General features: G+C 68.0%; 57 protein-coding genes and 3 pseudogenes (1 of these 60 running past the window's edge). 28 read left to right on the forward strand and 32 right to left on the reverse strand.

Annotation, left to right across the window (positions count from 1 at the left end; translation table 11 throughout):
- Positions 1-141 precede the first annotated feature (141 nt).
- Positions 142-234 (reverse strand): annotated as a pseudogene (locus ACYVDK_RS11950) (tyrosine-type recombinase/integrase); the annotation flags it as partial.
- Positions 235-302: 68 nt separating this feature from the next.
- On the opposite strand from ACYVDK_RS11950, the gene ACYVDK_RS11955 reads away from it, so the two are divergent.
- Genes ACYVDK_RS11955 through ACYVDK_RS11965 form a run of 3 tightly spaced genes read left to right on the forward strand, consistent with a single transcriptional unit; the run spans position 303 to position 1,140 of the window.
- Complete coding sequence (locus ACYVDK_RS11955; RefSeq protein WP_460521978.1) at positions 303-539, forward strand: ribbon-helix-helix protein; 237 nt, start codon at positions 303-305, stop codon at positions 537-539.
- Positions 536-880, forward strand: coding sequence for a type II toxin-antitoxin system PemK/MazF family toxin (locus ACYVDK_RS11960; RefSeq protein ID WP_460521980.1), 345 nt, complete (start codon positions 536-538; stop codon positions 878-880). Before ACYVDK_RS11955 ends, ACYVDK_RS11960 begins: the two co-directional genes overlap by 4 nt.
- Positions 881-894: 14 nt before the next feature.
- Complete coding sequence (locus ACYVDK_RS11965; protein WP_460522115.1) at positions 895-1,140, forward strand: Txe/YoeB family addiction module toxin; 246 nt, start codon at positions 895-897, stop codon at positions 1,138-1,140.
- 58 nt (positions 1,141-1,198) lie between these two features.
- Here ACYVDK_RS11965 and ACYVDK_RS11970 read toward each other — a convergent pair whose 3' ends face one another.
- From ACYVDK_RS11970 to ACYVDK_RS11985, 4 genes are all read right to left on the reverse strand, one after another.
- The gene (locus ACYVDK_RS11970) at positions 1,199-1,747 is read right to left on the reverse strand and encodes a P-loop nucleotide/nucleoside kinase family protein (protein WP_460521982.1); all 549 of its coding nucleotides are present in this window, start codon (positions 1,745-1,747) and stop codon (positions 1,199-1,201) included.
- Positions 1,748-1,778: 31 nt separating this feature from the next.
- Positions 1,779-2,003, reverse strand: a complete 225-nt coding sequence (locus tag ACYVDK_RS11975; RefSeq protein ID WP_460521984.1) for a hypothetical protein — start codon at positions 2,001-2,003, stop codon at positions 1,779-1,781.
- 191 nt (positions 2,004-2,194) lie between these two features.
- The gene (locus ACYVDK_RS11980) at positions 2,195-2,389 is read right to left on the reverse strand and encodes a helix-turn-helix transcriptional regulator (protein WP_460521986.1); all 195 of its coding nucleotides are present in this window, start codon (positions 2,387-2,389) and stop codon (positions 2,195-2,197) included.
- A complete protein-coding gene (locus tag ACYVDK_RS11985; protein ID WP_460521988.1) occupies positions 2,389-2,805 on the reverse strand; it encodes a hypothetical protein in 417 nt (138 codons plus the stop codon). Before ACYVDK_RS11985 ends, ACYVDK_RS11980 begins: the two co-directional genes overlap by 1 nt.
- 220 nt (positions 2,806-3,025) lie before the next feature.
- On the opposite strand from ACYVDK_RS11985, the gene ACYVDK_RS11990 reads away from it, so the two are divergent.
- The 3 genes from ACYVDK_RS11990 to ACYVDK_RS12000 all read left to right on the forward strand — a co-directional run bounded on the left by ACYVDK_RS11990 (position 3,026) and on the right by ACYVDK_RS12000 (position 5,463).
- Complete coding sequence (locus ACYVDK_RS11990) at positions 3,026-4,207, forward strand: NAD(P)/FAD-dependent oxidoreductase (protein ID WP_460521990.1); 1,182 nt, start codon at positions 3,026-3,028, stop codon at positions 4,205-4,207.
- Positions 4,204-5,166, forward strand: a complete 963-nt coding sequence (gene sigJ, locus ACYVDK_RS11995; RefSeq protein WP_460521992.1) for a sigma-70 family RNA polymerase sigma factor family protein — start codon at positions 4,204-4,206, stop codon at positions 5,164-5,166. The genes ACYVDK_RS11990 and sigJ overlap by 4 nt, the downstream gene beginning before the upstream one ends.
- 105 nt (positions 5,167-5,271) lie before the next feature.
- Entirely contained in the window at positions 5,272-5,463 is a 192-nt protein-coding gene (locus ACYVDK_RS12000; RefSeq protein ID WP_460521994.1) for a Rieske (2Fe-2S) protein, read from the forward strand.
- 203 nt (positions 5,464-5,666) lie between these two features.
- On the opposite strand, the gene ACYVDK_RS12005 is transcribed toward ACYVDK_RS12000, so the two are convergent.
- Positions 5,667-6,062 carry a DUF488 domain-containing protein gene (locus ACYVDK_RS12005; protein ID WP_460521996.1) on the reverse strand — a complete coding sequence of 132 codons (396 nt, stop codon included), beginning with the start codon at positions 6,060-6,062 and terminating at the stop codon, positions 5,667-5,669.
- Positions 6,063-6,179: 117 nt separating this feature from the next.
- On the opposite strand from ACYVDK_RS12005, the gene ACYVDK_RS12010 reads away from it, so the two are divergent.
- The 3 genes from ACYVDK_RS12010 to ACYVDK_RS12020 are packed head-to-tail and all read left to right on the forward strand — an operon-like array spanning position 6,180 to position 7,403.
- Positions 6,180-6,731, forward strand: coding sequence for a hypothetical protein (locus tag ACYVDK_RS12010; protein ID WP_460521997.1), 552 nt, complete (start codon positions 6,180-6,182; stop codon positions 6,729-6,731).
- A gap of 37 nt (positions 6,732-6,768) precedes the next feature.
- Positions 6,769-7,020: a type II toxin-antitoxin system Phd/YefM family antitoxin gene (locus ACYVDK_RS12015; RefSeq protein WP_460521999.1), complete on the forward strand. Its 252-nt coding sequence runs from the start codon at positions 6,769-6,771 to the stop codon at positions 7,018-7,020.
- The gene (locus ACYVDK_RS12020) at positions 7,017-7,403 is read left to right on the forward strand and encodes a type II toxin-antitoxin system VapC family toxin (RefSeq protein ID WP_460522001.1); all 387 of its coding nucleotides are present in this window, start codon (positions 7,017-7,019) and stop codon (positions 7,401-7,403) included. Before ACYVDK_RS12015 ends, ACYVDK_RS12020 begins: the two co-directional genes overlap by 4 nt.
- 95 nt (positions 7,404-7,498) lie before the next feature.
- Here ACYVDK_RS12020 and ACYVDK_RS12025 read toward each other — a convergent pair whose 3' ends face one another.
- The 5 genes and pseudogenes from ACYVDK_RS12025 to ACYVDK_RS12045 all read right to left on the reverse strand — a co-directional run bounded on the left by ACYVDK_RS12025 (position 7,499) and on the right by ACYVDK_RS12045 (position 12,231).
- Complete coding sequence (locus ACYVDK_RS12025) at positions 7,499-8,608, reverse strand: sulfate/molybdate ABC transporter ATP-binding protein (protein WP_460522003.1); 1,110 nt, start codon at positions 8,606-8,608, stop codon at positions 7,499-7,501.
- Complete coding sequence (locus tag ACYVDK_RS12030; protein WP_460522005.1) at positions 8,605-9,393, reverse strand: molybdate ABC transporter permease subunit; 789 nt, start codon at positions 9,391-9,393, stop codon at positions 8,605-8,607. Before ACYVDK_RS12030 ends, ACYVDK_RS12025 begins: the two co-directional genes overlap by 4 nt.
- Complete coding sequence (modA, locus tag ACYVDK_RS12035; RefSeq protein WP_460522007.1) at positions 9,390-10,199, reverse strand: type 2 periplasmic-binding domain-containing protein; 810 nt, start codon at positions 10,197-10,199, stop codon at positions 9,390-9,392. Before modA ends, ACYVDK_RS12030 begins: the two co-directional genes overlap by 4 nt.
- A gap of 116 nt (positions 10,200-10,315) precedes the next feature.
- Positions 10,316-10,705, reverse strand: a pseudogene (locus ACYVDK_RS12040) (TOBE domain-containing protein); the annotation flags it as partial.
- A 146-nt stretch (positions 10,706-10,851) separates the two neighbouring features.
- Positions 10,852-12,231, reverse strand: a complete 1,380-nt coding sequence (locus ACYVDK_RS12045; protein WP_460522009.1) for an HNH endonuclease signature motif containing protein — start codon at positions 12,229-12,231, stop codon at positions 10,852-10,854.
- A gap of 379 nt (positions 12,232-12,610) precedes the next feature.
- Here ACYVDK_RS12045 and ACYVDK_RS12050 point away from each other — a divergent pair, with 379 nt between their 5' ends.
- The 5 genes and pseudogenes from ACYVDK_RS12050 (at position 12,611) to ACYVDK_RS12070 (ending at position 16,778) form a co-directional block, all read left to right on the forward strand.
- The gene (locus tag ACYVDK_RS12050) at positions 12,611-13,858 is read left to right on the forward strand and encodes a ThiF family adenylyltransferase (protein WP_460522011.1); all 1,248 of its coding nucleotides are present in this window, start codon (positions 12,611-12,613) and stop codon (positions 13,856-13,858) included.
- Positions 13,825-15,069, forward strand: a complete 1,245-nt coding sequence (locus ACYVDK_RS12055) for a molybdopterin molybdotransferase MoeA (protein ID WP_460522013.1) — start codon at positions 13,825-13,827, stop codon at positions 15,067-15,069. The genes ACYVDK_RS12050 and ACYVDK_RS12055 overlap by 34 nt, the downstream gene beginning before the upstream one ends.
- A pseudogene (moaC, locus tag ACYVDK_RS12060) lies at positions 15,066-15,584 on the forward strand (cyclic pyranopterin monophosphate synthase MoaC); the annotation flags it as partial. The gene ACYVDK_RS12055 and the pseudogene moaC, both read left to right, overlap by 4 nt.
- A gap of 104 nt (positions 15,585-15,688) precedes the next feature.
- Positions 15,689-16,504: an NTP transferase domain-containing protein gene (locus tag ACYVDK_RS12065; protein ID WP_460522015.1), complete on the forward strand. Its 816-nt coding sequence runs from the start codon at positions 15,689-15,691 to the stop codon at positions 16,502-16,504.
- A 37-nt stretch (positions 16,505-16,541) separates the two neighbouring features.
- Positions 16,542-16,778, forward strand: coding sequence for a MoaD/ThiS family protein (locus tag ACYVDK_RS12070; protein WP_460522017.1), 237 nt, complete (start codon positions 16,542-16,544; stop codon positions 16,776-16,778).
- 39 nt (positions 16,779-16,817) lie between these two features.
- Here the strand turns inward: ACYVDK_RS12070 and ACYVDK_RS12075 are convergent, their stop codons facing one another.
- Both ACYVDK_RS12075 and ACYVDK_RS12080 read right to left on the reverse strand, forming a co-directional pair.
- Complete coding sequence (locus ACYVDK_RS12075; protein WP_460522019.1) at positions 16,818-17,243, reverse strand: molybdenum cofactor biosynthesis protein MoaE; 426 nt, start codon at positions 17,241-17,243, stop codon at positions 16,818-16,820.
- On the reverse strand, positions 17,240-17,830 hold the full coding sequence (locus ACYVDK_RS12080) for a MogA/MoaB family molybdenum cofactor biosynthesis protein (protein WP_460522021.1): 591 nt from the start codon (positions 17,828-17,830) through the stop codon (positions 17,240-17,242). The genes ACYVDK_RS12075 and ACYVDK_RS12080 overlap by 4 nt, the downstream gene beginning before the upstream one ends.
- A gap of 276 nt (positions 17,831-18,106) precedes the next feature.
- Here ACYVDK_RS12080 and ACYVDK_RS12085 point away from each other — a divergent pair, with 276 nt between their 5' ends.
- Entirely contained in the window at positions 18,107-19,144 is a 1,038-nt protein-coding gene (locus ACYVDK_RS12085; protein WP_460522023.1) for a LacI family DNA-binding transcriptional regulator, read from the forward strand.
- A gap of 51 nt (positions 19,145-19,195) precedes the next feature.
- Here ACYVDK_RS12085 and ACYVDK_RS12090 read toward each other — a convergent pair whose 3' ends face one another.
- Genes ACYVDK_RS12090 through ACYVDK_RS12120 form a run of 7 tightly spaced genes read right to left on the reverse strand, consistent with a single transcriptional unit; the run spans position 19,196 to position 28,256 of the window.
- On the reverse strand, positions 19,196-19,822 hold the full coding sequence (locus ACYVDK_RS12090; protein ID WP_460522025.1) for an SGNH/GDSL hydrolase family protein: 627 nt from the start codon (positions 19,820-19,822) through the stop codon (positions 19,196-19,198).
- The gene (locus ACYVDK_RS12095; RefSeq protein WP_460522027.1) at positions 19,819-20,799 is read right to left on the reverse strand and encodes a glycoside hydrolase family 130 protein; all 981 of its coding nucleotides are present in this window, start codon (positions 20,797-20,799) and stop codon (positions 19,819-19,821) included. The genes ACYVDK_RS12090 and ACYVDK_RS12095 overlap by 4 nt, the downstream gene beginning before the upstream one ends.
- Positions 20,796-22,103, reverse strand: coding sequence for an ABC transporter substrate-binding protein (locus tag ACYVDK_RS12100; RefSeq protein ID WP_460522029.1), 1,308 nt, complete (start codon positions 22,101-22,103; stop codon positions 20,796-20,798). Before ACYVDK_RS12100 ends, ACYVDK_RS12095 begins: the two co-directional genes overlap by 4 nt.
- A 34-nt stretch (positions 22,104-22,137) precedes the next feature.
- Positions 22,138-23,025 carry a carbohydrate ABC transporter permease gene (locus ACYVDK_RS12105; RefSeq protein WP_460522031.1) on the reverse strand — a complete coding sequence of 296 codons (888 nt, stop codon included), beginning with the start codon at positions 23,023-23,025 and terminating at the stop codon, positions 22,138-22,140.
- On the reverse strand, positions 23,022-23,987 hold the full coding sequence (locus ACYVDK_RS12110) for a carbohydrate ABC transporter permease (RefSeq protein ID WP_460522033.1): 966 nt from the start codon (positions 23,985-23,987) through the stop codon (positions 23,022-23,024). The genes ACYVDK_RS12105 and ACYVDK_RS12110 overlap by 4 nt, the downstream gene beginning before the upstream one ends.
- Complete coding sequence (locus ACYVDK_RS12115; protein WP_460522035.1) at positions 23,977-27,033, reverse strand: alpha-mannosidase; 3,057 nt, start codon at positions 27,031-27,033, stop codon at positions 23,977-23,979. Before ACYVDK_RS12115 ends, ACYVDK_RS12110 begins: the two co-directional genes overlap by 11 nt.
- Positions 27,034-27,038: 5 nt before the next feature.
- Positions 27,039-28,256: a DUF4185 domain-containing protein gene (locus tag ACYVDK_RS12120; protein ID WP_460522037.1), complete on the reverse strand. Its 1,218-nt coding sequence runs from the start codon at positions 28,254-28,256 to the stop codon at positions 27,039-27,041.
- A 144-nt stretch (positions 28,257-28,400) separates the two neighbouring features.
- On the opposite strand from ACYVDK_RS12120, the gene ACYVDK_RS12125 reads away from it, so the two are divergent.
- Positions 28,401-28,637 (forward strand): hypothetical protein, encoded by a 237-nt coding sequence (locus tag ACYVDK_RS12125; protein ID WP_460522039.1) that lies wholly within the window; start codon positions 28,401-28,403, stop codon positions 28,635-28,637.
- Here ACYVDK_RS12125 and ACYVDK_RS12130 read toward each other — a convergent pair whose 3' ends face one another.
- A complete protein-coding gene (locus ACYVDK_RS12130; RefSeq protein ID WP_460522041.1) occupies positions 28,638-29,222 on the reverse strand; it encodes a TetR/AcrR family transcriptional regulator in 585 nt (194 codons plus the stop codon).
- Between the two features lie 174 nt (positions 29,223-29,396).
- Here ACYVDK_RS12130 and ACYVDK_RS12135 point away from each other — a divergent pair, with 174 nt between their 5' ends.
- From ACYVDK_RS12135 to ACYVDK_RS12145, 3 genes are all read left to right on the forward strand, one after another.
- Complete coding sequence (locus ACYVDK_RS12135) at positions 29,397-31,865, forward strand: MMPL family transporter (RefSeq protein WP_460522043.1); 2,469 nt, start codon at positions 29,397-29,399, stop codon at positions 31,863-31,865.
- An 82-nt stretch (positions 31,866-31,947) separates the two neighbouring features.
- Positions 31,948-32,964, forward strand: coding sequence for an SDR family NAD(P)-dependent oxidoreductase (locus ACYVDK_RS12140; protein ID WP_460522045.1), 1,017 nt, complete (start codon positions 31,948-31,950; stop codon positions 32,962-32,964).
- Positions 32,965-33,004: 40 nt separating this feature from the next.
- Positions 33,005-33,775: a metallophosphoesterase family protein gene (locus ACYVDK_RS12145; RefSeq protein ID WP_460522047.1), complete on the forward strand. Its 771-nt coding sequence runs from the start codon at positions 33,005-33,007 to the stop codon at positions 33,773-33,775.
- A gap of 40 nt (positions 33,776-33,815) precedes the next feature.
- Here ACYVDK_RS12145 and ACYVDK_RS12150 read toward each other — a convergent pair whose 3' ends face one another.
- Positions 33,816-34,796 (reverse strand): LacI family DNA-binding transcriptional regulator, encoded by a 981-nt coding sequence (locus ACYVDK_RS12150; protein ID WP_460522049.1) that lies wholly within the window; start codon positions 34,794-34,796, stop codon positions 33,816-33,818.
- 134 nt (positions 34,797-34,930) lie between these two features.
- On the opposite strand from ACYVDK_RS12150, the gene ACYVDK_RS12155 reads away from it, so the two are divergent.
- Positions 34,931-36,928 (forward strand): aldo/keto reductase, encoded by a 1,998-nt coding sequence (locus ACYVDK_RS12155; RefSeq protein WP_460522051.1) that lies wholly within the window; start codon positions 34,931-34,933, stop codon positions 36,926-36,928.
- A gap of 51 nt (positions 36,929-36,979) precedes the next feature.
- On the opposite strand, the gene ACYVDK_RS12160 is transcribed toward ACYVDK_RS12155, so the two are convergent.
- A complete protein-coding gene (locus ACYVDK_RS12160) occupies positions 36,980-37,174 on the reverse strand; it encodes a DUF1918 domain-containing protein (protein WP_460522053.1) in 195 nt (64 codons plus the stop codon).
- A 414-nt stretch (positions 37,175-37,588) separates the two neighbouring features.
- Between ACYVDK_RS12160 and ACYVDK_RS12165 the strand changes: the two genes are divergently transcribed.
- The gene (locus ACYVDK_RS12165) at positions 37,589-37,978 is read left to right on the forward strand and encodes a VOC family protein (RefSeq protein WP_460522055.1); all 390 of its coding nucleotides are present in this window, start codon (positions 37,589-37,591) and stop codon (positions 37,976-37,978) included.
- 222 nt (positions 37,979-38,200) lie between these two features.
- Here ACYVDK_RS12165 and ACYVDK_RS12170 read toward each other — a convergent pair whose 3' ends face one another.
- Both ACYVDK_RS12170 and ACYVDK_RS12175 read right to left on the reverse strand, forming a co-directional pair.
- Complete coding sequence (locus ACYVDK_RS12170) at positions 38,201-39,850, reverse strand: chaplin family protein (RefSeq protein WP_460522057.1); 1,650 nt, start codon at positions 39,848-39,850, stop codon at positions 38,201-38,203.
- A 148-nt stretch (positions 39,851-39,998) separates the two neighbouring features.
- Positions 39,999-40,982 (reverse strand): hypothetical protein, encoded by a 984-nt coding sequence (locus ACYVDK_RS12175; RefSeq protein WP_460522059.1) that lies wholly within the window; start codon positions 40,980-40,982, stop codon positions 39,999-40,001.
- A gap of 593 nt (positions 40,983-41,575) precedes the next feature.
- On the opposite strand from ACYVDK_RS12175, the gene ACYVDK_RS12180 reads away from it, so the two are divergent.
- From ACYVDK_RS12180 to ACYVDK_RS12190, 3 genes are read left to right on the forward strand one after another with little or no spacing between them, the layout of a single operon-like run.
- Entirely contained in the window at positions 41,576-42,022 is a 447-nt protein-coding gene (locus ACYVDK_RS12180; protein WP_460522061.1) for an FAS1-like dehydratase domain-containing protein, read from the forward strand.
- Entirely contained in the window at positions 42,022-42,453 is a 432-nt protein-coding gene (locus ACYVDK_RS12185) for a MaoC family dehydratase (RefSeq protein WP_460522063.1), read from the forward strand. Before ACYVDK_RS12180 ends, ACYVDK_RS12185 begins: the two co-directional genes overlap by 1 nt.
- Positions 42,450-43,646: a UDP-N-acetylmuramate dehydrogenase gene (locus ACYVDK_RS12190; RefSeq protein ID WP_460522065.1), complete on the forward strand. Its 1,197-nt coding sequence runs from the start codon at positions 42,450-42,452 to the stop codon at positions 43,644-43,646. Before ACYVDK_RS12185 ends, ACYVDK_RS12190 begins: the two co-directional genes overlap by 4 nt.
- A 90-nt stretch (positions 43,647-43,736) precedes the next feature.
- Here the strand turns inward: ACYVDK_RS12190 and ACYVDK_RS12195 are convergent, their stop codons facing one another.
- From ACYVDK_RS12195 to ACYVDK_RS12205, 3 genes are all read right to left on the reverse strand, one after another.
- Positions 43,737-44,834: a methyltransferase domain-containing protein gene (locus ACYVDK_RS12195; RefSeq protein WP_460522067.1), complete on the reverse strand. Its 1,098-nt coding sequence runs from the start codon at positions 44,832-44,834 to the stop codon at positions 43,737-43,739.
- A gap of 220 nt (positions 44,835-45,054) precedes the next feature.
- A complete protein-coding gene (locus ACYVDK_RS12200) occupies positions 45,055-46,056 on the reverse strand; it encodes an FAD-dependent monooxygenase (protein ID WP_460522069.1) in 1,002 nt (333 codons plus the stop codon).
- 2 nt (positions 46,057-46,058) lie between these two features.
- The gene (locus ACYVDK_RS12205; RefSeq protein WP_460522071.1) at positions 46,059-46,259 is read right to left on the reverse strand and encodes an FAD-dependent monooxygenase; all 201 of its coding nucleotides are present in this window, start codon (positions 46,257-46,259) and stop codon (positions 46,059-46,061) included.
- 261 nt (positions 46,260-46,520) lie between these two features.
- On the opposite strand from ACYVDK_RS12205, the gene ACYVDK_RS12210 reads away from it, so the two are divergent.
- Positions 46,521-46,979: a Clp protease N-terminal domain-containing protein gene (locus ACYVDK_RS12210; protein ID WP_460522073.1), complete on the forward strand. Its 459-nt coding sequence runs from the start codon at positions 46,521-46,523 to the stop codon at positions 46,977-46,979.
- A gap of 129 nt (positions 46,980-47,108) precedes the next feature.
- On the opposite strand, the gene ACYVDK_RS12215 is transcribed toward ACYVDK_RS12210, so the two are convergent.
- Positions 47,109-47,705 (reverse strand): TetR/AcrR family transcriptional regulator, encoded by a 597-nt coding sequence (locus tag ACYVDK_RS12215; protein WP_460522076.1) that lies wholly within the window; start codon positions 47,703-47,705, stop codon positions 47,109-47,111.
- Positions 47,706-47,819: 114 nt separating this feature from the next.
- Here ACYVDK_RS12215 and ACYVDK_RS12220 point away from each other — a divergent pair, with 114 nt between their 5' ends.
- Positions 47,820-48,839 (forward strand): aldo-keto reductase family protein, encoded by a 1,020-nt coding sequence (locus ACYVDK_RS12220; protein WP_460522078.1) that lies wholly within the window; start codon positions 47,820-47,822, stop codon positions 48,837-48,839.
- Between the two features lie 16 nt (positions 48,840-48,855).
- Here ACYVDK_RS12220 and ACYVDK_RS12225 read toward each other — a convergent pair whose 3' ends face one another.
- On the reverse strand, positions 48,856-49,599 hold the full coding sequence (locus tag ACYVDK_RS12225; RefSeq protein ID WP_460522079.1) for a hypothetical protein: 744 nt from the start codon (positions 49,597-49,599) through the stop codon (positions 48,856-48,858).
- Positions 49,600-49,616: 17 nt separating this feature from the next.
- Entirely contained in the window at positions 49,617-51,182 is a 1,566-nt protein-coding gene (locus tag ACYVDK_RS12230; protein WP_460522081.1) for a PspC domain-containing protein, read from the reverse strand.
- 114 nt (positions 51,183-51,296) lie between these two features.
- Between ACYVDK_RS12230 and ACYVDK_RS12235 the strand changes: the two genes are divergently transcribed.
- On the forward strand, positions 51,297-52,547 hold the full coding sequence (locus ACYVDK_RS12235; RefSeq protein WP_460522083.1) for a PspC domain-containing protein: 1,251 nt from the start codon (positions 51,297-51,299) through the stop codon (positions 52,545-52,547).
- Positions 52,544-53,224, forward strand: a complete 681-nt coding sequence (locus ACYVDK_RS12240) for a transcriptional regulator (protein ID WP_460522085.1) — start codon at positions 52,544-52,546, stop codon at positions 53,222-53,224. The genes ACYVDK_RS12235 and ACYVDK_RS12240 overlap by 4 nt, the downstream gene beginning before the upstream one ends.
- Before the next feature lie 66 nt (positions 53,225-53,290).
- On the opposite strand, the gene ACYVDK_RS12245 is transcribed toward ACYVDK_RS12240, so the two are convergent.
- A protein-coding gene (locus tag ACYVDK_RS12245) for an exo-alpha-sialidase (protein WP_460522087.1) crosses the window boundary here: on the reverse strand, positions 53,291-54,206 show its 3' end. Its footprint extends 1,388 nt past the window's final position; 916 of the gene's 2,304 nt are visible here — the last part of the coding sequence; the start codon falls outside the window, past its right edge; it ends in the stop codon at positions 53,291-53,293.

Below are 54,206 nucleotides of genomic sequence, written 5' to 3' on the forward strand. Positions count from 1 at the left end.
TGCTCCGCGACGGCACCCTCTATGACCCTGGCCACGCCCTCGCCGCTTGACAACGACATAAGGACACACATCCGTGTGGGCAGCGTGCTCATTGAGCCCGGACGCAACGGAGTCGAGGTCATCGTCGAAGAGTTCACTCTAGGTGTCGAGGGTCATGGCAGCCGACGCGTGAGCGAGCACCCGCTGTATGGCCTTCACGTTCGCGCCGGCACTGATCGCGAGTGACGCAGCGGTGTCGGACGAGGCGGGATGGTTCGGACCGCTGTCCACCAGCACTCAAGAGGTGGCGGTATACTCAGAGTATGACCACCACGATCAAGGTGAGCGATGAGCTCCGCGACCGGCTGAAGGCACAGGCCGCGCACGACGGTCTCACGCTGGGCGCGCATCTGGCACGGCTCGCGGATGCGGAAGATCGTCGTAACCGACTGCAGTCGTTGAAGATGGCGATCGGTGACACCGGGACCGCGAACGCCGCGTCGCATGCGGCAGAGTCCGCCGAATGGGAACGCGCTGAACTGACCGACGCAACACGGTGACGGACCTCGAGCTCGCGCCGGGGGCCGTCGCGTGGGCATCCCTTGAGCCTGTTCGCGGCCGTGAACAGGGTGGCCACCGACCGGTGCTCGTGGTCGCCTCTTCTGGGTATCTTGAAGCGGTCACGACGCTTGTCATCATCCTGCCGATCACGACGGTCGATCGCGGCTGGCCGAACCACATTCGGGTTGAAGGGCCGAGCGGTCTCGATCGGCCGTCCTGGATCATGTCTGAGCAGCCCCGCACGCTCTCCCGTGACCGGATCACCGGGATCGCAGGCCAGGTCTCCGACGCCTGCCTTGTTGAGATCCGTACCTGGCTTGGAGACTTCCTCGACCTCTGAGACCAGGCTCTGCCATTCCGACGGCCTCGGTCAGCGCCCGTTCGGTCCGTTGGCAGACGGAGGATCGCAAGACGCTGAAGCGGATCAATCAACTCATCGCTGGCGTGCTGCGCGATCCGTTCGCCGGCATCGGCAAGCCCGAACCCCTCAAGCACATCCTGGCTGGCGCGTGGTCACGTCGCGTCGACGACGCTCATCGTCTCGTGTATTACGTCACCGACGAACGCATCGTCATCCTGCAAGCACGCGACCACTACTGACGTCGTCACCCACGGCCAGACGACCAGGCCGCAGAACCCGCAAGGGGTCGTCGACTCGTCATCGGCCGATCGAGTCGGCTTCCCGTTGGTGGATTGCGGCTTCAAGAGACAGAAGCGCGTCGTCGCCGCTGACGAACCGGATCGCTCGTGGACGAGACGCCAGAAATCCCTCGAAGTCGCGGACGACAGTTGCCATGTCGGCCGAAAGGCTCCCGTGCGTATCATCCTCCGCAAGCCGCTCCGAGCGCTCGAGGAAGCGGGCCTCCGCGGTGGGAGCATCGATGAACAGTGCCGTCTCGACGAAGATCGCGCCGTGGCCCGTGGCCGTGATCTCCAACCGGTCGATGAACTCGCGCCGGTGCAGATACTGCGGGACCACCGCATCCCGACCGCTCCGCAGCTGAGCTTCGATGCCCGCGACGGCGATGTCTCGGGCGGCGATCCCGGCTTGCGGCATGGCGTCCCGCCAGCCCCCGATCATGGAGCGAATCGCATCGATGTCGATGCACAGCGGCAGCTGCATCGCGTGCGATTCGGCCCAGCGCTGCGCCAGGGTCGTCTTGCCGCTCGCCGGCACACCGTTGATCAGAATCAGTCGCGATCTCACCCTGGCATGATCTCGCGACCTGCGTACGACGTCACTTCACGGACTTGATGAACCGGTTCACGATCGCTCCGATGATCGAGATGATCGCACCGCCGAAGAAGAGCGCAGGGCAGTTGTTCATTCCGCCTCGGGCTCGACCATCCGCCGCTGGGCGGCGATCGGCATTCCTGGGCTTGTCGCCCGACCTCCCGGACGACGCCGTCGCGGAGATGGCACGCGACTCGGATGCCCCGTGGTCGCGTCTCGAGGCGCTCAAGCGCTCACCTACCTCGACCGCGTGCGCCCTGCCGCGCCTTGGTTGTTGAGGACGCACTGTCGGGGAGGAGTACCTCGGGAACGCGGGGGCGCTGTCTGCGGCTCGTACTGGACGGTGAGTACAAGCCGGAGGCCGAGGTCTTCCAGCCTCCATCGCTCGGGGCGGCACTCGTGCGCTGAACTCGCCCGACGTCAGCCACCAGGCGTGAAGAGCTCCTCGATCCGCTTCCCGAAGAGCCGCGAGATGCGGAACGCCAGGGGGAGTGACGGATCGTACCTGCCTGTCTCGAGCGCGACGACGGTCTGGCGCGAGACATCCAGTCGCTCGGCCAGCGCCGCCTGCGTCCAGCCGCGGCTCTCACGCTCGGCACGGATGAGGTTCTCCATCAGGCTTTGGGTGCGCCGACCAGCAGGTTCGTGAACTCCCAGGAGATGAGTCCGACGATGGCGACGAACCATCCGCTGGTGGGAACGGCGATACCGGCCGAGCCGAGCGTGCCGAGGGTGACGGCGGTCACCATCGACAGCGTGAATCCGACCGCGAGTCCGGGGAAGAACAGCTTCACCTGGTACTCGTCCATCTGCCGGGCGCGGAGCACCATGACGATCACGATCCACACGATCGGCAGCAGCGGCAACAGGGCAAGGACCCACTGCATTGTGCCGCTTTCGCGACCCCACAGGGCGAGCGCGAGGTTCGCGAGCACGAGGCATCCGACCCCGATCCAGATGCGGATCCGGAAGGTGCGCCGGCGTCGCAGCTCGATCGAGGATTCTCCACCCGTGTCAAGGTCGCTTGTCATGCTCCGACAATACGGGGCCGCGCACACCGCGTGTCAAGCACGCTTTACATGCGGTCATCATCGCGACTCCCGGCGACGCGCTTCGGCGGCTCGTAAGCGAAGGCGTGGCCGCGAAGCGGCAAGGCTGAGCGGGTACGCCGAGATCGAAGGGATCGCGCCGACATTGCCTGCTGAGACGGGATTCTTGTCACACCGGGGCGCCCTGTCTCGTCGTATTGGCATGGACAAGCATCGAATCATCGTTCTGGGCGGCGGATACAGCGGGATCGTGGTCGCGGGTCAGCTCGCGCGGCGCATACGGCGTGGCGAGGCATCCGTCACCCTCGTCACGGGCAATGCCACGCGAGATGAACGGATGCGCTGGCACCAGCTGGCCTCGGGTCAGAAGTATCCGCTGCTGTCGATCGCCGGGGCGCTGAAGGGTTCGGGGGCGCAGCTCGAGGTCGCTCGCATCGAACGGCTCGACCTCGACGGGCGCAGTGTCGCCCTCGCAGGCGGCGGGAGGCTGCATTACGACTCCCTCGTGATCGCTCTCGGCAGTGTCATCGACTTCGGCGCAGTGCCCGGCGCACGTGAGAATGCGCACGGGCTGACGGATGTCGCCTCCATCGAGGCGGCGGCGCGCACGCTCGAGAAGCTTCCGGACGGCGCTCCCGTCGTCGTGGTCGGCGGCGGGCTGACGGGCATCGAGCTTTCGACGGAGATCGCGGAGTCGCATCCGCGGATCAAGGTCACGATCGCGGGCGCGCACGCTCCCGGCGATTGGCTGAGCCGCCCGGCACAGCGTCACCTCGAGGGCGTCTTCGACCGGCTGGGCATCGAACGGGTCGCCGGACGAGTGGCGAGCATCGGCACGGATGCCGTGAAACTGACCGACGGACGGGAACTGCCGTCTGCGCTCACGTTCTGGGCGGGCGGGTTCCGCGCGAACCCGCTGGTGGAGGCATCCGGGCTCGACGTCGACGAACGCGGGCGCGCGTACGTCGACGAGACGTTCAACTCGGTGTCACACCCCGATGTGTGGGTGGTCGGCGATGCCGCGCGCGTGCCTGGTCGCGACGGCCTGCCGCTGAAGATGGGCTGCCGAACCGGTGCGTTCATGGCGCTCACCGCCCCGCGCAAAGTCGTCGACGAACTCGCGGGCGGCACGGCGAAGCCGTTCGCCGGACGGTACTTCGCCGAGTGCATCAGTCTCGGCCGGCACGAGGCGCTGCTGCAGTGGCTCACACCGGAAGGGGTGGCGACCGACCGGATCGTCACAGGCCTCCCGGCGAGGTTCATCAAGGAGTACGTGCATCGCGGCAACCTCTTCGCGGCCCGCCATCCCGGACCGTACGTTCCGGGCCGACGCACGCATATCAGGGTTGCGGAAGGCGGTCGCCGGGAGAGGATCGAGGCATGACCGATGCCTCGGAGTCGCTCCGCCGCGTCGCCTTCGTGGCGGCGTACCGCATGCTCGGATCGGTGGTCGACGCCGAAGACATCGCGCAGTCGGCGATCGAGCGGATGCTTCGACTCGCCCCCGCTGAGCGGCCGGCGAACGCGGAGGCCTGGCTCACGACCGTCGCAACGCGTCTCGCCGTGGACCAGCTGCGTTCAGCGCGGGCCAGACGCGAGCACTACGTCGGCGACTGGCTGCCTGAGCCGATCGTCGGCGGGGTCCTCGACGAGCCGTCCGACACGTCGCAGCATGCCGAGCTTGCCGAGGAGCTGTCGTTCGCGTTCCTCGTGCTGCTCGAGACCTTGACGCCGAGCGAACGGGCCGCGTTCCTGCTGCACGACGTGCTCGACTACTCGTACGACGAGATCGCCACCGTGCTGGACCGGCCGTCCCAGGCGGCGGCACGCCAGCTCGTGTCGCGGGCACGCGCTCGGGTGTCCGGGCGCGTTCCCCGGTATCAGCCCTCAGCCGTGGAGCAGCACGAGCTCGTGTCGCGCTTCATCCGGGCTGTCGAGTCGGGCGCGGTCGACGAGTTCGTGGCGTTGCTCGCATCGGATGTCGTTGCGACCACGGACAGCGGCGGACGGGTTCCGCCTGGATTCGCCCTCTCCCGCCCCGTGCACGGTTTCGACGCGGTGGCGAAGGTGCTGGGATCTTTCGCACGGCGTGCGGTCTTCCCGGTGCACATGGAATCCTGCGCCATCAACGGAGGTCCCGGCGTCGTGATCATCGTGGACATCCCGATCGGCGGCGGAGTGCTGGGCGTCATGTCGCTCGACGTGCGGGAGGGGCGGATCGTCGCGATCAACGGCGTGGTCAACCCCGAGAAGCTGCGTCATCTCGTGCCGGTGATGGGTCCGCTGGCGGACTTCGACGCGGTGCGCGAAGCAGAGCGGGCCGGCCGCGCGACGAGGCGATAGTCGCGGGCCGCGGGCTGGGGTGCGCCATCCGCCCACGTGTCGTTCTGCGCCAGAACGGAAGGTTGGGCCGTGCGCCCGATCCGCCGTGCCGGTCGACGCTGACCGATGCTGACCGACCCACCCCTCGACCAGGGATCGCTCGTCGGCGGATGCGTGCAGTGCCCGTCGCACGGCAGCGAGTTCCGGCTCGACGACGGCGCGGTCGAGGGCGGGCCGGAATCCGTGCCCGAGCCGGTGTGGGACGTGCGCGTCGCCGACGGACGCGTTTCGGTGCGGTCTACCGTCATCGCCGGTTGAGCGACCACCGCGGGTTGAGCGACGACCGCCGGTTGAGCGACCACCGCGGGTTGCGCGACCACCGCCGGTTGAGCGACCACCGCGGGTTGCGCGACCACCGCCGGTTGAGCGACCACCGCGGGTCGCGCGACTACCGCCGGTTGAGCGACCACCGCGGGTTGAGCTTCTCGAAACCAGCCCCGGTACATCGGGTTTCGACAGGCTCAAGCCGCGGAAGTCAGCACCCGCTGCAGCACCGTCGCTTCGCTGATGTCGTCGCGCTTGGATGCCGTGAGCAGCGTCACCGCACCTTCTCCTGCGAACTTGCGGAGCGATTCGAGCGCCTCGGCATGCTCCAGGTCGTCGAGTTCGGCGCGGTACCGTTTCGCGAACTCGTCGAACTTTGCAGGATCATGCCCGTACCACTCGCGCAGCTGCGGCGACGGCGCGACGTCTTTGCACCACGCGAAGAGCTCCGCGCGCACCTTGCTCATACCGCGCGGCCACAGCCGGTCGACGAGTATCCGCTTGCCGTCGTCTGCCTCCGGCGGATCGTAGATGCGGCGGACGCGAACGGTCGAACCGGCATCCGGCGAAGGTTTCTGGTCTGCACTGGCCACATCGCCACGATACGTCGCGATCTGTTCTTCCCCTCCACAAGCGTCACGGACGGCCTCATTCGCACAGCCGGGTGGCCCACGCCGGTGCGTGTCGTAGAGGCGCCCTACCGTCGATGCATGATCATCGACAGCGGTTGGGACTTGCTTTTCCTGACGAAGCGCCGGCTCTGGAAGCGTACCGAGCAATCGCCTCTCGTCGTCGTCGCGATGACGGGTGATCTCGAGCTCTACTTGGTAAAAACCGTCGCGAAGAACTACTCCGGCCGCCTCGACGACCATCATGACTCGATCTTCCGGGCGATCGACAAAGACTTCGTGCGGTACTTCGCCGTGGCGCATCGGTCGGCGGAAGCTCGGCACGATCTGATCGACTTCAACCAGGCGAAACGGCTAGAACAAGCAGCGAAAAAGGTCGGCCTTCATCTGATCGGCGAGTTGCACGTCGATCACGAGTACTGGTGCTCGACAGGGCCGATATCCACCTTCAAGACGTACTTCGAGGATGATCTTCCCAAGATCATTTCTCGGAGGCCGCGCCGGTTCGCGAAGACCAGATTGGCCGGTGGCTCCGAGAGAGACGCTCCCGACGATTCCGTCTACCAGCGCTTCACTTATGAACTCGACGGATGTCACGCCGCTTCGCTGTCCGATGGTGCATTGCATGTCTAGACTTAGTCCACTTGACCTAGTCCAGTGGGAGCCGCGCATGCGCACAATGAACATCCATGACGCGAAGACACACTTCTCGCGCCTGGTGGACGCGGCGATCCAAGGCGAGACCATCGTGATAGCGAAGGCTGGTCGACCCGTTGCGAAGCTCACGCGACTTGAGACATCGGCCGCACAGCCCCCACGGCTGGGTTGGTACAAGAACATGCCTGACGTGCCGGACGACTTCGATGAATGGATGTCCGATGAAATTGCGGCGCTGTTCCTCGGCACGGAAACGCGTGAATGAAGTACTTGCTCGACACTCATCTGCTGATCTGGGCATCAGGCGATGAATCGCGACTCGGCCGGAAAGCGCGGGAACTGCTCGAGGACCCGGACAACACCCTGATCTTCAGCGCAGCATCCATCTGGGAGATATCCATCAAGACCGGCCTCGGTCGCCCATCGTTTCGGCTTCCGTCAGCCGTCTTCCGCAGGGGCCTGATCGAGGCAGGCTATGTCGAGCTCGACATCACCAGTGCACACGCGGTGGCGGTGGGTGAGTTGCCCGCGATCCACAGCGATCCGTTCGATCGGATGCTGGTGGCGCAAGCGCGGTCCGAGGGTTACACACTCCTCACATCTGACAAGAGGGTCGCCGAGTACGGCTCGCCTGCTGTGCTGGTCTGAGTTCACGCGAGGGTGGCGACGGAGACCGACCACTCCGCCGTCGACACGGACGAGATTCTCGAGGCCGAGGAAGAACCGGAGAGCTGAGCCCTCCGTCAGTGCGCTTCTCCCGCGGGAGTGCGAGCCGGAGCGGGAGCGGGCACCACGCGGAGCGCCGTCGGGGTGACCTGCACGGGGTCGCCGGGCTCGGGCATCTTTCCGTCCGACGACGCCAGAGCCTCCGCGAGAGAGAGCTCCGCGACGAGCCCCACCGTGGTCTCGAGGCGAAGCGTGCCGGCATGGGCGGACACCAGGCGGATGCTGGTGTGTACGGCGCGGGCAGCCCCGGGTTGGAGTGGCGTCGTGACGACGACGTCGCGGGGTGCGACGATGCCGAAGGCCGCCGCGCCATCGAGGAGCGGTGCGTCGGGGGAGCCGCCCAGCGCGGTGCCGGCCACGTGAAGCGAACCGTCTCGCCAGGTTCCGGGTACGACGCAGAAGCCGGCGAGCCGGGCGGCGAACGGATGTCGCGGCGCGGTCGCGAGGTCGTGCGGGGATCCGCTGTCGACGATGCGCCCGTGATCGAGCACCAGGCAGGACTCCGCCCACGGCCAGGCGTCCGAGAGCTCGTGTGTCACCAGAACGCTCGTGGTACCGGTGCGCTCAAGCTCCTCGGAGAGCAGCCGGCGCACCGCGGGTGCGCTTTCGGCGTCGAGCGCGGAGAACGGCTCGTCGAGCAGGATGACCCGCGGATCGGCGGAGAACGCGCGCGCCACCGCCACGCGTTGCTGCTGACCACCGGAGAGCTCGTGGGGGCGGGCGTCCGCTCGATGCGCGAGACCGATGCGCTCCAGCCAGCGCTGGGCAGTGCGTCGCGCGTCTGATCGTGTCGCGCCCTGAGCGCGAGGCCCGAAGGCGATGTTCTGGGCGAGGGTCAGGTGCGGAAACAACCGCGGCTTCTGCTCCAGAAGCGTGATGCGTCGGTGCTCAGGGCGCTCACGAAGTCGTCCGGCCTGCTCGAGCAGACGATCATCCAACCGCACCTCGCCACGGCGCAGCGGAAGGAGGCCCGCGAGCGCACCGAGCAGGGTCGACTTTCCGGCGCCGTTCGGACCGAAGATGGCCAGGCACCCGCCCGCAGGAATCTCGAACCGCACGTCGACGTCGAAGCCGCCGCGCGAAGCGCCCACGTCGGCGAACAAGGATGCGCCGTGCAGCTCGGTCATCGCACGGCGTCCTCACGCCACGCGCGCAGCCCGCCCACGATCACTGCGGCGCTCACGAGCAGCAGCAGCGAGAGCGCCACGGCGGAGTCTTGCGTGATGCCCACGCCGTTGAACGCGGTGTAGATCGCGAGCGGCATGGTCTGTGTCACACCCGGCGCGTTGCCGGCGAAGAGGGCAGTCGCCCCGAATTCGCCGAGTGCGCGGGCGAAGCACAGTGCGGTGCCGGCGGCGATGCCGGGCGCGACGAGCGGAATCGTCACAGTGCCGAGCACCCGCCAGCGGCCGGCGCCGAGCGTCGAGGCGATCTGCTCGTGTCCGATGCCTGAGGTGCGCAGTGTGCCCTCGACGGTGATGACGAGGAATGGCAGGGCGACGAACGCCTGGGCGACGACGACTGCCGCGCTCGTGTACGGAAGGCTGAAACCGCTGAACTCGAAGATCGGCTTGCCGAGCAGCCCGACGCGGCCGAGCAGCGACAGGAGGGCGAGTCCGCCGACCATCGGCGGCAGCACGAGCGGGATGAGCACGATGGTGCGCAGCACACTGGCGATGCGTGTGGCGGAGCGGGCGATCACGACAGCAAGCGGAAGGCCGAGCACGAGGCACACGATCGTGGCGCAGGAGGCCGTCCACAACGACAGCCACAGAGCGGTGAGCGAGGCGGGGGCGAACAAGTCGCTCCACAGAGTCGCCCAATGGGCGCGCGTCACCAAACCCACTACGGGGAGCACGAGGAACGCCAGGGCGACCAGCGCGGCGACGTAGAGACCGCGCGGCAGTCTCATGGCTTTCCGAAGCCGAACTTCGCAAGGATGCGCTGCCCGGCACTCGAGAGCACGAACGACACGAACGCGTGAGCGGCCCTCGATGACGGCGCATTGTCGGCGACGGCGATCGGGTAGCTGTTCACGACCTTGTCTGCGCCGGCGGGTGTGACGCCGTCGAGTTTGCCGTCGGATGCCGCGATGTCAGTCGCGTACACGAGCCCGGCATCCGCCTCGTCGTTCTCCACCCGGGTCACGACGCTGGTGACGTTGGTCTCCTGGCTCGCCGGAGTGAGGTGCACGCCTGCGTTCTCGAGCAGGGTCTGCGAGGCCGTTCCGCACGGCACCTGGGGTGCGCAGATCACGACCTTCAGCCCGGGCCTGGTGAGGTCGGACAAGTCGTGGATGCCCTTCGGATCGCCCGGCGCGACAGCGATCCGCAACGTGTTCGTCGCGAAGGTCGTGCCCTTGCCCGCCAGCCCGGCCTGCGTGACGGGCACGAGCGACTTCTGATCGGCGAAGGCGATCACGTCGACATCCGCACCGTTGACGATCTGCGTGGCGAGCGCCTGCGAGCCGTCGTAGCGGATCGGCGCGACCGAATACTCCGGATTCGCCTTCTGAAAGCTCTTCGCCAGCGCGTCGAACGAGCCCTGCAGCGACGCCGCGGCGAAGACGATCAGCGGCTTGCTCGCGGTGGCCTTGGCCGCCGCGCCGCTCGAGGCGGTGGCGGCGGAACCCGGGGATGCCGAGCATCCGGTCAGGAGAAGGGCAACGGCGGCAAGGGCTGCCGCGGCCGCGGTCGTCGCGCGTCGTGGCACCCTCATCGTCGGCCGCCCTTCGTGCCCGTGGCCGTGCGCGCCCTTGGTGCGCCCGCGCGTTCCTTCGTGTCAGTACCTCGTGTCTTCGGTTCGGCGCCTCGTGTCTTCGGTTCGGCAGCCGGCGGCGTCTCGACGATCACCATGGTCGCCTTCACGACGGCCGTGGCGAGCGAGCCGACCTCGAGGCCGAGCTCACGAACAGCCTCCGTGGACATCAAGGAGACGACGCGGTGGGGGCCGCACTGCAGCTCCACCTCCGACATGACGGTGTCACTCGTCACACCCGTGACCAGACCCACGAAGCGGTTGCGTGCACTCGAGCCGCGCTCCAGCGGATCGCCGGGGCCGTTCGCGGATGCCGTCAGCCGCCGCGCGAGATCCGCACCCTCGACGACGGCCCGGCCGACGGCATCCGTGCCGGAGGTCAGCTCGCCGGCGTCGATCCACCGTCGCACCGTGTCGTCGCTCACCCCGAGCAGCGGAGCTGCTTCACTGATCCGAAAACGCGTCATGATTTCGATGATAGTTCCGCATGTGCGCAGAAAGCAGTGGACTGCGCCCGCAGTTGCGTCCCGGGTGCAGATCGCTTGCCGTGACGGCGAATCCGCCGCCGCTCGCCCGTGACCCGAGGCGGTGGCTCGGCCATGCCTCGCGGCGTTTAGAAGGGTGGTGGGTCGGTGTCGTAGCCGGTGGGGGTGCGGACGCGGATGCCGCCGCCTGGTTTGGGATCCAGGCGGATCCTGGTGATCGTTTTCAACCGGTGCAGCCTGGGTTTCAAGGGCACCAGGTTTGTCACGTTCGTGGGGCCACCGTGCTGTCGTTCGATCACGTGGTCGACTTCGGCTCCGGTGACGATCCCGGCCGGGAGGTACGGTGCGGCGTCTTCGTCCAGCCCGAACCGCAACGTCAGCCACGTCTTCTGGTCCGGGGTGGGACGGTACCGGGTGGTGTCCAGGTTCAACACTGCAGGCCGGACCGGATTCGCCAGCACCTTCCGGAACGCGGGTGCGTCCCGCAACGCCGCCGCTGCCATCTTCGGCGGGATCGGCCCGTAGCCGAGGAGTTCGGCGAACCAGCCCGCCTCATCCACCAGCACGAACGGCTGCACACCCGCCGTGCCCGTGGCGCTGCCGTCACCTTTCAGCCACCGCACCGCCAGGTCGGCGCGGAGCTGATCCAGGGTTCTGGTCTCACCGGGCAGGGTGCGCAACCGGCGGGCTTCGGCGGTCAGGGCGACTTCGATCCGGGCGAGGTCCATCACCGGGGCGTAGATGTTCAACCAGGCCATCGCATCCGCGTCCGGTTCCAACACCACACGCCGCTTCGTCCTGGCCTCCTCGTGGCGTTCCTGCAACGTGTCCGCACACAACCGCTCCCGCAACAGCCGGCACCGACGTGCGAACACCCCAGGGTTCACACACTCCACGATCGCTGCCATCCGCCGGTCGTAGGCCTCAAAAGCGACCTCGTCTGGCAGCCCGGTGCAGGATTCCACCGCGGCACGCACATGCTGCGCACTGATCCGGCCCGAGACGAACAGATCCTTCAACCCCGGCAACGACGACGAGAGCACTTCGGCCTGCCACGCCATCGACCGGATGACGTTCTCACTCAGATGCAACCGCTGCGCAAGATCGAACGCCACCGACCGGATGGCGAAGTCCACCTCATCCGCCCGAGGATCCTTCTCACACGCACCCACCGGAACATAGATGCTCGGATCCTGCCGGGCATACTCGAACGCCCGCCCCACCGCGAACAGTTGCCGCGCCGCCTCCAGGTTCACCATCGTCTGCGATGCGACCGCATCATCCAACGCCGAACGCATCAACGCCTCACCCGACACCACCCGCGCCGACGACACGAACCCGCCAGCCGGCGACGGCTCAGCATCGGCGTTCTCGTCCAGCCATGCCAGCTCGGCGCCCTCGTCGAACAACGACGCGTCGGCCGACTCAGCCCAGAACGGAGGGTCGGCCGGAACCGCCGCAAAGCCGGCATCACCTGCCGGCATCGGTGCGAGCTCCTTGTCGTTCATGCTCTTGAAGCTAGGCCGTACCACCGACATTCCCGGGTCACGGAAATGCGGCCTGACCAGGCCTGTTGATAACCACACCGGCCCATCATCTGGGGAGGACAAGACACGACACAAGGCGGGTCGAGACGCGTCGTGAGAAGACCGCGAATGGCATCCGCTGCACAGATCGGCAATCGCTGCTGAAAGTTCGTGTGGCGGATGCGGATCCCGAGCGTGCCCAGCGTGCCCAGCGACGGAGCGTGCCGAGCGTGCCGAGCGTGCCCAGCGACGGAGCGTGCTCGGCCAGAACCGGAGCAGGCATCCCGCGCAGCGCAACGACCGGCGTCACAGAGAGGGCGGGCGCCGTTCGTCAGTCCTCCCGAACGGCTACCGTTGAGACATGGTTCTGCCACCGCTCGTGCGGCCCGTCGAGGTGCTCGCCCCCGACGAGCGTGTGCGCGCGGCACGGCAGCTGCGGCTGCTCGAAATCGGTGACGTCGGGCAGCGCCGCTTGGCTGCGGCGAAGGTCGCGGTGATCGGCGCAGGCGGCCTCGGCTCACCCGTACTCCTCTACTTGGCGTCGGCAGGCGTCGGAACGCTCGGCATCATCGACGACGACGTCGTGGATGCCACGAACCTGCAGCGCCAGATCGCGTTCGGCACGGCCGACGTCGGCCGCCCGAAAGCGACCGTCGCAGCCGAGCGCGTGCGCGACCTGTCACCGCACACGGCGGTGCGCGAGGTTCGCGAGCACCTGGATGCCGCCAATGCGGAACGGCTCATCGACGGTTACGACGTCGTCGTCGACGGCAGCGACACGTTCGAGACGCGCTACGCCGTCGCGGATGCCTGCGCGGCGCTCGGCATCCCGCTGGTCTGGGGTTCGGTGCTGCGATTCGATGCGCAGGCGACCGTGTTCTGGTCGCGTCCGCCGAACGATCTCCCTGCGACGGCCGCGACGGCCGCGCGCACGGCCGGCGCGGCCAACCGGTCCGTGAATCTCCGGGACGTGTTCCCCGAGCCGCCCGCGCCGGAGGACGCGCCCTCCTGCGCCGACGCCGGCGTGCTCGGCGCTCTTTGCGGGCAGTTGGGCGGCATCCTCTCCGCGGAAGCAGTGAAGCTGATCTGCGGAATCGGCCGCATCCTGCTCGGCCGCATGCTCGTGATCGATGCGCTCGCGGGTACCACGCGCGAGGTGCCGCTGGTGCCCGCATCACGTGGCGCGGAGATCGCCGGTGAGGAGTCCCTGCAGGCGGGGGTTCTGCACGCGCCGTTCCCGGATCGCCGGCGGCCGGACGCCGTGCGCCGGATCAGTGTGGACGAGCTGAGCGCTTACGAGTTCAGAGCAGACGAGCCCAGAGCAGACGAGCCCAGCTCGCTGAGCGATGCCACCCTCCTCGACGTGCGCGAGCCGGACGAGTTCGCCGCTGGGAGCATCCCAGGTGCCCGGTCGGTGCCGCTCGGACGCCTGGCGACGGATGCTTCGCCGCTCGCGCTCGACCATCCAGTCGTGCTGTTCTGCCAGACCGGGCCTCGTGCCCGCATCGCCGCGCGCATGCTGTTGGCGAAGCATCCGGATGCCGACATCCGCATCCTCGACGGCGGATACGACGCGTGGATGCGAGTGCACCAGCGGGCGCACTCGTGATCACCATCGAGGAGCACCGGGCACGAGTGCTCGCGGCGGCGCATCCCTTGCCGACCGAACGCACACCGCTTGCCCGCGCGCTCGGCCTCGTGCTGGCCGAGCCGGTGCACACGCGCTGGCCGGTTCCGCTGTTCGACAACTCCGCCATGGACGGTTACGCCGTGCGCCGAGCGGATGCCTCGCCCGGCGCCAGGCTGCGCGTGGTCGCCGACGTTCCTGCAGGCTCCGAATTCGACCCGCCGCTGCGTGCGGGTGAGGCGGCACGCATCATGACCGGCGCGCCGGTTCCCACGGATGCGGATGCGATCGTGCCGCTCGAGCACACCGACCTCGGTACGGCGATCACCGCCAGCGCTCCCGAATGGGTGGTCGTGACGACGCAGCCTTCGCCCGGCGCGCACATTCGGCACATCGGAGGGGATTCCCCCGCCGGTGCGGTGTCGGTGCCCGCCGGTGCGGAGTTGGGCCCGTGGCAGCTGTCGTCGATCGCCTCCGCCGGGCACGATCACCTGGTCGCGTACCGGACGCCGCGGGTCGCCGTGATCTCCACGGGCTCCGAGCTCGTGCCGCCGGCGCAGGCCCCGCGCCGCGGGCAGATCCCCGAGTCGAACTCCGTACTCCTTTCTTCTGCACTTCGCGCCGCGGGGGCCGAACTGGTCGGCGTGTACAGCGTTGCGGACGACGAATCGGAGTTGCGCGGCGTGCTCGACGACCTTCGGCGCGACGCCCGCCCCGATGTCGTCGTGCTGTCGGGCGGGGCCAGTGTCGGTGCGTTCGACGTGGTGAAGGCGGTGCTCGACGGCGTCGGCTCGATCGTGTTCGAGCCCGTTGCGATGCAGCCGGGCAAACCGCAGGGCTTCGGAGCAACGGATGACGGCACCCTCGTCTTCTGCCTGCCAGGGAACCCGGTCAGCGTCGCGGTCTCGTTCGAGATGTTCGTGCGACCCGCGCTGCGCGCGATGGGCGGGCACTCGGTCGTCGATCGTGCGCTGGTGACGCGCACGGCCGGCACATCGTGGACCTGCCCGCCCGCGCGCACCCAGGTGCTGCCCGTCGTGTACGACGAGCAGACGGTGCGTCCGGCATCCGCGGGGGGCAGTGGATCGCACCTGGTGACCTCGCTCGCCGCAGCAGAGGCACTCGCCGTCGTGCCCGCACACGTCGAGGCCGTCGAAGAAGGAGACCCCGTGACCGTGATGGTGCTGACATGACCGATTCTGCAGCGACGGACGTGGTCGGCGACAGTTCCTCAGGCAGCACTCGGCAGCCGTTCACCCACCTGGACGCCACTGGCGCAGCCCGCATGGTCGACGTCACAGAGAAGCAGCCGACGGTGCGCAGTGCGACGGCGTCCGGATTCGTGCGCTGCTCCGAGGCGATCGTCGCTGCGCTTCGGGATGGCTCGACGCCGAAAGGCGACGTGCTCGCTGTCGCACGCATCGCGGGCATCCAGGGCGCCAAGCGCACATCGGAGCTTCTCCCGCTCGCGCACGTGATCGGTGTGCACGGCGCCGCCGTCGACCTCGAGATCGTGCACGACGGAGTGCGCATCGGAGCGACGGTACGGACTGCGGACCGCACCGGAGTCGAGATGGAGGCGCTCACCGCCGTCTCGGTGGCCGCGCTCGCCGTCGTCGACATGGTGAAGGGCCTGGACAAGTCGGTGTCGATCGAGCACATCCGGCTCGAGCGGAAGACCGGCGGCAAGAGCGGCGACTGGCTGCGGGGAGCGTCGACGCCTGAAGATGCGGTGCTCGGAGACTCGATGAGTCCAGACGCGACGGGCGCAGACTCGACGCGGGGAGACACCGTGTCGGGAGCTGCCTCGCGGTGAACGCCGCAGCGATCATCCTCGCGGGCGGCCGCGCCGCCAGGCTCGGCGGCGCCGACAAGGCCACTGTCGAGGTGGACGGCCGCGCGCTGCTCGACCACGTGCTCGACGCGGTCGAAGGATGCTCGCCCGTCATCGTGGTCGGACCGACTGCTCTCGCGCGCGGCGGCGTCACCGTCGTGCGCGAGCATCCTCCGTTCGGCGGCCCGGTCGCCGCGCTCGCCGCCGCACTTCACGCCCTTCCTGAACCGCCTCCCGCAGAGACCTGGCTGCTCGCGTGCGATCTTCCGCGGGCGGACACCATCGTCGCGATCCTGCGGTCGGAGCCGCTCACCGATGCTGACGGCGTGATCCTCGCTGACGCCGATGGCCGTGAGCAGTGGCTCGCCGGGCGATACCGCACGCAGTCGTTGCGCACGGCGATCGCGGCACTTCCCGAGCCGGCCGGGGCATCCGTTCGGCTCATGCTCTCCGGGCGCCGCGTGCGCGTCGTTCCGGACCGTGTCGGCGCCTCGGTCGACCTTGATACCTGGCCGGCCATCGAGCACTATCGAAGAATGAGCGATTCTCCGGCAGACCTCGATGCGTGGGTGACGGAACTGGCCGAAGCTCTCGGCCTCGATCCGTCGCTGGTGCCGACCGGGCAGCTGCTCGACCTCACGCGCGACGCTGCGCACGGCGTGATGCGTCCCGCCGGTCCGCTGACGACATACCTCGTCGGCCTGGCCGTGGCCGGCGGCATGACCATGGACGACGCGGCTGCCGCCACCCGCGCCGCGATCGAGCGCCACAGCGCCGACGCGGCAGACTCATGAGTCCGAGTCATGAGGGCAGAGTCATGAGGGCCGAGTCATGAGAGTCCGATTCTTCGCAGGCGCCGCGGAGGCGGCCGGACTCGACGAGCAGCACCTGGACGAACAGCTGACACTCGGTCAATTGCGCGCGGTGCTCAGCGCCGAGCACGGTGCCGAGTTCGCACGGGTCCTGGAGCGTTGCGCCATTCGCGTCGACGGCGCACGACTCGCCGATGACGAGCCCGTGCCGGCCGAGGGCACTGTCGACGTGCTCCCGCCGTTCGCAGGCGGCTGAGCACTAGCGACGCTGGCTGCGCCCTCGACGGCCTGCGGGTCAGAGCGTGCGGCCGAGGCCCACCCAGGTCGACGACCCGTCGGCTTCGACCTGCTTCTTCCAGACCGGCAGCTCGGCCTTGACGCGTTCCACCAGCTCGCGGCTGATCTCGAACGCCTGAGCGCGATGCGCGCTCGAGACGGCGCAGACGATGGCGACGTCGCCGACCTCGAGCGTCCCGACGCGATGGCTGACCGAGATGCGCACGCCATCGCCGTCGAGCTCCTCCGCGAGGTGTTCGAGTACGGCGTCGGCATCCGGATGCGCCGTGTACTCCAGTCGCACGACCTCGCCCGTCGCGCCCGGGTCGTGGTCGCGCACGGTTCCGACGAACAGCGCTGTGGCGCCGGCGTCAGTCGCGGCGACCTCGGCGAGCTGCCGGTCGACGCTCAGCGGTTCATCCGAGAGCCGTGCGCGCACGATCACGGGCGCTCACCGTCTCTCGGTTCGCCGGTGGCATGGTCGCCGGTGGCATGGTCGCCGCCGCTCAGCTGCTGAACGACGTGATCGGCGACGGCGAGCACGACGGGAACGCCATCGCGCACCGCGCCGGGCGATCCGGCGAGGTTGACGATCAGGGCACCGTCGCGCACCCCGGCCACGCCTCGCGACAGCATCGCGGTGGGCAGCCCGGCCGAGCCCACGCGTCGAATCTCTTCCGTGATGCCCGGCAGCAGGCGATCCAGCAGCGGAGTCGTCGCTTCGGGGGTCACGTCGCGGGGTGTGAGGCCGGTTCCACCGGTGGTGACGACCAACTGCGCGCCGTCGGCGATGACCGTACGGATGCTCCCTGCAATGGCGTCGATCTCGTCGGGCACGACCCGCACCCCGGCGTGCCAGCCGGCGTCGGCCAGCAGTGCCGCGGCCAGCGGGCCGGACTCGTCGGCCCTCGTGCCGGCCGCTGCACGGTCCGACACCGTGATCACGGCGGCGCGACCGCGGTGCTCGAGGCCGGCATGCCTGTGCGCCATTTCGTGCTCGTGTGCCGCGGCGTGCTCATGGGCCGTGCTCATGCCGGCATCCGCTTCGATCGCATATCGACAGTGTAGGGAGAGCGCACCGGGAGCCTCGCAAGTCCGCGGTCGTTGATCGGGGAACGCAGAAGCGGTCGACCTCGCCGACGCCGTGCTGCTCTAGAGGCTCAGTCCGCGTACAGCGGGATTCGGGCCAGGCCGGTAGCGCGTGCGTCGACTTCGAGGAGGAGCCGCGACCCGTGGAATCGAGCCCCGATCCGCCGCCGGACCGCGTCGAGCAGGTGTCGATGACATCGTTGGCATTAGGATCGAGCGATGGCCGAGACGACAGGACAGGGAGGCGCTGCGCCGCGGCGACGTCCACGTCTGCAAGACATCGCAAAAGCGACTGGCGTGAGCATCAAGACGGTGTCCCGTGCGCTCAATGGGGAGGGGCCGGTGCGCGAACGGACCCGTGAACGCATCCTCGCAGAGGCCGACAGGCTCGGCTTTCGGCGTAATGACATCGCGGCCGGCCTTCGGAGCAAGGGTCGCAGCATGACGACAATCGGCGTCACACTAGGCGACTTCACCAACCCGTTCTTCGCGCCCATGCTCCGTGGCATCCACTCGGTGGCGGAGGGCCGAGGCCATCTGGTGCTCTCGGCCGACGCGCAGAACGACCCTGATCTCGAGCAGCGGGCGATCAAGCGGTTGTTCGCGCACAGGGTGGCAGGCCTGGTCATCGCACCGATCGGTCAAGACCTGGGATACCTCGAAGAGGAGGCGTCGTTCGGGTCCGCGATCGTGTTCGTCGATTCCCCGCCGCCGGGTCTCGACGGCCTCATGGATTCTGTCACCACGACCAACGCCGAGACCACCGCGGAAGGGGTCGCGATGTTGATCGCGCGAGGTCATCGCCGCATCGGCTATCTCGGCCATCCCCGCGCGGGCAGCGGTGCACTGGAACGCTGGAAGGGCTACGAAGAGGCGCATAAGATCGCCGGCCTGCCGATCGATCCATCGCTGGTCTTTCCGGGCCTCGTGACAGAGGAGGACGGAACCCGCGCGACGAACCGGCTGCTCACGCTGCCTGAACCGGCGACAGCCGCCTTCACCGATAACAATCGTCTCTGCACGGGACTGCTGCTCTCTCCGGAGTTCCTCCGGCATCCGGTCGATGTGCTCAGCTTCGACGACTTTCCGCTGGCCCCCCGCTTCGGCGTGAGCGTCATCGACAGCGATCCGTACGAGGTGGGACGCACCGGTGCTGAGCTGTTGTTCGCGCGCCTCGATGACCGCACGAGAAGCCCACAGCGAGCGGTGGTGCCTGCGACTCTGCGCATCCGCGAGCCCGTCCGGAGCAGCGCGTGACTGTGCGATGGGCAAGGGCGCGGCGGGCGACTCGCCGTCCTTGCCCATGATTCAATCGACGAGGTCGAGCCAGGCCCGCGCCAACGCGGCATGGCCGGCGGGGGTCGGGTGTACGCCGTCGAACGCCCAATACTCCGGTCCGGTCGACGCGGCCAGTTGCGCGAACATACCATCTGCTGCCAGCAACAGGGCACCGTGGGACGTCGCCAGCTCGCGCACCGCCTGGATCTTCGGGTCGAGGTCGGCGCGCTGCCTGCGCTGCAGCTCGTTCACCGGAAGCAGGAACGGTTCGATGAGGATGAGCCGGGTGTTCGTCTCGATGAGGGGAGCCAGAAGCCGTTCGTATCCCTCGCGGTAGTCGTCGACGGTGATGACGTATCCCGCCGGGTCGTAGTCGTGCCACCCCACATCGTTGATCCCGATCAAGAGCGAGACGACGTCGGGATGCTCATCGACGACATCGGTCTGCCACCGCGGCTCAAGATCCATCACCTTGTTGCCGGAGATCCCGGAATTGAGCCAGCGCACCCGCCGGTCGGAGTGCCGCAGCGCCCACTCTCCGGCGACCCGCAACGGATATCCGTATCCCAGCGGCTCGTCTGCGCCGAACCGATGGCAGTCCGTGATCGAGTCGCCGGCGAACATCACCGTCTGTCCGCTCTCCAGCCTGATGCTCATCTGGTTGCTGCTCCTGTCATCGTGAGGCTGTCTGCTTCCGTCGTGCTCGTCGGGGTGAACGTCGCCACACCGATCGAGCTGTCGCCTTGGCCGTAGTAGGCGAACCACGTGCCTCGAAAGAAAGCCAGCCCCTCAACGAACGTCACGTCGTCTACCAATCCGTGAAGTTCTTCCTGCGACCGTGGTTTCAACCACGGCTCGGACAGCACGGCCGCAATGCGATCGGGATGATGTGGATCGATGAGCAGCTGACCGCATGCGTAGCCGACGCGGCCGTCGGCATCCTCGGCCGCGCCGTTGTGCAGCAGCAGCACGTGACCAGAGCGGGTGCGAACCGGCTGGGGACCCGTCTCGACGAGTTCCGCGTAGAACGATCCCGGCAGGGGGCGCAGCACCGGTTCCGGATCGGGCGTCCAGTGCAGAAGATCGTCCGACACCGCCAGGTGGATGTTGCCCTCGCCGAACCACATCAGCCATCGCCCGTCGATCCGCTCGGGAAGGATCACCCCGGCCTTGCTCCAGTCAGTGCCCGGCGTCTGCCGAATGCCGCGGAACGTATTGATGCCGGGCACGATCGGACCATGCTTCGTCCAGGTGCGAAGGTCATCCGAGGTGGCCAGGCAGAGTCGAGCGCACTCCCTGTCCCAGCCGGTGTAAGTCAGGTAGAAGACGCCGTCAATCACCGACAGTCGGGGGTCTTCGCATCCATACCGCTCCCACTCGTGCTCGGGCACCATCACGGGTTCCGGCTCGGTGGTGAACCGGAACCCGTCTTCGCTGAAGGCGAGCCCCAGGGATGACACGATGTCGTCGGCGTGCGCGCGATACAAGAGCGCGACGCGGTCCCCGACCACGACGGCCGCGGGGTTGTAGACACTGGCGGACTCCCAGTGGTGTCTGCCCGGTCGGAGCACCGGTGAGTGCTCCGACCGGGCGAACGGCCCGAATGGGAAGCCGACGGGCGGGGCGGAACTCACTTCGTGATCAGCCCCTTGATGCCCGAGACGGTGGCGTTGATGCCGGAGCCGAGACCAGTCTTGCCTTCCAGGGCGGGGTTCCACGAGGTCGTGACGATGCCGCCGGCTTTCGTCGCCCACTGGTCGAGGAACGAGGTGATGAACTTGTGCTTCGTACCGAGTTCGTACTTCGCCGTGGCGGCGATGCTTGCCGACGCCGAGTCACCGGCTGCTGCGAGGTTCTCGTAGTACCCCTTCGAACCGGGCTGGTAGGCGATCGGTGCGACCGGAACGGTCTTCATCGTGTCGTTGAACCCGTTGACCTCCATGTACGAGATCGTCTTCCACGTCTCATCCGGGTTCTTCAGCGTGGCGGGGGAGCACACCCCGTTGGTCTCGATCGGCTGCACCGACTCCTTCGTGCCGACCGGCCACGGTGCGAAGCCGTAGTCGAACTTCGGGTGATTGGAAGCGATCATCTCCTGGAGCCATTGACCCCCGAACATCAGCGGGATGCCTCCATTGGAGAACGCCGCCGTGGCGTTCGAGCCGTCGTAGTCCGGATTGGTCAGCTCGCCCGCAGCAATCGCGTCGGTGAATCGTTTGGCACCGGCGCGGAACGTGGCATCCGCCTGCACCTTCGTCGCGTGCACGAAGGAGTCGACGAACGGCTCTCCGCCGTTGGCGACCGAGTAGGCGGACACGCCCTGCGGGCTGTCCAGGAGCGGCCAGGCGGCAACGAGCGGAGTCGTTCCGGAGTCCGCGGCCTTCAGCTTCCCGATGTCGTTGAACAGGTCGTTCCACGTCCAGCCGATCTTCGGCGCGGGCAGACCCGCCGCCGTGAAGGTGGAGGCGTTGTAGAAGAATCCGTAGGTGTTGGCCAGAGTCGGGATGCCGGTGACCTTGCCGTCCTTGGACTTCCAGAGGGCAAGAGAGCCGGGCGCGAACTCGGATGCCTTCAGCCCCGTTCCCGAGTCGAGGTGCGACGACCAGTCGTAGAGCAGGCCCTCGGCAGCGAGGTTCTGCGCCTGAGCCGTCGTGCACCAGAAGTAGCTCGGGGCCTTCTTCGCGAGGATCAGGCTCGCGAGCTTCTGCGCGTAGTCGGCGTTCGGGGCGGCCTCACGCGTGACATGGATGCCCGAGGACTTCTCGAACTTCGCCATCGACTTGTCGAGGGCGGCGTTCGTGGCGTTGGTCTCCCAGGTCATGTAGGTCACCGTGCCGGAGCCGTGGGCCGATCCGGATCCTGACGTGCTGCAACCGGCCAGTGCGAGGCCGACGATCGCGGCGGCCGCTGTGGCGGCAGCCCATCGTGTGCGGTGCATGATTCTCCTTCGAATTCGGGTGGTTGGGTGGTGTCTATTTGGAGATGGTGCCGAGGGAGCCCAGGCCCTCCATGAAGTAGCGCTGGGCGAGGAAGAACAGGATGAGCGGCGGCAGCATGAACAGCAGGTTGGTCGCCATGTAGTAGTTGTATTGAGAGCCGGCGGTGTCGCTGAGGAAAGAAGCCATTCCGAGCGAGAGCGTGAAGTTCGACTGCGATTGCAGATACACGAGCGGGTTCAGGTAGTCGTTCCAGGCGAACTGGAACGACATGATCGCCACGGTGATCCACACCGGCTTCGTGATCGGAAGCATGATGCGAGTGAAGATCGTCCAATGGCTCGCGCCGTCGATGAGTGCGGACTCGTCGATGTAACGGGGGATCGACCGGTAGTACTGGTGTGCGAGGAACACGAAGATCGGGCTGCCGAAGAACGAGGGAAGGATGAGCGGCACCCAGGTGTCGATGAGTCCGAGGTCGATGTAGAGGTGCTGCAGCGGGATCAGCCCGACGATGCCTGGTACGAAGATGCTTCCCGAGATCAATGCGAGCCAGAGCTTGCGCCCGGGGAACTCGATGCGCGAGATGCCGTATCCGACGATCATCGAGCTCGCGACGGCGCCGAACGTCGACGCGACGGTGACGATCGCCGTGTTGAACAGGAGCCGGTAGAAGTGGATCTCGGCCGGGCCTTTCACGAAATTCGAGAAGTCGAACTGGGTCGGGAAGAACACTGGCGGCAGTTGGTTGATGTCACCGCTGGTCTTCAGGGCGATGCCGACCATCCAGACGAGCGGCAGCAGCATCGAGGCACCGAGGAGCGTGCACAGCAGGTACCACGCGACGCGGGAGACGATCCGCGGCACGCGCTGCGACAGTTGCGTTTGCCGCGTCATGGGCACGCGGCGTGCGGCGATGGTCATTGGTCGCCTCCGGCCGAGAAGCGGCCACGCGTGAGTCGCAGCATGACGACGGTGACGATCATGACGATCACGAACAACACCCAGACCTCCGCCGTGGCGTAGCCCAGCTGCGGTGAGGTGATGAAGTCGGCGAATCCGTCCGTGTAGATCTTGTACATGAGCAGATTCGTCGACGTGCCAGGGCCGCCCTTGGTGAGGATGGCGACCTGGTTGAAGGTCTGGAACGCCGCGTTGAGCTGCAGGGCGAGTTGAAGCATGAGGATGGGTCCGATCATGGGAATGGTGATGCGGAAGAATCGCCTGATGGCGCCCGCGCCGTCGACCTTGGCTGCCTCGGTCAGTTCTGTCGGGACCGCCTGCAGCCCGGCGAGGAAGATGAGCATCGTGCCGCCGACGCCCCAGACATTGACGATCAGGATGGCTGCGAGCGCCACGTGGGAGTCGCCAAGCCAGAGGCTCGTCGGGAGATGCAACGCGCGCAGAACCTCGTTGGCGAGACCGTAGGTCGGGTCGTAGATGTACTTCCAGAGGGTGAGCACCGCGACGGCGGGCAGCACAACGGGCAGATAGAAGAGGGTGCGGAACAGCTTGACGCCGCGCATCGAGCGGTCGACCAGCACGGCAAGCGCGAGACCCGCCGCCATCGTCACGGGCACCGAGACCGCAACCCAGAGCAAGGTCACGCCGAGCGACGGCCAGAACGTCGGGTCCTTCGTGAACAGTTCGACGTAGTTGTCGAACCCGACCCAGCGTGCGGGTGTCAGGCCGTTCCATTCGGTGAACGAGTGGTACAGCGACGTCACCATCGGGTAGCCGACGAACAGGATGAGACCGAAGATCGCCGGCGAGATGAAGGCGTATCCGATTGTCGCGTTGCGTCGTCGTCGCGAAGCGATGCCAGATGACCGGCTTCGCCCGCGCACTCGGGGCGGAGCCGCCGGAGCGGGAGCGTCAATCGCCATCGTGGCCACCTTTCACGTCCGACGCCGCATGCCGTGGCTTGATGCGGATCGTGATGATCTGGAACGGGCGCAGTTCGAGCTGCGCGCTACCGGGCGCATCGGGCAGGGGTTCCAACTCGCGCTCCAGGAGGTCGACGATCGATGCCGTGGCCGGGAACGCATCCCAGCAGAGTTCGGCCCTTGTGCGTGCACCGAGCGACTCATAGAGGCGCACGATCAGATCGCCCGAGCGGTCTTCGGCGAGCTTCACGCTCTCGACGACGACGCCGTGCCCGCCCTCGACCCGCACGATCGGCGCCACAGGGCCTTCGCCCTGCCTCTGCCGGAGCGGCAGGTTCAGACGGTAGCCCGCGGTCACGGCATCCTCGATGCTCGCGTCGCTGACGAGTCGATAGCCGAAACGATGCGGTCCCTGATCGGCCTCGGGGTCGGGGTACCGCGGTGCACGCAGCAGCGAGAGCCGCACCTGCGTTCCTGGACGTGCGCCGTCTGGATCGTCCCGGCGGTGGATGTCGTGCCCGTATGTCGAGTCGTTCGCGATCGCGACGCCGAAACCGGGCTCTCCGACGTGCACCCAGCGGTGCGCGCAGATCTCGAACTTCGCGGCGTCCCACGTCGTGTTGGAGTGCGTGGGACGTCGAAGGTGGCCGAACTGGATCTCCGATGCCGCGCTGTCCGTCAAGACGTCCAGCGGGAAGGATGCTTTGAGGAATCGCTCGGACTCATGCCAGTCGACATCGGTCTGAAAGTCCAGTTCGCCGGAATCAGGCTTGAGGGTCGTTCGCTGCACGACGAAGGAGGATCCGAAGTCCCGTTCGACGACCAGCGTTGCAGACCCGTCGTCCGTACGCTCGATGCGCCGATTGCTCACGGCGTCGACCACCTGAGCCGAGCCGAGATAGTGGCGGTCGACGTCCCAGGCGTCGAAGGCGTTCGGGAGGTCCTGGTGCAGCACCAGCTCGTTGAGTCGGCCGCCGCGGGCTACGAGTTCGCGGTCGCGGCGCACATCGATGAGGCTCACGATGAGGCCTGCAGCGTCGAAGGTCGCTCGCAGTACGCCGTTGTCCAGCACCGTTCCCGTGCCGACTTCGGCCACAGTCGTCTCGGTGGCGACCCGGTCGGGGAGTGCGGCGGCCCCCAGCGCGGGCACGCCCGCGGTCTCGAACGGACTCGCGTTGAAGGCGATTTGCACGCAGCCTTCGCCTGCGAGCGCGTCGAGTGCACGCGCGATGATGTCCTCGGACTCGTGAGCGACCGTTCGATAGGTCTCGGCCGCCTGTCGATGCACCCAGGCGATCGACGAGCCGGGGAGAATGTCGTGGAACTGGTGTAGCAGCACCGCCTTCCAGAGGCGGTCCAGCTCGTCGTACGGGTACGGGGTGCCGTGCAGGGCGGTCGCCGTCGCGCTCCAAAGCTCCGCCTCGCGAAGCAGATGCTCGCTGCGCCGGTTGCCCTGTTTCATCGCTGCCTGCGACGTGTAGGTACCGCGATGCGCCTCGAGATACAGCTCGCCGACCCAAGTCGGGGCCTCGGAGTACTCCTCCTCCGCGCTGCTGAAGAACTCCGCCGGCGTCGCATGCGCGACGTGCGGTGCTCCCTCGAGGTCGGCCTGCCTGCGGGCGCGTTCCATCATGAGCGCGGTAGGTCCGCCACCGCCGTCGCCGTGACCGAACGGCACCGCTGAGGTCGATGCGCCGCCGTGCTCGGCGAAGTTCGACACGGCATGGTCGAGTTCTGATGCCGACAGTTCGGAAAGGTACGTGTCGACCGGCGGCATGTGGCTGAACAGCCGGGTGCCGTCGATGCCTTCCCACCGGAACGTGTGGTGCGGGAACTTGTTCGTCGGATGCCAGGCGAGCTTCTGCGTGAGGAACCAGCGAAAGCCCGCCAACGCTGCTATCTGCGGCAGAGCGGCCGTGTAGCCGAACGAGTCAGGCAACCAGACCTCTTGCGACTCGACGCCGAAGCGGTCGAGGAAGTAGGACTTGCCGTACACGAACTGGCGCACCAGCGCTTCTCCACCCGGCATGTTCGTGTCGGATTCGACCCACATGCCTCCGGCGGGTATCCAGGTTCCCGACGCGACGGCCTTCGTGATCCTGCTGAAGAGCTCAGGCTGCGACTCCTCGATCCACGCATACTGCTGCGCTTGCGAGCAGGCGAAACGCAGCTCGGGGTAGTCGGCCGAGAGCGCCAGCACGTTCGAGAACGTGCGGGTGCACTTGCGGATCGTCTCCCTGGTGGGCCACAACCAGGCCGAGTCGATGTGCGCGTGGCCGATCGCGGCCACCCGATGCGCGCTCGGCTCGGCCGTCGCGGCCAGCAACGGGTGCAGCACGTCCCGTGCAGCACGGGCGGTGCCCGCGACGTCGTCGAGGTCGATGGCGTCGCAGGCACTCTCGAGTGCTGCCAGGATGCGCGCTCGCCGTGGGCGGTCGGCAGGGAGCGCCTCAGCCCAGCCGAGGAGCACGTCGACGTCGAAGGCGAGCGCTTCCAACCCGATGTCCGTCTTGACCACATCCGCGCGGCGCAGCCGGTAGAGCGGAGTGCCGCCGGTATCGGGACCGTCGCCGAGTCGTGTGGGGCGGAACGCGGCGGAGGCGATGTCGGGATTCGCCGCAGCCTCGATGTACAGATCGATCTGGCGTCCATGCACCGGCACGGACCGGTTTCGGGGGTGGATGCCCTTGAGAATGCTCCCCGAAGCGTCGAAGACCAAGCCCTCGCACTGGAAACCGGGGCCGCTGTCCGGCGCGAAGCCGATGTCGATCGTGACGTCGATGCGATGTCCGTCGCCAAGGCGCCAGGCATCCGGAACGCTGCCGGTCACGTGGAACCAGGTGGTGGACCATGCCGGCCCCCAGGCATCACCGATCGAGACGTCGTCGAAACGTCCGAGTGTGGCGTCGACGAAGGGCTCGGGCTCGCCGGGAAGCGTCCGGGCGGAGACGGAAAGCGGCGTGGTGGCCGCTTCCGTCGCCGGCCAGATGCGTTCGTGGAGCATCCGCCTGGCTCGATCGATGATGCGCTGGGGTTCGTTGTGCATGCGGTTCAGGACCTCGTGAAGTCGACCTTGACCAGCATTTGCGCGCCGGTCGAGGAGGTGTAGTAGGTGAAATAGCGGGTCAGGCCGTGATTCGTCGTGTACTCCGGGTGGGCGAATGCCGCATACTCGACGCCGGAGGTTCTCGGCGTGGCGAAAAGGAGCTTCGGCGTGCTCCACGGCCCCCATGGGTGCTGGGCGGTTTGGAACTGCACCTGGTCGCTCAGGAAAGGCATGAACGTGTTCGTGTACAGCCCGGTCGACGGATCGAAGTGCACCGTCTCGCCAGCCGCTCCGCCGGTCATGACCGCCACAGCTGCGGCCGGATCGCTCGACCATGCGAGACGCGGGTTCGCGTTCCCGGTGTAGAAACGCCAGGCGGAGCGGTCCTGAACCCGGTCGACGGGCACCCTGGCGACACCGCAAGCGTTGGTGTTCGAGCATCCGCCGTATGCGTAGAGCTCGCGACCATGCAGCACGAGCCCGTTGCTGCCCCAGTTCTGGGTGCTGGGGAACAGCTGGGTCGGGTCGTGGCCCTCCGGACTGGTCAGCGCGGGATCCTGATGCTCGATCGCCAGGCGGCTGATCTGATGCGTGCTCATGTCCACCGAGACGATGCCGTTCCCTAGCGGCTGGCCGACGAAGCCCGAGGCGCACGGCCCGTTGGCGGGGCCGCCCCGGCACAGCTTGCCGTAGAAGACGAGAATGCGATGCCGCGCCGGATCCGCAACGGCCGCGCCGGGCCAGAAGGCGAACTGTGTTCCGCAGTATGGATCGGTCGAACCGGTGCAGTTGGTGGAGGCGTGCGCTTCCTGGAAGGCCGTCTCGGCCGCGGAATAGGGAACGAATTCCGTCGGCGAACCCGTGTTCTGTTCATCGAACGGGTCGGTCGAGTGAAGGGTGATGCCGTTGCTCGCATCGAGATCACTGGTCACCGCGGCAGTGCTCGACAGAAATCCGTCGGGGTTTCGCACCTGGGTGTCGTCGAAGAACCAGTAGGACTTTCCGCGGTACAGCACGCTCTGTCCGTTGTCGCGAGCGACAACGTGTGCGTTCTGGTCGAGCGGACCGAGAAAGGTGACGTCTTTGACGGACAGGTCGCCTCGGTGCGAGTCGGGGCCCGCGATCGGGCCGGCAGGTTGAGCCACTGCAGGTGAAGCGGCCATCAGAGCGAGAACCGCGGCGAACGCGGGTAGCACCAACGTCATCGTGCGTTTGAGAGTCATCGTCGACGTACTCCTCGTTGAGGGGGCGATCGCGAACGCGACCTCCGTCAGTATGACAACGATGACAGTCAATTGTCAACGTTGTCATTTCGCATCGACCTTCAGACTCGGATACTCGTGGAGTCCCATAAAATGCGGAGCACAATGCTCGAGAACTTCCAGCCACAGCCCGGTTCACAGATCGTGGCCGTGAACAACACGCCGTTCACACTCGTTCAGCCCGAGGCGGGAGGGTCGTGGAACATCGTGCGCGACGACACCGTGCTCGGTTACCTCTACCGCAACGACGCGGGCGCGTGGGCCGTGTGGCCGCTGTACGAGGGCTGTACCTACATCGCCTCGGCGCCCACGCCGGGCGAGGCGCTGCGACAGGCGCTGTAGCTAGTCGGTCTTCGTCCAGGCGGAGCCCGGCCCGAGGAGCACCTGCCACAGCCAGTCGGCGGCCGTCTCCACGGTGGGCCGCGGGTCGCGTTCGAGCCACGCCCGGACCACGCCGAGGGCGGCGCCCGTGATGCCGGCTGCGACCACCTCGACCGGCACGCCGTCGTACGCCGGAGAGGCCGTGCGACTGATGCCCTCCATCGCGACCTGCTCGATGCGGTCACGCACCCTGGCGGTCACGATGGCTGAGCCGCGGTCTCCGAGCACGCGTGAGTACAGCGCCGCGTGCTTCTCGATGTGGCCGAGGTAGATCCGCATCGCCTCCGGCGGTCCCGACACCGGGCCGGTCAGCAGCGCGAGCCGTGCACCCGTCTCCTCGAAGGCCGCATCCAGTGCATCCGCAAGCAGCACGTCCTTGTCGGCGTAGTGCTGGTAGAAGCTGCTGCGGTTGACGCCCGCGCGATCCGCGATGTCGGCCACCGTGATCTCGTCGAGGGGCTGCTCGCGCGCGAGTTCCATCAGCGCGTCCTGCAGGCTCGCGCGGGTTCGGGTGATGCGGGCATCCATGATCCGCGATTCTGCCATGAGAATTCGCACCGATGCCTTCTCCGTGCAACCTGCGGGGAACTCCTGCATTCACTGTGAGTTCTCCAACAGGTGCCGGATTTCCGACATCTGTTGGATAGTTTGGATTCTATTCGCACCGTTCACCGTCGAGCTGCGCGCGCCTCATCGCACCCGAGACCAGAAAGGCTCGCCGTGGCCAACCTGCTCAACCGCCTCGGACTATTCTCCGCCCGGCGACCGTGGACCGTTCTGGTCGGCTGGCTCGCGGCACTCGCGCTCGCCGGCGGTGCGTTCCTCGCGTTCGGCGGAACGCTCGCCACGAGCTTCAACATTCCAGGAACCGAGACTTCGAGGGTCACCGAGCAGCTGCAGAAGCAGCTGGACCAGAGTGGCGGCGCGACCGGCACCGTCGTCTTCCAGACCACGAAGGGGTCGCTCGGCGCCGACCAGAAGCAGCAGATCACCTCGCTGTTGAAGTCCGTCGCCGAGGTGAAGGGCGTGGACGGCATCGTCGATCCGTTCCAAACCCAGGCTCAGCGCGAGGCGCAGCAGCAGAAGCTCGCCGACGGTCGTGCCCAGCTGCAGCAGGGCCAGGCGCAGCTGGATGCCGGCAAGCAACAGCTCGACGCCGCGACAGCCCAGGCGAAGGCAGCCGGTGTCTACGACCAGGCATCGGCGCAGTTCGCGGCGCAGCAGGCGCAGCTGGACCAGGGCGAGGCGAAGCTCGCCGCCTCCAAGAAGCAGCTGGATGCCGGGCAGAAGCTGCTCGATGCCGCCAGCGATATCAAGACCGTGTCGAACGACGGCAGCACCGCGATCGGCATGGTGCAGTTCCACGACAGTACGTTCAACATGCCCGCCGAGGTGAAAACCGCTGTCGCGCACGAACTGGATGCCGCGAGCATCCCGGGCGTGACCATCAACTACTCGTCCGAGATCGCCACCTCGATCAGCGGACTGATCGGTCCTGGCGAGATCACCGGCGTCGTGATCGCGCTCATCGTGCTCATCGTGATGATGCGCGCCCTGCTGCCGGCCGTGATGCCGCTGATCTCGTCGCTGGTCGGCGTCGGTGTCGGCGTGGCCGGATCGATGGCGCTCTCCGGGGTCGTCGACATGTCGTCGGTCACGCCGGTGCTCGGCGTCATGCTCGGGCTCGCGGTCGGCATCGACTACTCGCTGTTCATCTTGAACCGCCACAGACGGCAGCTGTTGGCCGGCATGGATGTGCGCGAGTCGATCGGCCTGGCCAACGGCACAGCGGGCAATGCGGTCGTGTTCGCCGGAGCCACCGTGCTCGTCGCCCTGCTCGCGCTCAACGTGAGCGGCATCCAATTCCTCAGCGCCATGGGAACCGTGGGCGCCGCGTGCGTGCTCGTCGCCGTGCTCGTCGCCGTGTCGCTCACGCCCGCCCTGCTCGGCATGCTCGGGCTGCGCGTGCTGGGCAAGAAGGCGCGCGCGCAGATCGGTCACGAGTTGCACCGTGCGCCGCTCGTCCGGCCCATGCGCACAGGTCGCGCCGTGCTGAGTGTCGTGGTGGCGGTGGTCGGGCTGTTGATCATCGCCCTCCCGGCCCTCTCGATGCGCCTCGGCCTGCCGGACGGATCGTCCGAATCGACAAGTTCGACGCAGTACAAGGCGTACAAGACGGTGGCCCACGAGTTCGGTGCAGGGCAGAACGGACCGTTGATCGTCACGGCGACCCTCCCGAAAGCGGTGAGCTCAGCGGATGTCACGACGACGCAGGCGAGCATCGTCGGCGACCTGATGTCCCGCAGCGATGTCGTCGCTGTGGCGCCGATCGGAACGTCGAAGGCGAACGACTTCATGGCGTTCGAGGTGGTCCCGAAGGACGGCCCGAGCAGCGCGTCGACCGAGAAGCTCGTGCACGAGCTGCGCGACCACGACGAACTCGCCGGCGGCGTGACGCTGGGGGTGGCTGGACAGGCGAGTGCCAATATCGACATCTCCGACAAGCTCGCCGGGGTGCTCCCGCTCTACCTCGCGGTCGTCGTCGGGCTCTCCCTGATCATCATGATCATCGTGTTCCGCTCGCTTCTCGTGCCGATCATCGCCACCGGCGGGTACGTGCTGTCGCTGTTCGCCGCTTTCGGCGGCATGACAGCGGTGTACCAGTGGGGATGGCTGAGTCCGGTGTTCGGGGTGCACGATCCAGGTCCGGTGCTGAGCTTCGCACCGATCATCGTGATGGGCGTGCTCTTCGGACTCGCCATGGACTACCAGCTGTTCCTGGTCTCCGGCATGCGCGAGGCGTACGTGCACGGTCTCTCGGCGCGTGAGGCTGTGGTGTCCGGATTGCGTGGCGGCCGAGCCGTGGTGACGGCAGCGGCCATCATCATGGTCTCGGTGTTCGGCGGCTTCGTGTTCTCCGACCTCTCGATGGTGCGTCCGCTGGGCTTCGGTCTGGCGTTCGGCGTGCTGTTCGACGCGTTCGTCGTGCGCATGGTGCTCGTGCCGGGACTGATGCACCTGTTCGGACGGGCCGCGTGGTGGCTGCCGCGCTGGCTGAACCGCATTCTTCCGGATGTCGACGTGGAGGGCGCGAAGCTCGAGCGCAGCCATCCGCTGCACGGGGTGTCGGCGACGAAGACGCACACCGCTCCGGCACGGGAAGCGGCGTCGTCCACCATCGCTGGTTGAGTTTGTCGAAACCAGTCCGGCCGGGTTTCGACAAGCTCGGCCGGCAGGAGATCCACCATCTAGATAAGAGGAGACAACGCACATGGCGAACGAACGCGAACCGCTGACCGCGAACAGCCCGATCGGGCGGTGGCTGGAAGATCCGGAGGGCGGCCCGCTGGTGCGCGGCCTGCTCGCCTCCAGCGGCGCCGACGAGTCGACGCTGGCGCCGATCAAGGGGCTCCCGCTGCAGCAACTCGTGGCCCTGAGCCAGGGTCAGCTGCCGCAGTCCGTTGTCGACGACCTCGTGCTGAAGGCCAACGGCGGCGTCATGCCCGAAGAGTCCGAAAGCGCCGGATGGTCGGAGAAGGCGACGTCCGGCCGGTTCGCGGGCAAGACCGTCGTCGTCACAGGTGCAGCCTCGGGCATCGGCCGGGCGACGGCGTCGCGGGTGGCCCGCGAGGGCGGCCGCGTCGTGGCCGTCGACGTGTCGGCGGAGCGGCTGCAGGAGTTCGCTGCAACGCTGCCGCAGGCGCAGGTCATCACTGTGGTCGGCGACATCACGAAGCAGGATGACGTCGACGCCATCGTGGCCGCCGCGGGGGACCGCATCGACGCGCTGGCGAACGTCGCGGGCGTGAACGACGACTTCTCGCCTCTGCACGAGACGACGGATGCCACGTGGGAGCGCGTGATCGGCATCAACCTGACCGGCGCGTTCAAGCTCACTCGCGCAGTACTGCCGGTGATGCTCGCCTCGGGAAGCGGCTCCGTGGTGAACATCGCCTCGGAGGCGGGCATCCGCGGCAACGCCTCGGGCAACGCGTACACGGTGTCGAAGCATGGCGTGATCGGCCTGACCCGAAGCGCCGCGTTCATGTACGGGCCGCAGGGCATCCGCGTCAATGCGGTGGCCCCGGGCGGGGTGGCAACGGGCATCCCGTTCCCGCAGAACGTGTCGCAGGCCGGTTCCGCTCGCCTTCAGCCGTTCCAGGCGATGATCCCGACCGTGGCGACCGCCGAGCAGCTCGCCGCTTCGATCACGTTCCTGCTCAGCGACGACGGAGTGAACATCAACGGCGCCGTGCTGCCGTCCGACGGCGGCTGGTCGGTGCAGTAGCGCCGGCTCGACACCCGCCCGCCGAATCTAGGCTGGACGGATGCCTCGCATCGCCCTGATCTCGGATGTCCACGGCAACACGCCTGCGCTCGTCGCCGTGCTGCAGGCCATCGACGCCGACGCCGTCGACCTCATCGTCGACCTGGGCGATATCGCCTCTGGCGGCGTCGACCCGAGGGGCACCCTCGATCTGCTGCGCGCTCGCACGGACATCCTCACCGTGAGAGGCAACCACGAACGCCAGCTGCTCACCCTGCCGTCGCACGACATGAGCGCATCGGATCGCCTCGCGTCCGGGGTGCTCACCAGCGAGGACCGGGCATGGCTCTCGGGGCTCCCGGTTCGACTCGAGCCCGTTCCCGGAGTTCTCGCGTTCCACGGGGCGCCGGAAGACGACCTCTGCTACCTGCTGGAGACGGTGGACTCGCACGCTGAGGACTCGCTGAGGGCTGCCACGAACGAGGAGATCGCGGCGCGGCTGGGCGAGTGGGCCGGTCGCTTCGAGCTCTACGTCTGCGGGCACACGCACCTGCAACGCACGCGGCGGCTGCCCGACGGTGCTCTCGTGGTCAACCCGGGCAGCGTCGGCTGGCCCGCGTATGAAGACGACGCACCCGTTCACCATCTCGTGCAGGCGCGCTCGCCGCAGGCGAGATACACGCTCGTCGAGCGGGGTCCAGAGGGCTGGTCCGCCGAGGAGCGAGCCATCGACTACGACTATCGGGCGGCGATCGACCTTGCCTTTCGGAACGGCAGACCGGATGTGGCGCACGCGTTGCGAACCGGCATGGTGGGCAGCGACGAGTCCTAGACCGTCCGCTCGGCACGCGCGGGTTCGAGGCGTGCGCGCTTCACGCCGACTCGCGCAGGAGAAGCGTGTGCGAAACCGATCGGTGAAGCGCGTCGCCGGTCTCGCCGCGAAGCAGCCCGGCGACGAGGTCTGTCGCGTGCCGGGCCACGGCGCGCATGTCGACCGCCAAGGTCGTCAGCCCGGGTGTGACGAGCGTGCCGATGTCGAGGCCGTCCACCCCGATCACGGCGACGTCGTCCGGCACCCGGATGCCCGCCAGCGCGAGACCCTTCAGCGCACCTACCGCAAGCACATCGTTGAAGCACAGCACGGCGTCCACCTGTGGCGCCTTCTCGATCAGCGACGCCACCGCGCCGACGCCACCCTGGTGCGTGTCGACGACGGCCACAACGGCGGATGGTCTCAGGCCGTGCTCCTCCAGCGCGGAGGCGAGCAGGCGGAACCGTAGCGACGGACCCTGGTCGGAGTCGATCATCGCGATGCGTCGGCGTCCGCCGGCGACGAGGTGGGCGACCGCGTCGTGCATGGCCCTCGCATACTCGAACCGCACGCCGGCACCCGGCTCCACGGGGTCGTCCGACAGCAGCACGGTCGGAACGCGCGTGGTGACGAGGTCCCGGTGCCGGCGCGCGAGGTGCCCGACGACGGCGTCGACTCGCCCCACGATCGACTCGATGCGTTCTGTGCCCCGCCTGCCGCCGACATCCGTCATCACGACACCCCAGTCGCGCTCTGCCGCGCGGTGCGTGAGCTCGGCCGCGAGCTCGGGGTAATACGGGTTGCGCAGATCGCCGACGACGAAACCGATCGTCACGTCTCCGCCGCGCACGAGCCGTTGCGCTGCCCGGTTGGGGCGATAGCGGAGCGCCGCCGCGGCCTCCTGTACGCGTCGCTTCGTGGTGGGGCTCACGTCGGGCAGGTCGTTCATGGCACGGGTGACCGTCTGGCGCGAGACGCCGGCCGCCGCGGCCACGTCGTTGATCGTCGCCGGCTTCACGCCACTGGATTCGGCCCTTGCCATGCTCGGAATCGTACTGGTAATGTCACTCACCGTGAACGTTCACGGTCAATTGTGACTCCGATGCGCTCGCGCCTTCTCTGCGCCGGCCCGCCCGGCCCACCCGAACACCGATCATGGACGACGGAGGAACACTCATGGCAGGAGAACTGCAGCACGTGCGCTGGGGAATAGTGGGACCGGGAGGCATCGCCCACCGGTTCGCCGAGCAGTTGCCGCACAGTGCAACGGGTCGCCTGGTGGCGGTGGCGAGCCGTGACAGCGAGCGGGCCCGCGCATTCGCGGCCGAGTTCGAGCAGGAGGCCGGTGGCATCCGCATCCACGAGTCGTACGACGCACTGTTCGCAGACTCCGACGTCGACGCCGTCTACATCTCGACGGTCCACACGCAGCACGTGCGGCTGGCGATTCAGGCTCTGGATGCAGGCAAGCACGTCGTCTGCGAGAAGCCGCTCTCGGTCGACCACGCGGGCGCGATGGCAGTGGTCGAGGCCGCCCGCCGCAACGACAGGTACCTGGCAGAGGCGTACATGTACCGTTTCCACCCGCAGACCGTGCGGCTCACCGAACTCATCGCCGAGGGCGCGATCGGCGACGTACAGCACGTGGAGGCCTCCTTCGCGTTTCGTGCCGAGCTGTCGGCGGCCCACCGGCTGATGAACCCGCACCTCGCGGGCGGCGGCATCCTCGATGTCGGCGGGTACCCGGTGTCGGCCGCGCGCCAGATCGCCGGCGCGGCGATCGGTGAGCGATTCGCCGACCCGGTCTCGCTCACCGCGAAGGGCGAGATCGGCGCCACAGGTGTCGATGAATGGGCCGCGGCATCGCTCGTCTTCGCCTCCGGCATCACGGCCCACGTCACGTGCGGCGTGCGCCTCGAAGACGACAACCGCATCGTGGTCACCGGCTCGAAGGGCCGCATCGTGGTGCCGCAGCCGTGGATCCCGAGCCCGACCGAGCCGAGCTATCTCGAGCTCAGTCGCACCGACGGAGCAGAGTCGATCCGCATCGAACCCGCATGGCAGTATGCGCTGCAGGCGGATGCCGTCGCCGAGTACGCCGGAGAGGGCCAGAGCCCGAACATCGGGTGGGCGGACTCGCTGGGCAACGCCCGCGCGCTGGATCGGTGGCGGGCCGCGATCGGCCTGCAGTATCCGTTCGAGGCGGCGACCACGAACATCCCACCGGCCGGCGGGCGCGCTCCACGCAGGCGACCGGATGCCGCCATGCGCTACGGGCGCATCCCAGGACTCGACAAAGACGTGTCGCGGCTCGTCATGGGCGTCGACAACCAGACGACACTCGGGCACGCCTCTGCCATGTTCGACGACTTTTTCGAGCGTGGCGGCAACGCCTTCGACACCGCATACATCTACGGCGGCGGTTCGATGGAGCGGCTGCTCGGCCAATGGATCACGAACCGTGGACTTCGCGACGACGTCGTGATCATCGGCAAGGGTGCGCACACCCCGCATTGCGACCCGGAGTCGATCGTGCGCCAGCTCGACGAATCGTTGGAGAGGCTGCAGACCGACCATCTCGATCTCTACCTCATGCATCGCGACAACGAGCAGATCCCGGTGGGGGAGTTCGTCGACGTGCTCGACGAGCAGGCGCGAGCGGGCCGCATCCGTGCGTTCGGCGGATCGAACTGGTCGATCGGGCGGTACGAGGAGGCGCTGGCCTACGCGGATGCGCACGGCAAGCAGCGCTTCTCAGCGCTGAGCGACCACTTCGGGCTCGCGCACGCCCTTGATGTTCCGTGGGCCGGATGCCGGCATGTCACCGACGACGAGGACCGCGCCTGGCTCGAGAGCACGGGCACCACTCTGCTGCCGTGGTCGTCACAGGCACGCGGGTTCTTCGCCAGGGCCGACCGTGCAGACGCCTCGGACGCTGAGCTGGTGCGCTGCTACTACAGCGACGGCAACTTCGAGCGTCTCGCGCGTGCACGGCAGCTCGCGGCGGAACTCGGAGTCGCGCCGACCGCGATCGCCCTCGCGTACGTGCTCGCCCAGCCGTTCCCGACGTTCCCGCTGTTCGGCCCACGCAGCATCGAAGAGACCCGCACGTCTATGGCGGGCCTGGATGTCGCGCTCACCGACGAGCAGGTCCGCTGGCTCGACCTGCGCTAGCGTCCCGGCACCGGCCGCCGTCTCGGCGGTCGGCCGAGGCCTGGCGACGGCTCAACCGGCGGGAGCCTCGTGATCGACGCTCGCGTCCGAGCCCGGGAACACGAGCGTCTCGTGTCCGTCATCGAAGCGCACCAGATACGGCGGCGCTCCGTCGTCGCCACGTACCTCGACGATCTCGCCATGCCGATCGGGTGTCTCGACGGTCATTCCGCGAATGAGGATGCGCTCGCCCACCGATGCGCGCATGGTCACCATCTCCTTCGACGCGTTCCACTACGAGCTACCGACCACTCCAGGCTACGTCGAGTGCCGGTCAGTGCAACCGGCGTTCGACCGAGCAGACCTACCCGAACTGGGTACGTGGGCTCTGTTCAGCAATGCTTGACAAGGCTCACGGCTTGGGGCCAAGCTTTTCTCGGGCCGTTCATTGCTCTCCGTGGGGGCGGGGAGCAAGCGGCCCGTTTGAAAACAATTCGCCCGCTTACCCCACTTCCGCCCGATGAGCCGCAGTTGCGGCCCGTCGGGCTTTGTGGTTCCTGGGGCGAGGCGGGCCTTACCCGTCGCGCCACAGGGATCGGCATCAGCTACAGGAAAAACGTGTCGCGAACGCTGGTTTCAGTAGCGCAAGCGGCGGAGGAACACCCCATCGAAGGAAGTGCGATGTTCACTGCGATCGACTCGTTCAGCGGGTTCAGTGTCGACGATCTCGACGCCGCGCGGGAGTTCTACGCGACCACGCTGGGACTCCGGGTGGTGAGCGACGGAGACATGGGCATCCGTCTCACTCTGCCGAGTGGGGCCGAGGTCTTCGTCTACGCGAAGCCGAACCACACACCCGCCTCTTTCACCATCCTGAACTTCGTGGTCGACGACATCGATGCCGCGGTCGACGAGCTGAGCGCCGCGGGCGTGCAGACGAAGATCTATTCCGATGCGGCGTTCCCCACCGACGATAAGGGCATCGCGCGTCCGGGCAACCCCGAGCGGGGCCCCGACATCGCCTGGTTCCGCGACCCTGCCGGCAACGTTCTCGCGGTCATCCAGGCATGACGATGACGGTGGCGCCGTAACAGCACCACCGTCACCGCGTGACCGGCCGGATGCGAGTTGCAACACGGTTTGAACGACTCTCGCGTCACGCCGGGTGCACCGAAGTTCGGCGCAGCCGCCCGGGATCACCGGCCACGTTCATGGTGCGCGGAGCACGGATGCCGCCACCTGGCACGGAGGCCAGGCAGCGGCGCCCGCCGCGCTCGTTCTCCTTGCCGCGGGTTACGCCCGAGCAGTGCGCCGGCGCGTGAACAGCAGCGCCCCGAGCCCTGCGAGCAGGGCCAGCAGCGCAGCACCGAGCGCGCCCACCAGGTCGGACCCGGTCTCGGCGAGCGAGTTGGGGCTCATCCCAGCACCGGATGCGTGCACCGACGACACCGTGGTCACGTACGACGCCGGAGTGCCGTTCGTTCCCGGGGTTCCCGGAGTTCCCGGGGTTCCAGGAGTGCCCGGGGTGCCGGGGGTTCCAGGAGTGCCCGGGGTGCCGGGGGTTCCAGGAGTGCCCGGGGTGCCGGGGGTTCCAGGAGTGCCGGGGGTTCCGGGAGTTCCCGGGGTTCCCGGGGTTCCAGGAGTTCCAGGAGTGCCCGGGGTGCCGGGGACCGTGGTGGTCGGATCGGTGGTGGTGGAGTCGCCGATCACGCTCACGGCGTTGCCGCCGATCGTGATCGGGAGGTCCACGCCGATCGGGGCGAGGATGCCTCCGAGGAGGCCCCCGTTCCCGCTGGTGGTGTCACCGGAGGTGCCTGACCCCGGTGCGACCGAGGTGATCGCACCGGTGGTGGTGGAGTCGCCGAGGCCGCTGATGGCGTTGCCGCCCACCGTGACCGGAGCATCCGCTCCGATGGGCGCCAGGAGCCCGCCGAGCAGACTTCCGTTGCCCGAGGTGCTGTCGCCGGCCGATGCAGCAGACTCGGTGCCCGTCACCGAGGTCGCCGGATCTGTGGTCGTGGAGTCGCCGAGGCCACTGATGGCATTGCCGCCCACCGTGACCGGAGCGTTCACCCCGACATCGCCGAGAAGCCCACTCAGCACACCGTCGGTGCCCGATGTGTTCCCCGCTGCGCCGGCGGCACCGGTCGTCTGACCCGTGGTCGTCGTGGTGGCAGGACTCGTGGTGCGCGAGTCCCCGGCGACGCTGATCGCGTTGCCTGAGATCGTGATCGGCGCGTTCACCCCGATGGGCAGCAGCAGCCCGCCGAGCAGGCTGTCGTTGCCGGTCGTGGTGTTCGGCGTCGCAGCTGCGACAGGGCCCCCGGTGCTGGTCGACGTGTCCGCCTTGTCGGATGTCGAGTCGCCCAGCACGCTGATCCCGTTGCCGCTGACTGTGATCGGCAGGTTCACCGTCACAGGCGCCACCGCACCGCCCAGCACGCTCCCGTTGCCGCTCGTGACCGCACCGGATGAACCGGTGGACGTCGGAGCGGATGCGGGCGCCTGAGTGGTCGTGGCGGGATCGGTGGTGGTGGAATCGCCGACACCGCTGATGGCGTTGCCTGCGATCGTCACAGGCACGGTCACCGTGCCGCTGACGATGTCGCCGGATGCGATACCCCCGTTACCCGACGTCGTCACCGGTGCCGGAGCCGCAGGGGCGGACGGCGCGGATGACGTCGACGCCGCCGGCGCGGGAGCCGAGGGAGCTGTCGACGTTGAGGTGGTCGCTGCGTTGGTGAGTGCATCGCCGATGCCGCTGATGGCGTTGCCCGCCAGCGAGATCGGAGCACTCAGGTTGATGCCGAGCACGTCGCCGGAGCCCGCTCCGTCGTTGCCGCTCGTGGAGGGCTCTGCCGCATTCGCGGCTCCGATGCCCGCCAGTGAAAGACCGCCGAGGATGACTGTGAACCACAGCCCTCTCGACACGATTTTATTCATGATGTAACTCCCCGAAGAGTCGTTGTCGTGGCTCCCCGTCCCGTGAGGCAAAGGCACGTCGAACGAGGAGACTGAGGTCTCGTCTTCCGCCTATCGCCCGCGCAGCATCGTCAGGATGCCGTGCAAGGGCATGGCGGAGCGGACCCGCTCAGTCAGGGGTCGAGTCGGTCTCGTAGGTAGGCGTCGAGGGAAGTCGATCGTCGCCGGAAGTCGCAGAAGTCATGCCGACGCCGACGACGGAAAGCGTGAACTCGTGCACGGCGTTGAAGGCAGAGCCGCCTCCCGAGCCGCCGCCGGAGGTCGTGCCGTTGCCCGTCGCGGAGCCTCCGGGCGGAGTTCCGGGAGCGGAAGGATCGCCGCCAGGAGCGGCCGGCACAGAACTCCCGCCGGCTGAAGCGGAAAGGCCGGCCTGCTGCGTCGCGAACGATGCCGTGAATGCCGGCGGGACGTTCCCCGACGAAGTCGCGGAGGCACCCGCCGAGGCGGCAGGAAGTGCGGCGATCGGCGTTGCCGCGGAGTCCGACTGGGAGGCGGTGGGCGACCCTTCGGATGCCGCAGGCGGAACCCCTTTGCCCGAGCCGGGCGCCGGTGGCCCGAAGACCGAACCGGTGACGGTGCCCACGTCGCCCACCGCGCCGTCCACCGTCCCCGTCACGGCTGCCGTGGCACCGGTGAGCGAGCCGAGCGTGGAACTCAGCGTCGGCCCGACCACCGGCACGGAGCCGACCACCTGGTCGACCGCGCTGGTGACGGGAGCGAGGGTCTGCGTCACGGAGACGGACTGCGTCACCGTGGTGACGGCATCCGTCACGGGCTGCACGACCTGCTGCAGCGGGGCAGGTAGAGCCTGCGTCACGGGGTTCACGACACTCGAGACGGTCGAGGTCACCGCGCTGACGGTGCTGGAGACCGGTGCGGTCACCGCGCCGAGCACGGAGCCGACAGTGCCCAGCAGGCCGGACCCGGAGCTCGTGGAGGCCGCTGGGGTCGATGGCGGAGTTCCCGGCTCGTCCGCCGAGGCGGAGTGCGAGCCGAACGCGAGCGCGAGCAGCACAAGGCCGGCGGCCACGCCCAGCCCGCACAACAGCAGGCGGAGCAGTCGCGCAGGCGTTCGCGCCTCGACAGTCTCCACGGTCCATCCCCGAATCTAGAACCTTGTCTAAGAATGTACGCGAGCTGGGAGCAGGTAGACAGCCTTCGTACTGCCCCTAATAGGGGGGCAGGGATGCGCGCATCGGACGGGCGACGTCGGCGAACAGGAGCCCGATCGACTCACTCGGATGTCGGGGGTTCCGGGTAGCGTCGAACTCGAAGCGGAAGAATCGCGAAACACAACATCTAGTGGAATGACAATCGTGTGATTCACGTTATATAGTGGTGAACACCGCGGGGGGAAATACCGAGCGGCCGGGTGGCGAACCCGGGAAGACATTCTTCAGGGGAGGTCATCATGGACTACGAAAACGACACAGTCGGCGGCTATGCAGTGCCCGTCGACCCGATGGATCTTCTGCAGTGCGACAGCTGCCAGTAGGCAGCTGCTCTGACAACAACAGGCACTGACAGAGACAACTGACAGAGAAGGACCCCGGCCCAAGAGTCGGGGTCCTTCTTCTTTGTCTTCGGGCTTGTCTGTCGGCGAGCTTCTCTGTGCTCGGGGTGGCCTCGGCGTGTGCACGGGGCCGGGCGCGGGGGCCCGTGACAGGCATCCGTACAATGAACTGCGTGCCAGTGAACCCCGCCCTTCAGGGTCGTGCCTACCCGCCGACCGAGCCGTATCTCGTCGGAAGGGAGAAGGTGCGGGAGTTCGCGCGAGCGGTGTTCGCCACGAACCCGATCAACCTCGATCCCGCTGCGGCCAGGGCAGCCGGGCATGACGATGTCGTGGCGCCGCCGACGTTCCCGATCGTGGTGCAGGAGCGCACGCTGGCGCAGCTCCTCGGCGACCCGAACGCCGGCATCGACTTCGGCCGAGTGGTTCACGGCGACCAGCGCTTCGAGTACTCGCGCCCGATCGTGGCGGGGGACGAACTGACCGCCCGCCTCACCGTCACCGAGGTGAAGACGCTCGGCGGCAACTCGATGGTGACGGCCGCGACCGCGATCAGCGACGCATCCGGACAGCATGTCGTCACAGCGACGTCCACCCTCGTCGTGAGGGGAGAGGGCTGATGGCTGCCACGACCCCCGACCTGAGTGCTCTCGCCGTCGGTGACGAGGTGGCGCATGCCGAGCACCTCATCACGCGGGACTCCCTCGTGCGCTATGCCGGGGCATCCGGAGACTTCAATCCCATCCACTACCGCGACGATGTCGCCGAGTTCGTCGGCCTCCCCGGCGTGCTCGCACACGGCATGCTCACCATGGGCATCGCAGTCCAGACGGTTGCGGACTGGGCGGGCGACCCATCGCGGATCGTCGACTACCAGGTGCGCTTCACCCGGCCGGTGGTCGTCGACCCCAACGACGGCGCCACGCTGACCGTGTCGGCGAAGGTGGCGGTGGTCGAGGCGGAGAACCGCCGGGCGCGCATCGATGTCATCGCTACGGTCGAGGGCCGGACCGTGCTCGGCAAGGCCCAGGCGTGGGTCTCGTTCGCGTGAGCGAAACCGTTCCCACCTTCGCCGAGCTGACCACCATACGCGTGGGCGGTCCCGCTCAGCACCTGGCGGTCGCCGCGACGGAGGCCGAACTCATCGCCTTGGCGGCGGATGCCTACGCCTCCGGCGAGCCCGTGCTGCTGCTCGGCGGCGGTTCGAACACCGTGGTGGCCGACGAGGGATTCGACGGCACGGTCGTCCGGGTCGCCACGACCGGAGTACAGCGCGTGCAGGCCGGCGATGGCGGCGGCGGGCATCCGGATGCCGTTCGCCTGCGCGTACAGGCCGGCGAGAGCTGGGACGCGCTCGTGGCGCTCGCGGTGCGCAACAGGTGGGCGGGAATCGAGGCGCTCTCGGGCATCCCTGGCAGTGTCGGGGCGGCGCCGGTGCAGAACATCGGCGCGTACGGGCAGGAGCTGTCGTCGGTGCTCATCGCTGTCGACTTTCTGGATGCGGTCACCGGCGACGTGCGCCGCCTGGCTGCGGCGGACCTCGAGCTCGGTTACCGCACGTCCGTGCTCAAGCGCGGGCTCGAGGGCGTCGTGATCGCGGTGGAGCTCGAGCTGCTGCAGAGGCCGGACGTCGGCGCGGCACTGGGCGAGCCGATCGCCTACGGGCAGCTCGCGAACGCTCTCGCTGTCGAGGTCGGCTCGCGGGTGTCGCTGGGTGAGCTGCGCCGCACGGTGCTCTCACTGCGGGCATCGAAGGGCATGGTGCTCGACCCGCACGATCCCGACTCCGTGAGTGCCGGCTCGTTCTTCACGAACCCGATCGTCTCCGCGCGGTTCGCGCGCACCCTGCCGACGGATGCCCCGCGCTGGCCGCTCGCGCCGGAGGAACCCGACCTCGTTGCTGCGCTCGACGGCTCGACGGCGGACGAGAGCACGACGGTCGGGTTGCTGGCCGAAGCGGCGGCAGACCGCGAGCGGCACCGGGCCCGCTCCGAGTCGGCAGACGGCCCCGGCGTGAAGCTCAGCGCCGCATGGCTCATCGAGCACGCCGGGATCGCGCGAGGATTCGCGCTGCCCGGATCGGGGGCCGCTATCTCGAGCAAACACACCCTGGCGATCACGAACCGGGGCGAGGCATCCGCGCTCGAGATCGCGCAGCTCGCGTCTTTCGTGCAGGGCCGGGTGCAGGCGGAGTTCGGCGTGCTGCTGCACCCGGAGCCGGTGCTGGTCGGTCTCGACCTCTGAGGACAAGATCCACGAAGGCAGACACGTAAAGGCCGAGAAGTGCGCAGCGGACGGATCGGCGTTCTCCTGGCTCGTTGTCGTCGTGCTCGCTCATTGCTCGCCCGGCATGTTCCCGCCAGGCGTGGCCGAGACGATGCGGGCGGCTTGGCCGGCCACGGTGACATCGAGTTGTCGGAGCGTCTTCCACCGGGGGGCTCGGGCGAATGATGCAGCCTGTGCGGGATTCAGGATCGCGACGGCGACCCCGTTGGGCTTCAAGGCGATGCGCCACTGGTCGATGTAGGGGGCGATGTCGGCGATGGGTTGCTGGCGCCCCCACGGCGGATTCGTGATGATTCGATCCGCCGTCGACGTGAACTGCGACAGGTCCCTAGCGTCGCCGGTATGCCATTGGACATCCGATCGACCGGATGCGTTCGCTCGGGCAGCATGTAGCGCACTCTGGTCGCGGTCGATCCCGATGTAGCGGGCGCCGCTTTCGATCTGGGAGGCTTCCAACAACAGAGTTCCGGCACCGGTGAAAGGGTCGAGTACGACATCGCCAGGTTGGATGTCGGCGATCTGAGCAAGCGCAGCCGCGACCGGTGGGTGAAGGCTCCCGGGAACGGTACTCGCTCTCCAGTCGCGACGGTGAAGAGGGACAGCGAATGGTCGGATGCCGAGGATGGCTCGCGTGCCGTCCAAGACGACACGCAGATCCGCCCGCCGAGCAGGGGGCACCACCGTGCCGTCCCCTCGCGATACGTAGTTCCCCTTCGTTACGCGCTGAACGAGCTCTCCCACCGTGTCCTCGACTGCATAGCGCGAGAAGTTCCGCCTTCCCACGAACGAGCCGCTGACGGCGAAGGGCTCACGCGGACGTATCGGCACCGGAAGCTGCATCGCAGCGTTCAGTCGGGCCGAGAGCGTGTCGAGCCCGTCCCGACGTCGTCCCGGGTCGGGAACGTCCGCTGCGATGAGGAACAGATCGTCGACGAGGCGGGGCGGTCGAGCGATGACCTGCGCCGTGCGAAGAGCGACGATGAGCTGACGACGTGACAGCTCGAGCACCTGATGCCCGGCAGTCCGCAGCTCTTCGGCGGCGAGTTCTTCGATCCCACCGGTGGTGCGTATGAGCGCCCGAACCCGCTCACGCCGACACAGTGCGCGCGACAAGGCCTCCTCGGCGCCGAAGCGCACAGAGGGCATAGCGATTCCTCCCGACAGCGGTCGAGAACGGACAACGCGTCCATCCCCGCATCGCTAGCAGCGGGCAGAGCCACACTCGGCTAGCGGATCGCTAGCCGAGTCGGAAGAACATGCACATGCAACCGAGTATCTCAGCACTCCACTCGAACGAGCGAAACAACTGCCCAGGGGAGGGTGCGCGGATGGGCGCGCGAGCGGTCACGTCCCCCGTTCTCGCCCTTCAGGGCATCGCCGGTGCACCCTCGATGAGTCGCGCGAGGGCGCGGGAAGCGGTGCGATCACTCAGAACGGGTGCCAGCACCGTGCGCAGCTCTGCGGCATGCTCGTCCACTCGAGCCAGAGATGCCTGTAACCGGGTGTGGGCCGGGGTGCGGTCGCAGGCGAGGCGCCGGGACGCGTCGTACTGGTCGAGATCGGACAGGGGTGCCGAACCGGCGATCGTCGAGGCGAGTCGGGGTGCGAGGTCGAGGGCGTCCAACAGGCCCGCGTTGATGGCGGAGCCTCCGGCGTTGAAGATGTGTGCGGCGTCACCGGCCAGCAGCACGCGGCCCTTGCGGTACGCGTCGGCCTGGCGGCTGTTGCCGACTGTGGCGCGTAGCGCGGTCGCTGCCGTGAATGGCAGTTCGGTGCCGAGTACGCGGGTGATGCTCGCGGACAGATCGGCAGCGGACAGCGTGTCGTCGGAGCGGGCTTCGCCGAGTGGTTCCTGGGTCGCGACGATGTAGAGGTCCCCCGGTGCCTCCCGGTCGAGTGCTGCTGCGGGAGTGATCGAGAAGCCGCCGCCGGGTGCACGATTGGGTCCGAATGTGGCGAACCGACCGATGCCGGATAGTTCGAGTTCGTCACCGACACGTGCGACGGCGTCATCGGGGATGGTCACGCGGGCGATGCGTGCGATCCGGTCGCTGGTGAACCCCGGAAAGCCGATGCGGGCCTGATGACGCACAGTGCTGCGGGCGCCGTCGCATCCGACAAGGAACGCCGTGACTGCCGGTTCATCACCGTCGGGTGTGTGCAGGCGCACAGTGACCATGTCGTCGGCCGGCTCGAAGGCGCTCACCTCGTGGCCACGCAGGATGCGCACGCCGCGGGCCGTTGCACGCTCCTGGAGCAGCTGTTCCAGGCGACGCTGTGGAATGGAGAGGACGTGGAGCGGATTGCCCGGGCCGAGCCCGAGTCGCAGGCGGAGAGCGCCGAAAGGGAAGTGCGGTGGGCGGACCACCTTCAGATCCGTGCCCTCCAGTACGCCGAGCCGGCGCAAGTGCACGGCCGCGTGCCCGACAATCCCGTTTCCTTTGGGTGTGCCGTCGGGGCGAGTCGCCGGTCTACGACGGCGACGTCGACATCGCTCGCCGCGAGTTCCGCGGCGAGCATCAGCCCGGTGGGGCCGGCGCCGGCGACCAGAACATCTGCAGAGATTGACATGCTCGTCAGTTTCAATTGACATCCGCCACTTGTCAAGTCAGACTGACATTATGGATGTGGGAGACATCGGCGCACGGTTGCAGACGGCCGACCCGGCAAGTGGCCTACGTGCCGTCGGGGCGCTTCATCGCCTGGCGGAACGCGTGGAGGCACTGCACGTCGCCGAGGCGCGGAAAGCGGGTTGGTCATGGGAGCAGATCGGTGACGCTCTCGGGGTGACACGGCAATCAGTCCACGCGAAGTACGGAAAGCAGGGGACAAATGTTTGAGCGGTTCGCGCAGGCCACTCGGGTCGCAGTCGACGATGCCAAGTTCGAGGCGGCACGGCGGGGTGATCGCCGCATCGGCACCGACCACCTGCTGATCGGGGTATTGCACGATGACACCGTCGCGATCGCCATCGGCACCGATGCCCACGCTGCACGCCGAGCCGCCGCCGAACTCGACCGGCGTGCCCTGGCCGCGATCGGCGTGGAACTAGGCGATGCCGAACCCGGTGTGCGGGCTGCACTCGGCAAGCACACACCGTTCACCGCCGGAGCCAAGCAAGTGCTCGCGCAGACCGTGCAAAACGCGGCAACCGAGAAGGCGCGAACCCTCACGACCCGCCACCTGGCACTCGCGCTGATCGAGCGAGCTGCCCCTGACCCGGCTACCGCACTACTGGATGCGCTCGGCGTGCACCGCGCAGAAGCCCGTCAACGTCTGGCGGTGACTTGATCGCCTGTTGCCCACTGGGGATCGGCTTGCGTACGGGGATGATGCGCCCGGAGTGTTGCAAAGCACCGGCTCTCCGAGTGCTGAGGACCGATCGTGTTCCGCTGCTCGTGCCGGACGAGCATACAGGCGTCAGAATGACGGCCGAGAGGTCAGGATCAGCCCATCCAGCAGCACCCCCATCATCCGCGCCGAGCGATCGTCCGGGTCCCCGGGATGGCTATCGGCGAGGCGGCTGAGGGCGCCGATGAGGTCTTCGGCGCGGACATCTCCGCGAATGGTGCCATCGGCGACGCCGGCGTCGAGGATGCTCTGCACCTTGGGGGCGAGCACGCCGTTGAATTGCGCCGGCAGAGGCTGATATGCCGGCTCCCCCGAATGCAGCGCACTCGCGAAGCCGCGTTTGGTCGCGACGAAGCGCGCGAGGCTCTCCGCCCACAGCCGCAGCGCCTCTGCAGGCGGATGCTCCATGGCCAGGCGGTCGGCCTCTGCCGCGGTGGCGTCGAGCTCGCGACGGAACACGGCGATGATCAGGTCCGAGCGCTGCGGGTAGTTGCGGTAGATCGTCCCGACCCCGACACCCGCGCGAGCTGCGATATCGCGCATGGGGGCATCGACCCCGGACGCGGCGAAGGCGGCCTTGGCCGCGTCGAGCACGGCCTCCGTATTGCGCACCGCATCCGCACGCTTGCGGCGGGGTACCGCCGTGGGGGTCTCCTGGGAACTCATCGGCATCCTTGCAGGGTAAACGGAACAATGTTCCGTATACTTACGGAAGAGTGTTCCGCTTATACCAGCGTACGCGCTCGACATCGAGAACCATCCGATCCTGGAGGAAAACCCATGCGTTACCGTCCGCTTGGCCGTACCGGCATCCATGTCTCGCCCCTCGCGCTCGGCGCGATGATGTTCAGCTCGTTCGGCAACAGCGATCAGAATGAGGTGGATCGAATGGTGGCGCGCGCCCTCGACGCCGGAATCAACGTCGTCGACACCGCCGATGCCTATGGGGACTCCGAGGAGATGCTCGGTCGTGCCCTGAAGGGACGACGAGACGATGTCGTGCTCGCTTCGAAGTTCTCCCGTCCGATCGACGATGACCCGAACCATCGCGGCGCTTCGCGTCGGTGGGTGATGACGGCGGTCGAGAACTCGCTACGCCGACTGCAGACCGATCACCTGGATCTGTACCAGCTGCACCGGCCCGACCCGCAGACCGACATCGAGGAGACCCTGTCGGCGCTCACAGACCTTGTGCGCAGCGGCAAAGTGCGCACGATCGGTTCCTCGGACATGCCTGCATCCGAGATCGTCGAGGCGCAGTGGGTCGCCGAGCGGCACGGGCTCGAGCGACTCCGCGTGGAGCAGCCGCACTACTCGCTGCTCGACCGCACCATCGAGCGCGAGGTGCTGCCCGTCGCGCAGCGCTACGGAATGGGGACCATGATCTGGAGCCCGCTCGCGAGCGGCATGCTCACCGGTCGCGTTCGCCGCGGGCAGGAGACCGATCTGCGCCGCACGCGAATGTTCGCGGCTCTGCGCGACGAGCGCCGCATCGACGCTGTCGAGGCCTTCATCCCGCTTGCCGCGGAGGCCGGGATCTCACTCACCCATATGGCGCTCGCATTCGTGATCGCCCACCCCGGGGTGACCTCTGCGCTCATCGGCCCGCGCACGATGGAGCAGCTCGACGATCTGCTCGGAGCGGTGCACATCGAGCTGTCGGACGAGTTGCTGGACCGGATCGACGCGATCGTCCCGCCCGGCACCGGGGTCGGTCGGATGGACCAGGAGTACGCCACCCCGCCGATCCTCTCCTCAGCCGGGCGGCGGAGGCCGACGGCGGAACGCTCGGCAGCGTAGGAGCCAGGAGAGGCCACTACCCGCGATCGAGCGCCTGCGCCCGTCGCTGGGCGCTGCGGATCGCCGACGTGACCGCGATGAGCAGCACCGCGACGCCGAGCGCCACGACGCCGATGACCGCCCAAGCGGCAGGAGTGAGGGATGCCTGCCACGCGTCGAACGCGGACCTCGCGTCGGGCGACGCGGAGACCGCGATCACCGCGGCGGCGAACGCCGCGACCAGCACGCCCCACACGATCGCCCCGACACGCACCCGAGGTCGCGCGGGAGGGGTGGGGCTCCAGGGCGCCGACCCGGATGGGGTTCGGGGCGAAGTTCCATCGGGGCCAGTCGTCGCAGTCGCCCCGTATGAGGCGGCAGAAACACCAGGGGCGAACGGGGCTGACGCCGTGGAGTCGTACGCGGTGATCCGAGTCGTGCTCGGTTCCGAGTCGATCGCCTCGGTCGGCCCCGTGATCGCCTCGGTCGGCCAGGTGCTCGCCTCGGTCGGCCAGGTGCTCGAGTCGGTCCGGCCGATGTCTGGTTCAGTACGGCCGGTGTCTGTCAGGGTTTGGTCCGTACCGGGTTCAGAACGGCCGGTGCTCGTCTCGATGGGGCCCGCGCTCGCCGCGTCGGCCGCGGATGTGATGACTTCGGTGGGGCCCGTGCCTTCGACCTCGATCGGTCCTGTGGCGTCGCCGCTCCTGGTCGAGCCCGCGGATTCGGTGCTCTCCGTCATGTCGGCATCAGCGCCCTCGTGTGCGTCGTCGTGCTGTGGCATCGCCGTCTCCTCGTTCATCACTGGGCCGCCGGGTAGTAGTTGAGGTTCACGTCGCCGGCGATCTGGTCGATCTGCACCTCGATCGTCGGGGTCGAGTGCCCGAACACGTAGGTGTGCGTCAGTCCCGAACCGCTCGTCGGGGCGACCTCGTGCGTGTCGCCCTGGTCGTCGAACCCGGTGGCGTACACCGAGCTTCCCGCCGTGTGCTGCACGACAACGACTCGGGCGCTGACGCCCTGCTGCAGCTGAACGGCGACATCGCCCGCACCCTGCACGATGTCCGCTTTGCGGGTGCCCGTCCGGTCGTAGTTCAACTCGAGAGAGCCGACCGGCTGGTAGATCGAGACGTGCTGGGCGTTCCAGTACGCGGCCCGCGGCAGCAGCATCAACTCGTGCCCACGGGGCGGCAATGCCGCACCGAACGTCGCGAGAACCAGCACGATCGACACGAACGTCAAGAAGCCGCTGCGGCGGCGCAGGATGCCGGCCGTCACGATGGCCAGTCCGATCACGCCGGTCGCGACGGCCAGTGCGATCGCAAGGGCATCGTCGGAGGCGACGCCGAGGAGTGCGATCGCGGCCGCGATTCCACCAGCAACGAGTGCGACGCCCAGGGCGATGAAGACGTATGCGGCGCTCGTGCGCGGGTTGGCCGCCCGGCGACGCCTGCGGGCCTGATCCGCCTCGGCGGCGAGCGCCCGCGATTGCGCGCGCAACTCGGCCGAGCGCTGCTGGCGGATGACCCTCGCGTCGTCGCGCTGCGCCGTCCGGGCGGCGTAGTTCGCCTTCCACGCGTCTTGCCGGGCACGCCAGTCGGCGAGGTCGTCCGGCCCACCGGCCGTGGAGGCTGAGGCTGCGCCCGCCGCTGCCGAATGCGTGGCGTTCGGGGCGTGCGCCGGGTACGTGGTGGGCTCTGGCGTGGTTGTCGATGCCGGGGCGGCGCCGAAGGAAGCCGAATGCGTGGCGTCGCCACCGGCATCCGTCGGTGAGGTCGAAGCGGAGCCGGGAGGGGAGTAGACGGGATGGGAAGACGAAGTGGCAGGTTGCACGCGGCCGCTGCGTGCCGCCCAGACGATCACCCCGACGATGAGCGCTATCACCAGCACGGTCCACAGCACCCGGCCGACCGACGAGAACCAGCTCAGGCCGCCCCAGAACTGGGCGCCGGCCCACCAGAACCCCTGCGCGAACGGCAGGAACGAGAACAGTGCGATGACGATGATCGCGATGATCGGCGGATCGAAGTGTCCCTTGATCAGACGCTGCAGATGGATGTCACCCTGCGCATCCGGCAGCATCAGCCACGCCGCCGCATAGAGAAGGAACGCGGGACCGCCGAGCACCGCCACCACCACGGCGATGCCGCGCACGATGATCGGATCGATCCCGAGCCGCGCGGCGACTCCTCCGCAGACGCCGCCGATCCACCCGTTCTGCCGCACGATTCCGAGGGAATGGAGCCAGCCGAAGAACCGATCGCCCCCGCTCCCACCGTGCGGCCCGGATTGCGGTGCGTGAGCGGCGCCGTACGAGGAAGCTCCGCCGGCTGCGTGGTCGTCGTGCTGACTGTGGGGTTCAGGCATGCTCCGATCGTGCCCGAGCCACCGGCCACTGCGCGATGGGTGATGCCCCTGATCCATCCCTGAGATCCGAACCCTGGGACGGCACCGGACTGGGCCGGATGGTTGGATGCCAGTATGTCCACTCCCTCCCGCGGAGCCGCGTTGCGGCCGCCGCTGTTCCGGCCGCGCGAGTGCGCGCTGGGCGGAGTGTGTGTCGCTGTCGCCCGGCATCTCGGATGGAGCGTGCCGGCGACCAGATGGCTTGCCGTCGGACTTGCGCTGTGCGGCGGCGCAGGCATCCTGCTGTATGTGTGGCTGTGGGCGCTGACGCCGCTGGAACCGGCCGAGGCGGGCGCGCATGGCCTCGTGCATCGCCGCGTCTCGGTGCCGTGGGCGCTGTTCGCGATCGCCGCAGCGCTGACCATTCTCATGTTCGGGCTCGGGGGCTCGTTCCGTGCCGGACTCACGAATCCCACGGTGTTGTTCCCGGTGATCGCCGGGTTGATCGCGTGCGGCGTGGGCGCGGTGGTCTGGGACCAGCTCGTAGACGCTGCGGCTCCCCGCAACGAGGCCGCGGCCCGCTGGCTGCGTACCGTGACCGGCGTCCTGTTGCTGGCTGCCGGCATCCTCGGCATGCTCGTATGGGGCGGCGCCGCGCCGGGTTGGGCGTGGATGCTCTTCCTGGCGGCAGTGCTCTCCGGCGTCGCCGTTCTCGCCGGGGCGTGGGCGCTGCGGTTGTGGCGGGAGTTGATCGCCGAGCGCACCAAGCGGGTGCGCGAGGAGGAGCGTGCGGACATGGCGGCGCACCTGCACGACTCCGTGCTGCAGACTCTGGCGCTCATCCAGACCAGGGCCGGCGCCTCCAGCGAGGTGGCCCGGCTGGCGCGCGCCCAGGAGCGCGAGCTGCGGGAGTGGCTGTACTCAGGCGAGCGGCGGGGCGACAGCGACCTCGTCTCCGACCTGCGCGACACCGCGGCGGCGCTCGAACTCGACTACCCGGTGCGTTTCGACGTGGTGGCGGTCGGCGCGACCGTCGAACGCTCCAGCGGCGAGGTCGCCGCAGCGTCACGAGAGGCGATGCTCAACGCTGCACGGCACGCCGGCGGCGACGTCAGCGTGTACGTCGAGGGCACATCGCATTCGGTGGACGTCTTCGTGCGCGACCGAGGTCCGGGGTTCGCTCTCGGCGATGTGCCCGCCGACCGCATGGGTGTTCGGGAGTCGATCGTGGGCAGGATGCGCAGGGCAGGCGGGCAGGCATCCGTGCGCCGCGGCGCGGGAGGTCAGGATGGGTCTGCGCAGGGAACAGAGGTGCTCATCCATCTCGAGCACGGGGCCGAGCACAGCGCTGAACAGGGCGCGGAGTCCCGAGAGGAGCAGCCGTGACGGAGACAGGCGACCTGTCGCGGAAGCCGGAGATCACCGTCGTGATCGTCGACGACCACTCGATCTTCCGCTCGGGACTGCGTGCCGACCTGGGCGAAGGCATCCGTGTCGTCGGTGAGGCGGACGGCGTGGATTCCGCCGTCGAGACGGTCGCCGCGCTACGGCCCGACGTCGTGCTGCTCGACGTGCACCTGCCCGGCGGTGAAGGGGGCGGAGGCGCCGAGGTGGCACGCCGCACCGCTCCGCGCGTGCCGGCCACGCGGTTCCTTGCACTGAGCGTGTCGGACTCCGCCGAAGACGTGGTCGCCGTCATCCGTGCCGGAGCCCGCGGGTACATCACGAAGGGCAGTTCCGGTGCCGAGGTGACGCGCGCCGTTCAGGCAGTAGCCGGCGGCGATGCGGTCTTCTCGCCGCGGCTGGCGGGCTTCGTGCTGGATGCCTTCGGCACGGCATCCGGAGAGCAGGCGGAGAGCGTCGACGAGCTCGACCGTCTCACAGCCAGGGAACGCGAGGTGATGCGGCTGATCGCCCGCGGATACGCGTACAAGGAGGTCGCCGGAGAGCTGTTCATCTCGGTGAAGACGGTGGAGACACACGTGTCGGCCGTTCTGCGCAAGCTGCAGCTCTCCTCGCGTCACGAGCTGACCGCCTGGGCCCTTGCCCGGCGCCTGCTGTGATGTCGGCGGGGCGGCGCGCCCGCACGGTTCGGCTGCGCCGCCCCGCCATGTGGATGCCGAGCGCTCCTACCGCTGGACTCGAGCCCGCAAACGTGTCACGACGGTGAGGGCGATGCCGATGGCCAGCGCCAGGGCTGCCAGTGACAGCGGCAGGGCGAGGTCGAGGCCGGTGCTGGCGAGCTGAGACCCACTCGAGGGCGCCGAACCGGAGCCAGGCGCGAGGGCGGTGCTGCCATTCAGTGCGATCGCGTTCAGAGATGAACTCGCGTGCACCGCCATGGAGCCGTTCTGTGCGGTGAAGCTCACGGTGGCAGCCGGAATTCCGGAGCGCAGGTCATCCGCACTCAGTGCCCGCTTCGACGTGCACGTCGTGACGGCGCCTGCGTCGAGCGTGGTCTGCCCGCAGGTGACCGCGGTCGTCGGTGCCGTTGCGGCGGATCGCTGTGTTCCTTGGCCGGCGGCCAGGCCGGTGATCCGCACATTGCCGGAGTTGGTGACGGTGAACGTGGTCGTGAGCGCATCGCCGATCGCAGCGGTGCCGCTGCCTGCGCCCACGGTGCGGGTACCGGTGACGGAGATCGCCGGCTTGCGCACGAGGAGGTCGACCTCGGCCCCGGTGAACGACTGGGTGACCAGGGTCGCATCCCCCGCCTGAGCGGTTGCGCCGCTGGTCCACGTGGTCTGCGGAACGAAGTAGCCGTCGGCGAGTTCGTCGGCGGTGACTGCGTGCCGGGGAGTCGAGCAGATATAGCTCGCGCCCGGCTGGAAGCTGCTCGGGCTGCCCCAGCGGCAGTTGCCTGCCGGCGCGGACTGACCGACGGGAGTCGCGGCGAACGGGTCGAAGTCTCCCTTCGTGGGCACGACCGCCTCCGGCCTGTTCCCGGCGTTGTACACCTTGAACTGGTACGGAACGGCCTCTCCTACGGCGTACGGGTCAGTGGCGAGGTCACGGCTGCCGTCGGTGCGTTCTCCGTACACGTCG

It is taken from the genome of Humibacter antri, from assembly GCF_054777235.1.

Bases quoted from the DNA above. Each gene is read 5' to 3' on its own strand.
- ACYVDK_RS11955 (WP_460521978.1), top strand. From the start codon at position 303: ATGACCACCACGATCAAGGTGAGCGATGAGCTCCGCGACCGGCTGAAG.
- ACYVDK_RS11980 (WP_460521986.1), bottom strand. From the start codon at position 2,389: ATGGAGAACCTCATCCGTGCCGAGCGTGAGAGCCGCGGCTGGACGCAG.
- ACYVDK_RS11985 (WP_460521988.1), bottom strand. From the start codon at position 2,805: ATGACAAGCGACCTTGACACGGGTGGAGAATCCTCGATCGAGCTGCGA.
- ACYVDK_RS11990 (WP_460521990.1), top strand. From the start codon at position 3,026: ATGGACAAGCATCGAATCATCGTTCTGGGCGGCGGATACAGCGGGATC.
- sigJ (WP_460521992.1), top strand. From the start codon at position 4,204: ATGACCGATGCCTCGGAGTCGCTCCGCCGCGTCGCCTTCGTGGCGGCG.
- ACYVDK_RS12000 (WP_460521994.1), top strand. From the start codon at position 5,272: ATGCTGACCGACCCACCCCTCGACCAGGGATCGCTCGTCGGCGGATGC.
- ACYVDK_RS12010 (WP_460521997.1), top strand. From the start codon at position 6,180: ATGATCATCGACAGCGGTTGGGACTTGCTTTTCCTGACGAAGCGCCGG.
- ACYVDK_RS12015 (WP_460521999.1), top strand. From the start codon at position 6,769: ATGCGCACAATGAACATCCATGACGCGAAGACACACTTCTCGCGCCTG.
- ACYVDK_RS12020 (WP_460522001.1), top strand. From the start codon at position 7,017: ATGAAGTACTTGCTCGACACTCATCTGCTGATCTGGGCATCAGGCGAT.
- ACYVDK_RS12025 (WP_460522003.1), bottom strand. From the start codon at position 8,608: ATGACCGAGCTGCACGGCGCATCCTTGTTCGCCGACGTGGGCGCTTCG.
- ACYVDK_RS12030 (WP_460522005.1), bottom strand. From the start codon at position 9,393: ATGAGACTGCCGCGCGGTCTCTACGTCGCCGCGCTGGTCGCCCTGGCG.
- modA (WP_460522007.1), bottom strand. From the start codon at position 10,199: ATGAGGGTGCCACGACGCGCGACGACCGCGGCCGCGGCAGCCCTTGCC.
- ACYVDK_RS12045 (WP_460522009.1), bottom strand. From the start codon at position 12,231: ATGAACGACAAGGAGCTCGCACCGATGCCGGCAGGTGATGCCGGCTTT.
- ACYVDK_RS12050 (WP_460522011.1), top strand. From the start codon at position 12,611: ATGGTTCTGCCACCGCTCGTGCGGCCCGTCGAGGTGCTCGCCCCCGAC.
- ACYVDK_RS12070 (WP_460522017.1), top strand. From the start codon at position 16,542: ATGAGAGTCCGATTCTTCGCAGGCGCCGCGGAGGCGGCCGGACTCGAC.
- ACYVDK_RS12080 (WP_460522021.1), bottom strand. From the start codon at position 17,830: ATGAGCACGGCCCATGAGCACGCCGCGGCACACGAGCACGAAATGGCG.
- ACYVDK_RS12085 (WP_460522023.1), top strand. From the start codon at position 18,107: ATGGCCGAGACGACAGGACAGGGAGGCGCTGCGCCGCGGCGACGTCCA.
- ACYVDK_RS12090 (WP_460522025.1), bottom strand. From the start codon at position 19,822: ATGAGCATCAGGCTGGAGAGCGGACAGACGGTGATGTTCGCCGGCGAC.
- ACYVDK_RS12100 (WP_460522029.1), bottom strand. From the start codon at position 22,103: ATGCACCGCACACGATGGGCTGCCGCCACAGCGGCCGCCGCGATCGTC.
- ACYVDK_RS12105 (WP_460522031.1), bottom strand. From the start codon at position 23,025: ATGACCATCGCCGCACGCCGCGTGCCCATGACGCGGCAAACGCAACTG.
- ACYVDK_RS12110 (WP_460522033.1), bottom strand. From the start codon at position 23,987: ATGGCGATTGACGCTCCCGCTCCGGCGGCTCCGCCCCGAGTGCGCGGG.
- ACYVDK_RS12115 (WP_460522035.1), bottom strand. From the start codon at position 27,033: ATGCACAACGAACCCCAGCGCATCATCGATCGAGCCAGGCGGATGCTC.
- ACYVDK_RS12120 (WP_460522037.1), bottom strand. From the start codon at position 28,256: ATGACTCTCAAACGCACGATGACGTTGGTGCTACCCGCGTTCGCCGCG.
- ACYVDK_RS12125 (WP_460522039.1), top strand. From the start codon at position 28,401: ATGCTCGAGAACTTCCAGCCACAGCCCGGTTCACAGATCGTGGCCGTG.
- ACYVDK_RS12130 (WP_460522041.1), bottom strand. From the start codon at position 29,222: ATGGCAGAATCGCGGATCATGGATGCCCGCATCACCCGAACCCGCGCG.
- ACYVDK_RS12140 (WP_460522045.1), top strand. From the start codon at position 31,948: ATGGCGAACGAACGCGAACCGCTGACCGCGAACAGCCCGATCGGGCGG.
- ACYVDK_RS12145 (WP_460522047.1), top strand. From the start codon at position 33,005: ATGCCTCGCATCGCCCTGATCTCGGATGTCCACGGCAACACGCCTGCG.
- ACYVDK_RS12150 (WP_460522049.1), bottom strand. From the start codon at position 34,796: ATGGCAAGGGCCGAATCCAGTGGCGTGAAGCCGGCGACGATCAACGAC.
- ACYVDK_RS12155 (WP_460522051.1), top strand. From the start codon at position 34,931: ATGGCAGGAGAACTGCAGCACGTGCGCTGGGGAATAGTGGGACCGGGA.
- ACYVDK_RS12160 (WP_460522053.1), bottom strand. From the start codon at position 37,174: ATGCGCGCATCGGTGGGCGAGCGCATCCTCATTCGCGGAATGACCGTC.
- ACYVDK_RS12165 (WP_460522055.1), top strand. From the start codon at position 37,589: ATGTTCACTGCGATCGACTCGTTCAGCGGGTTCAGTGTCGACGATCTC.
- ACYVDK_RS12170 (WP_460522057.1), bottom strand. From the start codon at position 39,850: ATGAATAAAATCGTGTCGAGAGGGCTGTGGTTCACAGTCATCCTCGGC.
- ACYVDK_RS12185 (WP_460522063.1), top strand. From the start codon at position 42,022: ATGGCTGCCACGACCCCCGACCTGAGTGCTCTCGCCGTCGGTGACGAG.
- ACYVDK_RS12195 (WP_460522067.1), bottom strand. From the start codon at position 44,834: ATGCCCTCTGTGCGCTTCGGCGCCGAGGAGGCCTTGTCGCGCGCACTG.
- ACYVDK_RS12205 (WP_460522071.1), bottom strand. From the start codon at position 46,259: ATGTCAATCTCTGCAGATGTTCTGGTCGCCGGCGCCGGCCCCACCGGG.
- ACYVDK_RS12210 (WP_460522073.1), top strand. From the start codon at position 46,521: ATGTTTGAGCGGTTCGCGCAGGCCACTCGGGTCGCAGTCGACGATGCC.
- ACYVDK_RS12215 (WP_460522076.1), bottom strand. From the start codon at position 47,705: ATGAGTTCCCAGGAGACCCCCACGGCGGTACCCCGCCGCAAGCGTGCG.
- ACYVDK_RS12220 (WP_460522078.1), top strand. From the start codon at position 47,820: ATGCGTTACCGTCCGCTTGGCCGTACCGGCATCCATGTCTCGCCCCTC.
- ACYVDK_RS12225 (WP_460522079.1), bottom strand. From the start codon at position 49,599: ATGCCACAGCACGACGACGCACACGAGGGCGCTGATGCCGACATGACG.
- ACYVDK_RS12230 (WP_460522081.1), bottom strand. From the start codon at position 51,182: ATGCCTGAACCCCACAGTCAGCACGACGACCACGCAGCCGGCGGAGCT.
- ACYVDK_RS12235 (WP_460522083.1), top strand. From the start codon at position 51,297: ATGTCCACTCCCTCCCGCGGAGCCGCGTTGCGGCCGCCGCTGTTCCGG.